Annotated in this window: 64 protein-coding genes and 1 tRNA gene (2 of these 65 running past the window's edge); 32 read left to right on the plus strand and 33 right to left on the minus strand. The window is 70.0% G+C overall.

Features of this window, described 5'->3' with window-relative positions:
• The 9 genes from ACYQZ5_RS12265 to ACYQZ5_RS12305 form a co-directional block, all read right to left on the minus strand.
• Positions 1-426, minus strand: partial view of a non-canonical purine NTP pyrophosphatase gene (locus ACYQZ5_RS12265; protein WP_379818483.1) — the 5' portion only. The gene continues 201 nt to the left of window position 1, outside the view; 426 of the gene's 627 nt are visible here — the first part of the coding sequence; its start codon is at positions 424-426; its stop codon lies beyond the left edge, outside the window.
• Between the two features lie 135 nt (positions 427-561).
• Positions 562-846 carry a DUF5808 domain-containing protein gene (locus tag ACYQZ5_RS12270; RefSeq protein WP_379732268.1) on the minus strand — a complete coding sequence of 95 codons (285 nt, stop codon included), beginning with the start codon at positions 844-846 and terminating at the stop codon, positions 562-564.
• Between the two features lie 49 nt (positions 847-895).
• A complete protein-coding gene (locus ACYQZ5_RS12275) occupies positions 896-2488 on the minus strand; it encodes a bifunctional N(6)-L-threonylcarbamoyladenine synthase/serine/threonine protein kinase (RefSeq protein WP_379732267.1) in 1593 nt (530 codons plus the stop codon).
• A gap of 6 nt (positions 2489-2494) precedes the next feature.
• Positions 2495-2818, minus strand: coding sequence for a 30S ribosomal protein S24e (locus ACYQZ5_RS12280; RefSeq protein ID WP_379732266.1), 324 nt, complete (start codon positions 2816-2818; stop codon positions 2495-2497).
• A gap of 553 nt (positions 2819-3371) precedes the next feature.
• Positions 3372-3902, minus strand: a complete 531-nt coding sequence (locus ACYQZ5_RS12285) for a GTP-dependent dephospho-CoA kinase family protein (RefSeq protein WP_379732231.1) — start codon at positions 3900-3902, stop codon at positions 3372-3374.
• 1 nt (position 3903) lies between these two features.
• Positions 3904-4101 (minus strand): transcription elongation factor subunit Spt4, encoded by a 198-nt coding sequence (gene spt4 / locus ACYQZ5_RS12290; protein WP_049979771.1) that lies wholly within the window; start codon positions 4099-4101, stop codon positions 3904-3906.
• Positions 4102-4668 (minus strand): DNA-directed RNA polymerase, encoded by a 567-nt coding sequence (locus ACYQZ5_RS12295; RefSeq protein ID WP_379732230.1) that lies wholly within the window; start codon positions 4666-4668, stop codon positions 4102-4104.
• Between the two features lies 1 nt (position 4669).
• Entirely contained in the window at positions 4670-5056 is a 387-nt protein-coding gene (locus ACYQZ5_RS12300; protein ID WP_459846336.1) for a PIN domain-containing protein, read from the minus strand.
• A complete protein-coding gene (locus ACYQZ5_RS12305; protein ID WP_459846338.1) occupies positions 5053-6291 on the minus strand; it encodes a translation initiation factor IF-2 subunit gamma in 1239 nt (412 codons plus the stop codon). The genes ACYQZ5_RS12300 and ACYQZ5_RS12305 overlap by 4 nt, the downstream gene beginning before the upstream one ends.
• A 131-nt stretch (positions 6292-6422) precedes the next feature.
• Between ACYQZ5_RS12305 and ACYQZ5_RS12310 the strand changes: the two genes are divergently transcribed.
• Positions 6423-7376: a DUF5787 family protein gene (locus tag ACYQZ5_RS12310; RefSeq protein ID WP_379818485.1), complete on the plus strand. Its 954-nt coding sequence runs from the start codon at positions 6423-6425 to the stop codon at positions 7374-7376.
• A gap of 7 nt (positions 7377-7383) precedes the next feature.
• On the opposite strand, the gene ACYQZ5_RS12315 is transcribed toward ACYQZ5_RS12310, so the two are convergent.
• The 6 genes from ACYQZ5_RS12315 to ACYQZ5_RS12340 form a co-directional block, all read right to left on the minus strand.
• The gene (locus ACYQZ5_RS12315; protein WP_379732705.1) at positions 7384-8205 is read right to left on the minus strand and encodes an MBL fold metallo-hydrolase; all 822 of its coding nucleotides are present in this window, start codon (positions 8203-8205) and stop codon (positions 7384-7386) included.
• Positions 8206-8232: 27 nt separating this feature from the next.
• Complete coding sequence (locus ACYQZ5_RS12320) at positions 8233-9081, minus strand: arginase family protein (RefSeq protein WP_379818486.1); 849 nt, start codon at positions 9079-9081, stop codon at positions 8233-8235.
• Positions 9081-9455, minus strand: a complete 375-nt coding sequence (locus ACYQZ5_RS12325; protein WP_379732985.1) for a translation initiation factor IF-5A — start codon at positions 9453-9455, stop codon at positions 9081-9083. The genes ACYQZ5_RS12320 and ACYQZ5_RS12325 overlap by 1 nt, the downstream gene beginning before the upstream one ends.
• Before the next feature lie 75 nt (positions 9456-9530).
• Positions 9531-10073 carry a DUF7504 family protein gene (locus ACYQZ5_RS12330; RefSeq protein WP_459846341.1) on the minus strand — a complete coding sequence of 181 codons (543 nt, stop codon included), beginning with the start codon at positions 10071-10073 and terminating at the stop codon, positions 9531-9533.
• Positions 10063-10452 (minus strand): hypothetical protein, encoded by a 390-nt coding sequence (locus ACYQZ5_RS12335; RefSeq protein WP_379733312.1) that lies wholly within the window; start codon positions 10450-10452, stop codon positions 10063-10065. Before ACYQZ5_RS12335 ends, ACYQZ5_RS12330 begins: the two co-directional genes overlap by 11 nt.
• Positions 10449-10736: a hypothetical protein gene (locus tag ACYQZ5_RS12340; RefSeq protein WP_459846343.1), complete on the minus strand. Its 288-nt coding sequence runs from the start codon at positions 10734-10736 to the stop codon at positions 10449-10451. The genes ACYQZ5_RS12335 and ACYQZ5_RS12340 overlap by 4 nt, the downstream gene beginning before the upstream one ends.
• Positions 10737-10825: 89 nt before the next feature.
• Here ACYQZ5_RS12340 and gcvT point away from each other — a divergent pair, with 89 nt between their 5' ends.
• The 5 genes from gcvT (at position 10826) to gcvPB (ending at position 15623) form a co-directional block, all read left to right on the plus strand.
• Positions 10826-11935, plus strand: a complete 1110-nt coding sequence (gene gcvT, locus ACYQZ5_RS12345) for a glycine cleavage system aminomethyltransferase GcvT (RefSeq protein ID WP_379732608.1) — start codon at positions 10826-10828, stop codon at positions 11933-11935.
• Positions 11932-12312, plus strand: a complete 381-nt coding sequence (gene gcvH, locus ACYQZ5_RS12350) for a glycine cleavage system protein GcvH (RefSeq protein WP_379732607.1) — start codon at positions 11932-11934, stop codon at positions 12310-12312. The genes gcvT and gcvH overlap by 4 nt, the downstream gene beginning before the upstream one ends.
• Positions 12313-12387: 75 nt before the next feature.
• A complete protein-coding gene (locus tag ACYQZ5_RS12355) occupies positions 12388-12699 on the plus strand; it encodes a hypothetical protein (RefSeq protein WP_379818429.1) in 312 nt (103 codons plus the stop codon).
• A gap of 144 nt (positions 12700-12843) precedes the next feature.
• Positions 12844-14166 carry an aminomethyl-transferring glycine dehydrogenase subunit GcvPA gene (gene gcvPA, locus ACYQZ5_RS12360; protein ID WP_379732147.1) on the plus strand — a complete coding sequence of 441 codons (1323 nt, stop codon included), beginning with the start codon at positions 12844-12846 and terminating at the stop codon, positions 14164-14166.
• Positions 14163-15623, plus strand: a complete 1461-nt coding sequence (gcvPB, locus tag ACYQZ5_RS12365) for an aminomethyl-transferring glycine dehydrogenase subunit GcvPB (RefSeq protein WP_379732146.1) — start codon at positions 14163-14165, stop codon at positions 15621-15623. The genes gcvPA and gcvPB overlap by 4 nt, the downstream gene beginning before the upstream one ends.
• Before the next feature lie 39 nt (positions 15624-15662).
• Here the strand turns inward: gcvPB and ACYQZ5_RS12370 are convergent, their stop codons facing one another.
• The gene (locus ACYQZ5_RS12370) at positions 15663-15830 is read right to left on the minus strand and encodes a DUF7838 family putative zinc beta-ribbon protein (RefSeq protein WP_379732144.1); all 168 of its coding nucleotides are present in this window, start codon (positions 15828-15830) and stop codon (positions 15663-15665) included.
• A gap of 571 nt (positions 15831-16401) precedes the next feature.
• Between ACYQZ5_RS12370 and ACYQZ5_RS12375 the strand changes: the two genes are divergently transcribed.
• The 6 genes from ACYQZ5_RS12375 (at position 16402) to ACYQZ5_RS12400 (ending at position 19861) form a co-directional block, all read left to right on the plus strand.
• The gene (locus ACYQZ5_RS12375) at positions 16402-16641 is read left to right on the plus strand and encodes a glutaredoxin family protein (protein WP_379733117.1); all 240 of its coding nucleotides are present in this window, start codon (positions 16402-16404) and stop codon (positions 16639-16641) included.
• Complete coding sequence (locus tag ACYQZ5_RS12380) at positions 16638-17177, plus strand: cob(I)yrinic acid a,c-diamide adenosyltransferase (protein ID WP_379818428.1); 540 nt, start codon at positions 16638-16640, stop codon at positions 17175-17177. Before ACYQZ5_RS12375 ends, ACYQZ5_RS12380 begins: the two co-directional genes overlap by 4 nt.
• Positions 17178-17220: 43 nt before the next feature.
• Positions 17221-17484, plus strand: a complete 264-nt coding sequence (locus ACYQZ5_RS12385; protein WP_379732864.1) for a DUF7553 family protein — start codon at positions 17221-17223, stop codon at positions 17482-17484.
• A 42-nt stretch (positions 17485-17526) separates the two neighbouring features.
• Positions 17527-17601: transfer RNA gene (locus ACYQZ5_RS12390), tRNA-Val, on the plus strand.
• A 322-nt stretch (positions 17602-17923) separates the two neighbouring features.
• Positions 17924-18922 carry a DUF7544 domain-containing protein gene (locus ACYQZ5_RS12395; protein WP_459846347.1) on the plus strand — a complete coding sequence of 333 codons (999 nt, stop codon included), beginning with the start codon at positions 17924-17926 and terminating at the stop codon, positions 18920-18922.
• 60 nt (positions 18923-18982) lie between these two features.
• A complete protein-coding gene (locus tag ACYQZ5_RS12400; protein WP_459846349.1) occupies positions 18983-19861 on the plus strand; it encodes a universal stress protein in 879 nt (292 codons plus the stop codon).
• Between the two features lie 3 nt (positions 19862-19864).
• On the opposite strand, the gene ACYQZ5_RS12405 is transcribed toward ACYQZ5_RS12400, so the two are convergent.
• Positions 19865-21607: a PAS domain S-box protein gene (locus ACYQZ5_RS12405; RefSeq protein ID WP_379732493.1), complete on the minus strand. Its 1743-nt coding sequence runs from the start codon at positions 21605-21607 to the stop codon at positions 19865-19867.
• Between the two features lie 99 nt (positions 21608-21706).
• On the opposite strand from ACYQZ5_RS12405, the gene ACYQZ5_RS12410 reads away from it, so the two are divergent.
• The 3 genes from ACYQZ5_RS12410 to ACYQZ5_RS12420 all read left to right on the plus strand — a co-directional run bounded on the left by ACYQZ5_RS12410 (position 21707) and on the right by ACYQZ5_RS12420 (position 24615).
• On the plus strand, positions 21707-22924 hold the full coding sequence (locus ACYQZ5_RS12410; protein ID WP_459846351.1) for a threonine synthase: 1218 nt from the start codon (positions 21707-21709) through the stop codon (positions 22922-22924).
• An 88-nt stretch (positions 22925-23012) separates the two neighbouring features.
• Complete coding sequence (locus ACYQZ5_RS12415) at positions 23013-23699, plus strand: helix-turn-helix domain-containing protein (protein WP_379732662.1); 687 nt, start codon at positions 23013-23015, stop codon at positions 23697-23699.
• 199 nt (positions 23700-23898) lie between these two features.
• Positions 23899-24615: a helix-turn-helix domain-containing protein gene (locus ACYQZ5_RS12420; RefSeq protein ID WP_379817971.1), complete on the plus strand. Its 717-nt coding sequence runs from the start codon at positions 23899-23901 to the stop codon at positions 24613-24615.
• Between the two features lies 1 nt (position 24616).
• Here ACYQZ5_RS12420 and sucD read toward each other — a convergent pair whose 3' ends face one another.
• Both sucD and sucC read right to left on the minus strand, forming a co-directional pair.
• Complete coding sequence (sucD, locus tag ACYQZ5_RS12425; RefSeq protein WP_459846354.1) at positions 24617-25486, minus strand: succinate--CoA ligase subunit alpha; 870 nt, start codon at positions 25484-25486, stop codon at positions 24617-24619.
• Positions 25483-26628, minus strand: a complete 1146-nt coding sequence (gene sucC, locus ACYQZ5_RS12430) for an ADP-forming succinate--CoA ligase subunit beta (protein WP_379732533.1) — start codon at positions 26626-26628, stop codon at positions 25483-25485. The genes sucD and sucC overlap by 4 nt, the downstream gene beginning before the upstream one ends.
• Positions 26629-26756: 128 nt before the next feature.
• Here sucC and ACYQZ5_RS12435 point away from each other — a divergent pair, with 128 nt between their 5' ends.
• The 4 genes from ACYQZ5_RS12435 to ACYQZ5_RS12450 all read left to right on the plus strand — a co-directional run bounded on the left by ACYQZ5_RS12435 (position 26757) and on the right by ACYQZ5_RS12450 (position 30718).
• The gene (locus tag ACYQZ5_RS12435; protein WP_379817969.1) at positions 26757-27683 is read left to right on the plus strand and encodes a DMT family transporter; all 927 of its coding nucleotides are present in this window, start codon (positions 26757-26759) and stop codon (positions 27681-27683) included.
• 60 nt (positions 27684-27743) lie between these two features.
• On the plus strand, positions 27744-28259 hold the full coding sequence (locus tag ACYQZ5_RS12440; protein WP_379732600.1) for a helix-turn-helix domain-containing protein: 516 nt from the start codon (positions 27744-27746) through the stop codon (positions 28257-28259).
• A gap of 71 nt (positions 28260-28330) precedes the next feature.
• Positions 28331-29524, plus strand: coding sequence for an alanine--tRNA ligase-related protein (locus tag ACYQZ5_RS12445; RefSeq protein WP_459846356.1), 1194 nt, complete (start codon positions 28331-28333; stop codon positions 29522-29524).
• A 48-nt stretch (positions 29525-29572) separates the two neighbouring features.
• Positions 29573-30718, plus strand: a complete 1146-nt coding sequence (locus tag ACYQZ5_RS12450; RefSeq protein WP_379732826.1) for an acyl-CoA dehydrogenase family protein — start codon at positions 29573-29575, stop codon at positions 30716-30718.
• Positions 30719-31097: 379 nt separating this feature from the next.
• On the opposite strand, the gene ACYQZ5_RS12455 is transcribed toward ACYQZ5_RS12450, so the two are convergent.
• Positions 31098-31343 carry a DUF5822 domain-containing protein gene (locus ACYQZ5_RS12455; RefSeq protein ID WP_379731779.1) on the minus strand — a complete coding sequence of 82 codons (246 nt, stop codon included), beginning with the start codon at positions 31341-31343 and terminating at the stop codon, positions 31098-31100.
• Complete coding sequence (locus ACYQZ5_RS12460; protein WP_379731780.1) at positions 31343-32113, minus strand: alpha/beta fold hydrolase; 771 nt, start codon at positions 32111-32113, stop codon at positions 31343-31345. The genes ACYQZ5_RS12455 and ACYQZ5_RS12460 overlap by 1 nt, the downstream gene beginning before the upstream one ends.
• Before the next feature lie 173 nt (positions 32114-32286).
• Between ACYQZ5_RS12460 and ACYQZ5_RS12465 the strand changes: the two genes are divergently transcribed.
• Positions 32287-32538: a DUF7127 family protein gene (locus ACYQZ5_RS12465; protein ID WP_379731781.1), complete on the plus strand. Its 252-nt coding sequence runs from the start codon at positions 32287-32289 to the stop codon at positions 32536-32538.
• Entirely contained in the window at positions 32535-34814 is a 2280-nt protein-coding gene (locus ACYQZ5_RS12470) for a CDC48 family AAA ATPase (RefSeq protein WP_379731782.1), read from the plus strand. The genes ACYQZ5_RS12465 and ACYQZ5_RS12470 overlap by 4 nt, the downstream gene beginning before the upstream one ends.
• A 48-nt stretch (positions 34815-34862) precedes the next feature.
• Here ACYQZ5_RS12470 and ACYQZ5_RS12475 read toward each other — a convergent pair whose 3' ends face one another.
• From ACYQZ5_RS12475 to ACYQZ5_RS12495, 5 genes are all read right to left on the minus strand, one after another.
• Positions 34863-35828, minus strand: coding sequence for an oxidoreductase (locus tag ACYQZ5_RS12475; RefSeq protein ID WP_379817965.1), 966 nt, complete (start codon positions 35826-35828; stop codon positions 34863-34865).
• Between the two features lie 42 nt (positions 35829-35870).
• Positions 35871-36149, minus strand: coding sequence for a DUF7521 family protein (locus tag ACYQZ5_RS12480; RefSeq protein ID WP_459846359.1), 279 nt, complete (start codon positions 36147-36149; stop codon positions 35871-35873).
• 55 nt (positions 36150-36204) lie between these two features.
• A complete protein-coding gene (locus tag ACYQZ5_RS12485; RefSeq protein WP_379732234.1) occupies positions 36205-36492 on the minus strand; it encodes a hypothetical protein in 288 nt (95 codons plus the stop codon).
• Complete coding sequence (locus ACYQZ5_RS12490) at positions 36492-36863, minus strand: helix-turn-helix domain-containing protein (protein WP_379732235.1); 372 nt, start codon at positions 36861-36863, stop codon at positions 36492-36494. Before ACYQZ5_RS12490 ends, ACYQZ5_RS12485 begins: the two co-directional genes overlap by 1 nt.
• 86 nt (positions 36864-36949) lie before the next feature.
• Positions 36950-37915 (minus strand): CPBP family intramembrane glutamic endopeptidase, encoded by a 966-nt coding sequence (locus ACYQZ5_RS12495; protein WP_379732236.1) that lies wholly within the window; start codon positions 37913-37915, stop codon positions 36950-36952.
• Positions 37916-38128: 213 nt separating this feature from the next.
• Between ACYQZ5_RS12495 and ACYQZ5_RS12500 the strand changes: the two genes are divergently transcribed.
• The 4 genes from ACYQZ5_RS12500 (at position 38129) to ACYQZ5_RS12515 (ending at position 42453) form a co-directional block, all read left to right on the plus strand.
• Positions 38129-38866, plus strand: a complete 738-nt coding sequence (locus ACYQZ5_RS12500; protein ID WP_379732237.1) for an ABC transporter ATP-binding protein — start codon at positions 38129-38131, stop codon at positions 38864-38866.
• Positions 38859-40322: a hypothetical protein gene (locus ACYQZ5_RS12505; RefSeq protein ID WP_379817964.1), complete on the plus strand. Its 1464-nt coding sequence runs from the start codon at positions 38859-38861 to the stop codon at positions 40320-40322. The genes ACYQZ5_RS12500 and ACYQZ5_RS12505 overlap by 8 nt, the downstream gene beginning before the upstream one ends.
• Positions 40323-40361: 39 nt before the next feature.
• The gene (locus tag ACYQZ5_RS12510) at positions 40362-40655 is read left to right on the plus strand and encodes a hypothetical protein (protein WP_379817963.1); all 294 of its coding nucleotides are present in this window, start codon (positions 40362-40364) and stop codon (positions 40653-40655) included.
• Positions 40656-40731: 76 nt separating this feature from the next.
• Complete coding sequence (locus ACYQZ5_RS12515; protein WP_379731464.1) at positions 40732-42453, plus strand: glutamate--tRNA ligase; 1722 nt, start codon at positions 40732-40734, stop codon at positions 42451-42453.
• 27 nt (positions 42454-42480) lie between these two features.
• On the opposite strand, the gene ACYQZ5_RS12520 is transcribed toward ACYQZ5_RS12515, so the two are convergent.
• Together ACYQZ5_RS12520 and ACYQZ5_RS12525 are read right to left on the minus strand one after the other, a co-directional pair.
• Entirely contained in the window at positions 42481-42894 is a 414-nt protein-coding gene (locus ACYQZ5_RS12520) for an EamA family transporter (protein WP_379731465.1), read from the minus strand.
• Positions 42895-43119: 225 nt separating this feature from the next.
• The gene (locus tag ACYQZ5_RS12525; protein ID WP_379731466.1) at positions 43120-43398 is read right to left on the minus strand and encodes an NUDIX hydrolase; all 279 of its coding nucleotides are present in this window, start codon (positions 43396-43398) and stop codon (positions 43120-43122) included.
• Between the two features lie 79 nt (positions 43399-43477).
• Here ACYQZ5_RS12525 and ACYQZ5_RS12530 point away from each other — a divergent pair, with 79 nt between their 5' ends.
• Entirely contained in the window at positions 43478-43708 is a 231-nt protein-coding gene (locus ACYQZ5_RS12530) for a hypothetical protein (protein WP_379731467.1), read from the plus strand.
• A 5-nt stretch (positions 43709-43713) separates the two neighbouring features.
• Here the strand turns inward: ACYQZ5_RS12530 and ACYQZ5_RS12535 are convergent, their stop codons facing one another.
• Positions 43714-43959: a DUF5816 domain-containing protein gene (locus ACYQZ5_RS12535; protein ID WP_379731468.1), complete on the minus strand. Its 246-nt coding sequence runs from the start codon at positions 43957-43959 to the stop codon at positions 43714-43716.
• 39 nt (positions 43960-43998) lie between these two features.
• Positions 43999-44667, minus strand: a complete 669-nt coding sequence (locus ACYQZ5_RS12540) for an SDR family oxidoreductase (RefSeq protein ID WP_379731469.1) — start codon at positions 44665-44667, stop codon at positions 43999-44001.
• 104 nt (positions 44668-44771) lie between these two features.
• Between ACYQZ5_RS12540 and ACYQZ5_RS12545 the strand changes: the two genes are divergently transcribed.
• From ACYQZ5_RS12545 to cruF, 4 genes are read left to right on the plus strand one after another with little or no spacing between them, the layout of a single operon-like run.
• Positions 44772-45158: a DUF8059 family membrane protein gene (locus tag ACYQZ5_RS12545; protein ID WP_379731470.1), complete on the plus strand. Its 387-nt coding sequence runs from the start codon at positions 44772-44774 to the stop codon at positions 45156-45158.
• A gap of 49 nt (positions 45159-45207) precedes the next feature.
• Positions 45208-46767 carry a phytoene desaturase family protein gene (locus ACYQZ5_RS12550; protein ID WP_379731471.1) on the plus strand — a complete coding sequence of 520 codons (1560 nt, stop codon included), beginning with the start codon at positions 45208-45210 and terminating at the stop codon, positions 46765-46767.
• On the plus strand, positions 46767-47603 hold the full coding sequence (locus ACYQZ5_RS12555) for a prenyltransferase (RefSeq protein WP_379817961.1): 837 nt from the start codon (positions 46767-46769) through the stop codon (positions 47601-47603). The genes ACYQZ5_RS12550 and ACYQZ5_RS12555 overlap by 1 nt, the downstream gene beginning before the upstream one ends.
• Positions 47600-48454 (plus strand): bisanhydrobacterioruberin hydratase, encoded by an 855-nt coding sequence (gene cruF / locus ACYQZ5_RS12560; protein WP_379817960.1) that lies wholly within the window; start codon positions 47600-47602, stop codon positions 48452-48454. The genes ACYQZ5_RS12555 and cruF overlap by 4 nt, the downstream gene beginning before the upstream one ends.
• Here cruF and ACYQZ5_RS12565 read toward each other — a convergent pair.
• Together ACYQZ5_RS12565 and ACYQZ5_RS12570 are read right to left on the minus strand one after the other, a co-directional pair.
• Positions 48451-49404: a phytoene/squalene synthase family protein gene (locus ACYQZ5_RS12565; protein ID WP_379732854.1), complete on the minus strand. Its 954-nt coding sequence runs from the start codon at positions 49402-49404 to the stop codon at positions 48451-48453. The genes cruF and ACYQZ5_RS12565 overlap by 4 nt on opposite strands.
• Before the next feature lie 97 nt (positions 49405-49501).
• Positions 49502-49636 carry an HVO_2523 family zinc finger protein gene (locus ACYQZ5_RS12570; protein WP_379732852.1) on the minus strand — a complete coding sequence of 45 codons (135 nt, stop codon included), beginning with the start codon at positions 49634-49636 and terminating at the stop codon, positions 49502-49504.
• 88 nt (positions 49637-49724) lie between these two features.
• On the opposite strand from ACYQZ5_RS12570, the gene ACYQZ5_RS12575 reads away from it, so the two are divergent.
• Positions 49725-51221: a molybdopterin-dependent oxidoreductase gene (locus ACYQZ5_RS12575; protein WP_459846366.1), complete on the plus strand. Its 1497-nt coding sequence runs from the start codon at positions 49725-49727 to the stop codon at positions 51219-51221.
• Positions 51222-51285: 64 nt separating this feature from the next.
• Entirely contained in the window at positions 51286-52692 is a 1407-nt protein-coding gene (locus ACYQZ5_RS12580) for a PAS domain-containing sensor histidine kinase (RefSeq protein WP_379731677.1), read from the plus strand.
• Between the two features lie 27 nt (positions 52693-52719).
• On the opposite strand, the gene ACYQZ5_RS12585 is transcribed toward ACYQZ5_RS12580, so the two are convergent.
• Positions 52720-53206, minus strand: the 3' end of a protein-coding gene (locus tag ACYQZ5_RS12585) for an adenosylcobalamin-dependent ribonucleoside-diphosphate reductase (RefSeq protein WP_379731678.1). It continues 2651 nt past the right edge of the window; 487 of the gene's 3138 nt are visible here — the last part of the coding sequence; the start codon falls outside the window, past its right edge; it ends in the stop codon at positions 52720-52722.

The following is a 53206-nucleotide window of genomic DNA, read 5'->3' on the forward strand; positions in this document are numbered from 1 at the left end:
CGCCTCGTCGTCTGCGTCCGGCCCCGCAGCGGCGGCGGCGACGCGGTCGTCCTTGTCCACGGGGTCGGGCGAGGCGTCGAACCCCTCGCCGTCGCAGTACGCCAGCACGCAGCGGAACGACGCCGCGCGGTCCTCCTCCTCGCGGGCGAGTTCCCACGTTCGCTCGACGCCGATCGTCTCCTCGGCGTAGGAAGAGTAGGGGCCGGGGAAGCCGTCGAGCGCGCGAACGAACAGCCCGGCGTCGTCGACGAGCGTCGGCTCGCCGGCGTGGCGGTACGCCTCCCGGGCGCCGCGGGCGGCGATCGTCCCGAGGTCGTCGCTCTGGATCTCGGTGTAGTCGTAGTCGAGCTGGGCGATCGAGTCGTCGCCGAGGTACTCCTCGGCCTCGCGGACTTTCCCGGGGTTGGTGGTGACGTAGCGCAGCATCTACCGGACCGTCGGCGCGGCTCCGAAAAGGGTTCGCGGTTCCGGACCGGCTGGATCAGTCGCTCGCTGCGGCCGGTAACGTTCCGGCGCCGGGCAGATCAGTCGGACACCGCGGCTGACAGCGTGCCGCGGTGATCAGTCGTCGTCGACGATGACTTCGACCGGCTCCTCCTCGTCCATCTCGTCGCCGCCCTGCTGGCTCTCCTGCCACCACAGGCCCAGCGCGACGGCGGCCACGACCCACGAGCGCCAGTTGGCGAGGTTGAGCGTGTAGCCGACGCCGAACGGCTGTTCGACGAACATCCCCTCGTCGGGCTGCCAGTGGCTCGACAGCAGCCGACCGATACTCGGCTCCTCGAAGTTGTACGGAATGCCGAACAGCTCGCCGGACTCGGGCTTGCCGCTCTCGTTGTCTGCCATGGGCGAACCGTGGACCGGCGGCGATAAATCGTTTTGGACCGCGCGCCGGCTACTGATAGCGGCCGCGCCCGCGGATCTCCGCGAGACGTTCCAGCACCGCTTCGTCGCCGACCGCGGCGTAGCCGTCCTCGAACGCCCGACAGAGCGGCGCCGGCTCGGCAGCCGTGCCCTCGACGGAGCCCTCGAAGACGTGGAGGTCCATCGCGTGATCCTCGGGGTGGCCGGAGTGATACCCCAGCCCGAAGTCGATCAGGAACAGCCGATCGCCGACGCGGACGTTCTTCGTCGTCGGGTCGCCGTGGACCAGCTCCCGCCCGTGCAGCCGGGCGAGGTGTTCGCCGAGGGTCCGCGCCCGCTCGGTCGTGAGCGCGTCCGCGAGGTCCGTGTCGCCGACGTGCTGGAGTCGAAGGGTCGCTTCGGGCACGTCCACGTCGTGGACCAGCGGCGTCGGCACGCCCGCCTTGCGCGCCTCACTGAGCAGTCGTGCTTCGAGGACGGTCCGGTCCCGGCGGAGGTTCGCGTCGAGGTCGGGGTGGCGGTACGCCTTGGGGATCCGGCGTTTCACCACCACGCCGTCCTGCACATCGACGACGGCCTCCGCGCCGCGTCGGGGGTCGGTGAGGCCCGAGGGGTCGTCCGCGGTCGCGCCGTGGCCCACCGCCACGGACTCGTTCTCGCGCCACGTCACTGGCACCTCGTCCGGGCGGAAGTCCGGGTCGATCGCGCTGTCTTCGATCTCGATCGTGTCGCCGGCGGCGGCCATCTCCGCGCCGAGGACCGCGATCATCCCCGCGTTGTCCCGGAGGAAGCGCGGTTCGGGCGCGTAGAACTCCGCGCCGCGCTGCTCGCACATCTCGGCGAGCATCTCCCGCAGGCGGTCGTTCTGCCCGACGCCGCCGCCGAGTACGAGTTCGTCGCTCCCCGTCAGCGAGAGCGCGCGCTCGCTGACCTCCGTCAGCATCGCGAAGATGTGCTCCTGCAGCGAGAAACAGACGTCCTCGACGGCCGCCCCCTCGTCGACGGCGTCCTTCGCGGCGCTCATCAGCCCCGAGAAGGAGAAGTCCATCCCCTTGACGACGTAGGGGAGGTCGACGTACTCGCCGTCCTTCGCCGCTTCCTCGACCTTGGGGCCGCCGGGGTGGCTCCAGCCGAGATGGCGCGTGAACTTGTCGATCGCGTTGCCGACGCCGGTGTCCATCGTCTCGCCCAGCACGCGGTAGCGGCCGTCGTGGAAGCCGAGCAGGTGGGCGTTCGCGCCCGAGGCGTTGAGACAGACCGGCGAGTCGAAGTCGGCCTCGTGGCGCCCGATCTCGAGGTGGGCGACCATGTGGTTCACGCCGACCAACGGGACGTCGAGTGTGCCGGCGAGCGCCCGCGCGGCGGTGCCGGCGACGCGCAGACACGGCCCCAGTCCGGGACCCTGCGAGAACGCAACCGCGTCGATCTCCCCGTCGGCGTGATCGAGCGCGGTTTCGATCACCCGCGGGATGGCGTCGCCCATGTGTTCGGCGGCCTCGCGCGGGTGAATGCCGCCGCTCTCCGGTTCGTAGGCGTCGGACTCGATGAAGGTTTCGTCGGTGGCGGTGTCGTGGACGGCGGCGCTCGCACACCACGCCGTGCCCTCGACACCCAGAACGCGCATCCGGCGTTACTCGGCGTCCGCGGCGGCTTCCTCGGCGTCGCCCTCGGTGTCGGCCTCGATCTTGTTCCGCTCGAGCATGTGGTCCTGCTCGACGTCGCGGGCGTCGTCGGCCGACTCGTACACCTTCGCGTCGCCGATCGTCTTCCGCATGCCGAACTTCGTGTCCAGCTTCCGGATCACGACCTCGTCCGAGCCCTTGTCGAGCGTCGCCGCGAGGCTGTCACGGACCTGCAGGCGCGAGGGCGTGGCCTCCTCGTGGGTGAGCTCGAAGCGGACGTCGGTACGGTGCAACATCGGGTTCTCGGTCTCGTCGACGATTTCGATCTCCATGGTCAGTTGCCCGAAGATGCGCCGGAAAACGGCAAAAGGATTTCGAAGGGCTACTGTCGCTCTGGTCGGTGGTTGGTGGGTGTCGACCCGTGGGTGGCGGGGTTTCGGTGGTTACGGTGGTAGATCGGACTACGGCGCCGACTACAGTTCGATCGTTGGTCACTGAGACAGCACCCGCAACAGCATCTCGTTCGTAGACCACTTGCGACCGCAGGGTGCCGGGCACAAGGCCCGTCATCAGAAATCGGAGATTTCTGATTGGCAGACGAGAGCTTCGCTCTCGTCGACGGCCGCGAGACGTCCACCGCCACCGCACCGCTGCGGCGGTCGGCGCGCGACGTGAGCGCGTCGGCGCGAACGAGCGCGCGAGGGATGAGCGAGGCCGAAGGCCGAGCGAGTCGGCTGGGGAGGTCTGTGGGCTGTGCGGGGCGGCGCGGTCACAAGGTGCCAACGATCGAGCTGCTGGTGCTGTCGTGGTCACCACTCCAGTCGCAGCCACCACCAGCATCGAGAAATGCGCCTCGAGAAGCAAACACCCACAGAAACCCCGAATCTACACACCCAGCGTCGCCAACGCCGCGTCCGCGTCGCCGTCGAACCGCACCAGCAGGTCGCGCATCTCCGCCCGCGCGGCCTCCGTCACCTCGATCAGCACCATCCCCTCGCCGGGCTGGCCGTAGACGACGCTCCCACCCAGCGGCGCCGCCAGCACCGCGGGGAGCGTCGCGAGGTCCTCCTCGCCCTCGACGACCAGCAGCGTGTCGGGTTCGGCCTCGACGGCCTCCCGGAGCGCGAGCAGCAGTTCCCGGGAGAGCTCCGCGGGCTCGTTCACCACTTCGGTCCGGTGCTCGCCGGCGTCCGTGAGCGCCTCGCGGACCTCCTCGGGGATCGCGGCGCGCTCGGTCAGCCCGTCGATCACCGAGACGTGTGGCTCGTGACCCGCCTGCCGGAGGTGGTAGGTGACCATGTCGCCGACGGCGATGATCGGCTCCTCGGCCTCGGCGAGCAGCGCCTCCACGTCGGTAAACAGCGGGCCGAACGGCTCCTTGAACGCCTCGCGAAGCTCGGGCGGCAGCGTGAGCACGTTAGCGGACCTTCAGCGCGTAGCTCCCCGGCTCGGTGACCTCCATCTCGTCGGCCACGTCGCTCTCCTCGGGGTGGTTGATGATCACGTAGCCCGCCCAGTCCTCGGTGAGGCTGGAGGATCCACAGTAGTCACAGCTCTGGCTGTCCGGGTCGTTGACGTAGTGACACTCCCGGCACGCCAGTCGCGGGTCGGCCATCTACGCTTCCTCCTCCTGCCGTTGCTCGTACTCCTCGGCCAGCCACTCGTGCTTGCCGAGCCCGGGCTGTTTGGCCGTCAGGCCGATCTTGGAGTCCCGGGGGTTGCGCTCGTCGATGCTCTTGGTGACGATCCGGACGCGCACGGCGTCGTCGACGCCGAGAGTCTTGTCCGTGTCCGAGGAGGCGAGCTGTTGGTTCTCGCCGTCGTACGCCAGATACTCGTTGGAGATCTGGGAGACGTGGAGCAGGCCGTCGATCGGGCCGATCCCGACGAACGCGCCGAACTCCACGACCTCGACGACCGTGCCGTCGACGACCTCCTGCATGTCCGGGTCGTAGGTGATGGCGTCGAACTCCGCCTCGTAGTAGACGCCCGGCCGGTTGGGCAACACGGCGCCGTCGCCGATGTCGTGCACCTCGACGACGCTCACGACGCTACCCACGTCCTCGTCCATCCGTCCCTCGAGCTTGTCCTGGAGCAGGGCTTTCACCCGCTCCTCCGTCACGTCGGCGAGGTTCCGCGGCGGCACCTCGACCGTGTCCTTGAGTCGTACCCGTTTGTACATGCTAGGTTTCAGTTATCTCCAGTGTGTTCCGCCCCCTTAAACCGATTACGTCAACGCCCGCGTCGAGCAGGCGATCGCGAAGCGGGCGGTCGTTGGTCACCGCGTACACGTCGCCGTCGGCCGCTTTCGCGGCCGCGACGACGGCGTCGTCCGCGTACGGTTCCTCCGTCTCCACGATCCGACAGCGGTCGGCCAGATCGCGGCCGACCGCAGCGGCGGTGCCTTCCTTCCCGTTGCCGTCGCGGAGTTTCTCCAGCTCCGCGACGACCGCTCGGGGGGTGACAGCCTCGTACTCCCCGAGCAGCCGGTCGAGTTCGTCGAACACGCGCACGTCGAGTTCGACCGGCATCATCAGGGCGTTGGTGTCCAGCACCGCCGTCGTCCTCATTCCTTCAGGGTGCCGATGCCGATGAGCCGCCAGCGCGCGCCCACGCGGCGGTTGATCGCGATCTTCGCCCCGGCCTCCGCACAGACGGGGCGCTTGAGCGACACCTCACACTCGCCGCCGCGGGCGCTGGTGACGGCGCCGACGGTGGTGGCGGTGCCGACGGTGAGCATCAGCGGCTCGCCCGTCGAGATCTCCTCGACCTCCTCCTCGTCCTCGCCGACGACGCGGTCGAGCAGTTCGACGTCCATCTCGAACCCCTCGACGGTCGGGGGGAGCGTGCCGGGTTCGCCGGCGACCTGCCCCGCGAGCGCGTCGCCCTTCGTGTAGGAGGGGTCGAGCCCGGTACCGACGCCGAGCAGGCCGCCCGGCGTCGCCTCCTCGACGGGGTTGCCGCCGGCCTGGATCGAGCGCACGGTGGTCGTCATGGGCCGCCACTCGCTCTCGCCGCCCTCCTCGACCTCGCGGCCGGGGCGGAGTTCGATCTCGTCGTCCTCGCGCAGAGTGCCCTGTGCGAGCGAGCCACCGACGACGCCGCCGAGCAGCGAGTCGGCGGTCGTCCCCGGCTTGTTGATGTCGAAGCTCCGTGCCACTAACATCCGGGAGTCGGCGGTGGGGTCGCGCTCGGGCGTCGGGATCTCGCGCTCGATCGCGTCGATCAGCAGGTCGATGTTGACCTCCTGCTGGGCGCTGATCGGGACGACCGGCGCGTCCTCGGCGACGGTGCCCTCGACGAACTCCTGAATCTGCCGGTAGTTCTCTCGCGCCCGTTCGCCGTCGACCAGGTCGACCTTGTTCTGGGCGATGACGACGTTCTCGATGCCGATGATGTCCAGCGCCATGAGGTGCTCCTCGGTCTGGGCCTGGGGCACGTCCTCGGTGGCGCTGACCACCAAGACGGCGCCGTCCATGATCGCCGCGCCGGCGAGCATCGTCGCCATCAGGGTTTCGTGCCCCGGCGCGTCGACGAACGACACGTCGCGGACGATCTCGGTGTCGACGTCGTGCTCGTCGCAGTGCTCCTCGACCGTGTAGCACTCGGGCTTCTCCTCCTCGGGGCACCGACGCAGCGTCGCGTCGGCGTACCCCAGTCGGATGGAGATACCCCGCTTCATCTCCTCGCTGTGCTTGTCGGTCCACGAACCGCTCAGCGCCTGCACGAGCGTGGTCTTCCCGTGGTCGACGTGGCCGACCAGTCCGATGTTCACCTCCGGTTGTGTTGAGTTCTCCGTCACCATATGACCTCCTGAGAGGAATTCTACCCTAAATTCACCCCGAGCGACTGATAAAGGTGCTGTTCTCCGGGCCTCGCGGCGGCCGCGTCGGTCGGAGAGACGCGCTTTTGTCCGCCGCCCGCCCACGGCCGTCCGTGGAGGTCGCCTTCGAACTCGCGCTGTCGGCCCGCCTCGAAGCCGCGACCGACTGGATCGTCGCCCGCCAACTGGGCGCCGCCGTCGAGACCCCCGGCGCCCGCGTGATGGACACCGTCGGCATCGTCCCCACCGACGCGGTGACGGACCGCGCCGCCGTCACCAGCGAGACGATCCCCCCGCTCGCGATCGAGGGCGAGGTCGGCGCCGGCGAGGCGGTGCCCGTCACCGAGGCGCTCGACTGCGGCCCCGAACGCGCCGCGGCCATCGCCGAGCGTGCCGCCGAACTGGGCTTCTTCGAGCGCGAGCGCCGCGGCGGGCGCACGTACGTCCGACAGACGGCGCGCTACCCCGACTGGATCGACCGACTCGTCGGGGTCGAGAACAAGCCCGATCTCGGCCGCCCGGGCGACCTCGACTTCCAACTCCGGTTCGACGTCGAACTCGCGCTGTTCGACGAGGTGTGGCTCGCGACCGAGAGCTACGTCACCGGCGCCCACCTGAACCGAATCCCCGACCCCGTGGGCGTCTGGCGATTTGACCCCGAGACGGGCGAGCGTGAGACGATCCGCGAGGCGTCGCCGCTTCCCGTCGACGAGCCGGGCGTCGAACTCCGCGCCGAAGAACCGCTCCGGACCGACGTAGCGATCGTCGACGCCGACGCGAAGGCCCGCCAGCGCCGCCGGATCGCCGAGCGCGCGTGGGGGAAGGGGTGGCGGCCCGAATCGTTCCCGGGCTGTACGCGGTGCTCGGCGACGGAGGCGGGCGTTCCGTACTGCTCGTTCCACGACCGCCCGGTCGCGCCGTCGATGGACTGCGGCGCCGACTGTCCGGGGTACGAACCCGGGGAGGAGCCGGCGGTCGATCCCGACGAACTGCGCGACGAGCGGAGCCACTGGGTCCGCGATCCCTCGGGCGTCGGCCGCGAGCAGGCGGGACTGGATCAGTTCTAACGGTCGTTCACAGTTCGTACACCTCGCCGTCGACGGCCAGCGGCTCCTCGAACGCCTCCTCGGGCGGGTAGTAGTGCGCGAGGTGGACGAGCCGCGTTTCGTCGGCGTTCAGGTCCTCGCCGAGTTGGATCGCCCCCTCGCGGGTCATGTGCTTCGTACCGAACGTCATCGGCACGTCGTCCACGAAGTCCGAGCCGCCCATGGGGTGTTTCGGCGCCAGCGACGCCGGCACGATCGCGTCGGCCAGCAGGAGATCCGGGTCCCGGAGCGCGTCGCGACTCTCCTCGGGGATGTCGTAGCTCGTGTCGCCCGACAGCGAGAGCTTTGCGCCCGTCTCCGGGTCCTCGACGGCCAGCCCGTAGCACGCCATCGGGGGGTGTTCGACGGGAACGAGCGTGAGTTCGAACCCGCAGACCGAGAAGGTGGAGAAAGGCTCCTGTCCGAAGACCTCGACCACGTCGAGGTAGTCGTAGCGCTCCCGGATCGAGTCGGCGACGCTCTCGCCGGTGAACGGGTCGACCTCGCTGGCGGCGTGGACGGGCAGATCGTCGAGCAGGCGATAGAAGTTCCCCAGTCCGTCGAGGTGATCGAAGTGGATGTGGGTGACGACGGCGGCGTCGGGGAGGGCCGCGCCCGTGGCCTCGAACTGCGAGCGGAAATCGGGCGAAGCGTCGATTAGGAGACACTCGCCGGTACGCTCGTTCTCGACGTGGACCGAGAACCGCGAGCGCTCGACCCCGCGCTCGCGGGCGCGCTCACAGGTCGCACAGTCACAGCCGACCGTCGGGGTGCCGGTGGTGTCGCCGGTGCCGAGGAGGGTGACGCGCATTCACGTCGAGAGCGGCGGGCCGAGAACTTAGTGGTCCGGGTCGGCGTGGGCGAAGACGAACTCCTTGAGCAGTTTGCCCGCCAACGCCGCGGCCTGTCCGTCGTCGCGGTCGTTCACCTCGACGGCGTCGAAGCCGACGGCGTTCGGTGCGACCTGCCGAACCACGTCCCGAATCTCCCGCGCTGAAAGCCCGAACGGCTCCATCGTCCCCGTCCCGGGTGCGACCGAGGGGTCCGCGGCGTCGATGTCCACCGAGAGGTAGACCGACTCCTCAGCGAGGTCGGGCGTCCACTCGCTCACGTCTTCGGGCGGCACGACCGTCACGTCGTCGCGCTCGGCGCGCTCCCACTCGGCCTCGGAGCCGGTGCGGGCACCGAGGATCACCGCACGGTCAGCGATCCCGTCGATCGTCGCGAGCGGTTCGTCCTCGGGGTCGCCGTCGAGCGCGCGTCGCGTGACGGCCGCGTGGCTCCACGGATTGCCGTCGTACGCCTCGCGGAGGTCGAGGTGGGCGTCGAGGACGACCAGCACGTCGGGGTCGGTCGCGCGGACGCCCGCGGCGGTGACCGTGTGCTCGCCGCCGAGCAGCAGCGGCGTCACGTCGTCGCGAACGAGATCGGCGAGGCTGCCGCCGAGGAACTCGAGGTACTCGGGGGCGTCGTCCCACGCCCGCACGTCGCCGGCGTCGTGGACGCCCAACTCGGAGAACTGCTGGTCGGTGCGGCGGTCGTAGTCGTCGTAGGACGCGGCGAACCGCCGGATCTGTTCCGGGCCGAACCGGGCTCCCGGCTGGAACGTCGTCGAGACGTCGAGCGGGGCGCCGACGACCGCGTAGTCGGCGTGCTCGCGCTCGGCGACGGCGCCGGGGAACCCCATCACACGATCTTCCGCTGGCCCTCGTACTCGAGGTACTCGATCTCGTCGTCCGGCTCGAGCTCCTCGTCCTCGGGGACGCGCATCGTGAACGTCTCGTAGGTGTCGAGGTCCATGATCTGGGCGTCGTTGCCCTCGACGGAGACGACCTGCCCGCCCTTGCGCTCGACGATCGGGACCCAGATCTTCGCGTCGACGGGCTGGGAGAGGCTCCGCTTCTTCCCGTCGAACACGCCCTCGCCCTCGACGCGGGCCTTCGCGCTGCCGTGCTTGCCCGGCTTGGCCGTGCTGTAGTGGTTGATCTCGCAGGGGGCGTCGTCCATCATCACGTAGCTCCCCTCCTGCAGTTCACGCACCTGCTTCTGCTCTTTCGCCATGCTTGCGGATTCCCGGGTGAGCGGTATAAACCTCTTGGAACGGGCCGGGAGGCGCCGTGGACGCGGTTCGGCCGATCAGTCGAGTTCGATCGATCGGTCGTGGAGTCCCTGGAAGCGCGCGAGCGTCTCCGAGGTGAGCACCCCCGGATCGACGCCGGTGACGTGCCGGAACTGTCGCTCCCGGGCGCGGCCGACGAGGTGGGAGAACAGGCGGTAGAGCTTCCCCTCCTCGTTGTACATCAACAGCGTCCCCAGCCCGTCGACGACGACCCAGCCCGCTCCCTCGCGCAGGTAGCGCTCGCCGCGGGAGAACTGGATGCTGATCCCCGTCAAGTCCGACGGCGACACCCGCTCGGCGACCCAACAGGGGCCGCCGTAGCGCACCGGCGACGCCGACACCGGGACGATCCCGACGTCCGCGGGATCGCCGCCGCCGGCCCTGACCGCCTCCTCGACGCGTCCGGGCGCGTCGACGGTGACGACGAGCAGGTTCTCGTAGGCGGCCGGGGGCAGGTGCTCGACCGCCGACATCCGGCTCGAAAGTCGGGCCAACGCCGCCTCGCCGGGCGCGAGATCGAACTCCGGGTCGGCGGGGCTGCCGTACTCGCTACTCGCCATCGTCCTCCTCCGTGGCAGCCGCGAACCCGCCCCCGGTCGTGTCGTGGGCGTCGCCGAACCCGGACGCGCGGCTCGGCGTCGTGTCGTCGTCCGTCCCGAACCCCGTCTCCCCGGGGCGGACGAACTCCCGCGCGAACAGCCAGACGGCCAGCGCGAGCGCGAGACACGAGAGGAAGTAGATCCCCTCGGCGGCGACCGGGCGTCCAAGCGCCTGTTCGACCAGCGATCCGACCGTGAACACGAGCGTCGACGCCGCCAGCGCCACGATAGCCTCGGTGTGCAGCACCGACCGGGAGTAGGCGACGACCGGGTAGAGGATCGCCAACGAGATCGTGACCAGCACGACGGTCTGGACCGTCAACAGGGCGTGGCTGGTCATAGCGCCCTCCGCCCGCTCAGGAGCAGGATCGCCTGCAGCGCGGTCCACGCCATCAGGACGACGGCGAGCGTGCCGAAGGCGCGGCTGGCGGTGGTCGCCGCGGCGGGGGCGACCACCTTGGTCGCCGCGATCGCGAGGTACGCGACGGTGATCGGGACGAGCGGGCGGACGACCCGTCCGAACGGCGTCCCGCGGAAGCCGCGCGCGGCGACGGCGGTGAACGGTAGCGTCGCCGACAGCACGACGACTTGCCCGAGCCGGAACAGTTCGACGAGCGCTGGCACACGGGCTTTCTGGACCGTGTGGCAGTTAGCCTTTGGGACCGCAGGCGGCGGATGGCAAGACATTACTTCCCGCCACCGGCACAGCCTCTATGGCCACACGGCGACCACCGCTGTACGGGGTCCACGAGGACCGCGGCGCGGGGTTCACCGACTTCGGCGGCTGGGAGATGCCCGTGGAGTTCGACTCCATCCGGGCCGAACACGCCGCCGTCCGGGAGGCCGCCGGGATCTTCGACGTCTCCCACATGGGGGAGATCCGCGTCGAGGGTCCCGACGCCGAGACACTGATGCAACGGCTCACGACCAACGACGTGTCCGCCATGGGCGCGGGCGACGCCCAGTACACCTGCATCACCGACGAGGACGGGATCATCCAGGACGACACGATGATCTACCGCCTGCCCGACGGCGGGTTCCTGTTCGTCCCCAACGCCGGCCACGACGAGGAGGCCGAGGCGCGCTGGGTCGACTACCGCGACGAACACGACCTCGACGCCACGGTCGAGAACGAGACCGAGGACTGGGCGATGTTCGCGGTCCAAGGCCCCGACGCGATCGGACTCACGAGCGAGGCGGTCGACTCGATCGACGCCCCGCTGGCCGAGGAGAGCGACGAGATCGCCGACCTCTCGCGGTTCACGGCGACGGAGGCGACCGTCGCCGGCGTCGACTGTCTGGTGGCCCGTACGGGCTACACCGGCGAGGACGGCGTGGAGATCCTCTGTGACACCTCCGACGCCGAGACGGTCTGGGCGGCGTTCGACTGCCAGCCCTGCGGGCTCGGCTCGCGGGACACGCTCCGGATGGAGGCCGGCCTGCTCCTCTCCGGGCAGGACTTCCACCCCGAGGAGAACCCCCGGACGCCCTACGAGGCCGGGATCGGCTTCACCGTCGACCTCGACACCGAGTTCGTCGGCCGCGACGCGCTGGCGGCCCAGAACGAGTCGGGGATCGACGAGACGTTCACCGGGCTCACGCTGCAGGAGCGCGGCGTCGCCCGCCACGGCTACGAGATCACCCACGACGGCGAGACCGTCGGCGAGGTCACCAGCGGGACGATGAGTCCCACGCTGGAGGAGCCGATCGCGCTTGGCTACCTGCCCACGGAACTGGCCGAGGACGGCACCGAGGTGCACGTCGTGATCCGCGGCGAGGAGAAACGAGCGGCAGTCACCACACCCCCCTTCATCGACCAATGAGCTTCGACGTACCCGACGACCGGAACTACCTCGCATCGCACGAGTGGGTCACCACCGACGAGCCCACCCGAATCGGCATCTCCGACTTCGCGCAGGACGAACTCGGCGACGTGGTGTTCGTGGAACTGCCCGACGAGGGCGACGAGATCAGCCACGACGAGGCGTTCGGCGTCGTCGAGTCGATCAAGGCGGTGTCGGATCTCTACGCGCCGATCTCCGGCGAGGTCGTCGCCGTGAACGAGGACCTCCACGACCAGCCCGAACTGGTCAACGAGGACCCCTACGGCGACGGCTGGCTGCTGGAGGTCGAGCCCAGCGACGAGTCGGAGTTCGAGGAGCTGATGGACGCCGAGGAGTACGAAGCACAGATCGCCTGAACCGCCGGCAACGACCGTTTTCTTCGCATCCCGACGCCCGCAATAGCTATCCGCCGAGCGAGCCAGAGAACAGCCGTGCGTACCAGATCCAGCCAGCGATCGGTCGGGTTCGTCCCCGTCGTCGTCGCCGCCCTCGGCGTCGTCCTGCTCGGCTACGGCGCGCTCGCGGTCGGCGCGTCGCCGCTGGGCGGCGCGTGGCTCGCGCTCTCGGGGCTGTGCCTGCTGCTCTCGGGCGTTGTCGCCACGCCGTGGGCCGCCGATCGGTTCGACCTCACGCCCGGCCAGCAACGGAACACTGCGCTCGTCTTCGGCGGCGCCGCGCTGTTGGTGCTGTTCGTCGTCGTGAACGTCGCGAGCTTCGAATCGGGCGGGAGCGTCGGGAACTGACGTTTCGCCGGCACGACCCTGCACAGTCACCCCCAGTCGCGCGCCGGAGTCGGCACGTCTTTGTCCCCGAAGTGCCACGGTTTCGACCATGAGCCACGGCAGTTCTCACCACGGACGGAGCCTGTCTCGCCACGGAGGGGGACGATGAGCGGAAGCCCGTACGCCCCCCACACCGAGGCCGAGACGGCGGCGATGCTGGACGCCGTCGGCGCCGAGGACGAGGCCGAACTGTTCGACATCCCCGAGCCCGTCGCGTTCGACGGCGAGTTCGGCATCGACGCGCGCAGCGAGCAGGAACTCCGCCGAGAGCTCTCCGGCCTCCTCGGCCGGAACGACGACCTGACGGAGTTCCTCGGCCGCGGCCACTACGAGCACTACGTGCCGAGCGTCGTCGACAGCCTCTCGAAGCGCTCGGAGTTCCTGACCTCCTACACGCAGTACCAGCCCGAGATCACGCAGGGGTTCCTGCAGGCGCTGTTCGAGTACCAGTCGATGCTCGTGGAGCTGACGGGGCTGGGGATCGCCAACTGCTCGATGTACGACGCCGCGACCGCGCTGGGCGAGGCCGCGCTGCTCGCCGAGCGCGTCCGGAGCGCCGACGGCGAAGTCGTGCTCGTCCCCGAGCAACTGCGGGCGGGGAAACGCTCCGTGCTCGCGAACTACGTCGACGGCGCGGACCTACGGATCGAGGAGTACCCCTCGGACCAGGGAACCGCCGATATCGACGCGCTCGCCGACGCGGTGGACGAGGAGACGCTGTTCGTCTACGCCGAGACGCCGACCGTCCGGGGCTGTATCGAGCCGAACCTCGCCGAGATCGGCGAGATCGCCGACGAGGCGGGCGCGATCTTCTGTCTCGGCTCCGACCCGGTCGCGCTGTCGATACTCGAAGAGCCAGCCAGCGTCGGCGCCGACGTGGTCGTCGGCGAGGCCGGCGTGCTCGGCCTCCCCGCCGCCTACGGGATGGGGCTTGGCCTGTTCGCCTGTGACGAGGAGTTCCTCCGGCAGGTGCCGGGCCGGCTCGTCGGCGCCAGCGAGGACGAGTCGGGCACCCGAGCGTACACGCTGACGCTGCAGACCCGCGAGCAGCACATCCGGAAGGAGCGTGCCACCTCGAACATCTGTACGAATCAGGCGTGGGTCGCGCTCCGGGCCGCGATGCACGCGGCGTATCTCGGTGCCGACGGTCTCGTCGACCTCGCGGAGGACTGCGTGACGCTCGCCCGCGATCTGGCCGCCGACATCGACGAGATCACCGGCCTCCGCGCGCCAGTCGACGATCGCCACCACTTCCGTGAGTTCGTCGTCGGCACCGATCAGCCCGCGAAAGCCGTCGCCGACGACCTCGAAGAAGAGGGGTTCGCGGTCCACGTGATCGGCGAGCACCGGCTGCAGGTCTGTATCACCGACGCCAACGCCCACGCGGCGGACGACCTCGTCGCGGCGTTCGAGGAGGTGGCGGCATGAGCGGCAACGGACTGGACGGCACGAGCGATCGGGAGCCGGGACGAACGTACGACCAAGCGACGTACGCGGTCGGCGACGACGAGAACGAGCCGCTCCTCTCGGAGAAGCGGAGCGACACCGTCAAGCCCAGCGACGCGCTGCCGGACGACCTGACCCGGGACGAACTCACGCTGCCCAACCCCGAGGAGCCGGAGGTCGCGCGGCACTACACCCGGCTCTCCCAGATGAACTGGAGCATCGAGTCGGGACCGTATCCGCTCGGCTCGTGTACGATGAAGTACAACCCCCCAGTGACCGAGGACGTGGCCGCCGACCCCAACGCGGCGGTCCACCCCGACCGCTCGGCCGACTCGATTCAGGGGACGCTCGGCCTGCTCGCGGGGCTGCAGGACTACCTCGCCCGCATCGGCGGGATGGACGCCGTGACGCTCCAGCCGCCCGCCGGCGCGGCGGGTGAGTTCACCGGAATCGCGATCGCCCGGGCGTACCACCGCGCGAACGGCGAGGACCGCAGCGAGGTGCTGATCCCGAGTTCCGCCCACGGAACCAACTTCGCGACGGCGGCGCTGGCGGGCTACGACGTGGTCGAACTCCCCTCCGACGAGGGCGGCCGGGTGGACATGGAGGCGCTGGAGGCCGCAGTGTCCGAGGACACGGCGGCGCTGATGCTCACCAACCCCAACACGGTGGGGCTGTTCGAGCGCGACATCGAGGACATCGCGGACGTGGTCCACGACGCCGGCGGCCTGCTCTACTACGACGGCGCGAACCTCAACGCCCTGCTCGGCCGGGCGCGGCCGGGGGATATGGGGTTCGACATCATGCACTACAACGTCCACAAGACGTTCGCGACGCCCCACGGCGGCGGCGGGCCGGGCGCCGGCCCCGTCGGCGTCACCGAGGAGCTGGAGCCGTACCTCCCGAACCCCCGAGTCGAGGAGACCGACTCGGGCTACGAACTGACGGAGACCGACGAGGCGATCGGGAAGGTTCACGGCTTCCAGGGGAACTGGCTCGTGCTCGTGAAGGCGTACGCCTACATCGCCCGACTGGGTGACGAAGGGCTGCGCGACGCCAGCGCGAAGTCGGTGCTGAACGCGAACTACCTCGCCGAGCAGATCGACTTGGAGGTGCCGTACGAGCCGTTCCACCACGAGTTCGCGGCGACGGCCGGCGACGCCGAGGCCGCCGACGTGGCCAAGCGCATGCTCGACTTCGGCGTCCACCCGCCGACGACGAACTGGCCGGAGATGGTGCCCGAGGCGATGCTGACCGAGCCGACCGAGATCGAGAGCAAGCAGTCGCTCGACGATCTGGCTGCGGCGTTCGACGCCGCGCTGGGGTCGACCGAGGAAGAGCGCCACGAGGCGCCGAGTCGGACGACTGCCCGGCGGATCGACCAGACCAGCGCCGCGCGGAACCCGCGGCTCTCGTGGCAGGCGCTGGAGGAGGAGTAGCGCGGAGAAGGGATCGGACGGAAACTGATCGGCAGGGGTTCAGGCGGGCTGTGCGGTGCTGATCCCGTCGATCTCGATGAAGCCGTAGTCGCACTCCTCACACTGCCACTTGGTCTTCTTCCCCAGGTGGAGGTTCATCGCCGCGACCTTCCAGAACGTCTGGGTCTCCCCACACTCCGGACACTCGTGTTCGGCTTCGAGGCTCATGGCTGTGGAGTTCGGTCGTGAGCGTGTTGAAGATATCGTTTCTTCCATCGGTACCGTGGGTATGGTCGAATTGTTCGGTTCGAGGGGTTATTACGCGACTGCGACCGCATCTCGTTCGTTGGCAACTGGAACAGCGACCTCGACGGCATCTCGATGCTAGACCACTTGTGACCGCAGTGTGCCGGGCACGAGGCCCGGCACAGCGCCGAATCCCACCCCTCCCCCCGCGGCCGCCGACCGCTGGCGGCCGCGAGGCGTCCACCGCTACCGCACCGCTGTGGCTGTCGGCGCGAAGCGCGAGCGCCTCCGTGCGCGAGCCGAGCGCGAGGGATGAGCGAGTGAGCGAAGCGAACGAGCGAATCGGTTGGGGAGGTGTGTGGGCTGTGCGGGGCGGTTGCGGTCGCAAGTGGTCTAGCACCGAGTGTTGTTGCTGTTCGCGGTCGGAACACCGGAATCTCGGCTCGCGTCCACGGTTACGGTTGACGCACTTCCTTCGTCAACTCGATGAACAGACACGCCATCAGCCACCGCCGTAACAAGCTACTTCCCACGCCGAACCCAACCCCCGCCCATGTCCGTCACGCTGTACGCACTGGACGGCTGCCCGTGGTGTGAGAAAGCCCACGACGCCCTCGAGGAAGCGGGCGTCGAGTACGACACGATCTGGGTCGACGCGCTCCACTCCGAGCGCGACGAGGTCGCCCGCGTGAGCAATCAGCGCGCGGTGCCCGTCCTCGTCGACGAGGAACACGGCGTCACCATGGCCGAGAGCGCGAACATCGTCGAGTACGTGGAGCAGACCCTCGCGTGACCGTCTACACCGGCCGCGGCGACGAGGGGCAGACCGACCTCGGCAACGCCGAACGCGTCTCGAAGACCAGCCACCGAATCGAAGCCTACGGCACCGTCGACGAGGCCAACGCGCTCGTCGGCCGCGTGCGCCCGACGGGGTACGACGACGTGGACGAACAGCTCAAAGGCGTCCAGAACTGCCTCCACGTCGTCCAGGCGGAGTTCGCCAACCCCGACACCGGCGAGGACGACCCCCAGATCGGTCCCGAGGACGTCGAGCAACTGGAGGACTGGATCGACGAGGCCGACGAGGAACTGGAGCCGCTCACCTCCTTCATCCTCCCCGGCGGCGGCGACGCCGGCGCGCGCCTCCACCAGGCCCGCGCGGTCACGCGCCGCGCCGAGCGGCGCGCGGTCGCGCTGGCCGAACAGGACGGCGAGGAAGTCAACGCCGAGGCGATCCGCTACCTGAACCGGCTCTCGGACTACCTGTTCACCGCCGCACGGCTCGTGAACCAACGCGACGGCGTCCCCGAGGAGTCGCCGACGTACTGAGCCGGCCTCAAGGCTTTTGACCTTTCGAGAGCGACATAGTCGTATGGCCGAGCACTTCGAGGACGCACGCTACTACCTGGGTCGGGCAGTCGAGCACGCCAAAGCCGGCGTCGAGGAGGAACTGGAGCCGCTGGAGGAACGGGTTCGAGAACTGACGGGGAACGAGAAGGAGCCGGAGCCGAGTCGACTGGAGAAACTGCAGTCCGACCTGAAGGATCTGGAGCAGCGCGCCGAGGGCGAGGCCCGCGAGGCGATCGAGAACGCCCGCGAGCGAGTGACCGCCTTCCGGAAGGGCCGGGAGGAGTGAGACAGTACGCTTAAGTCCGCCCTCGGCGTTGTTCGTGGTGAAGGGTCGGTGGTCTAGTCCGGTTATGACGGCTCCTTCACACGGAGCAGGCCCCAAGTTCAAATCTTGGCCGACCCACTTTCTCCGCGTCGTCGATCAACGAGACTCCCGTAGCTCCGGCGACCCCCTTTTCAGGGCTGTCGTCGACGGCCGAGCCAGACCGCGGGCATCAGCGCGACGACGAACAGGAACGCGAACAGCGGCCTCGGGGTGAACGGCGTCGCGATACTCTGACGCGTGGGCCGACTGCGTCGAGCAGAGATGGATTCCGACCCCCGTGTGGCCATCCGTACACGCCGTGCGAAGCTATATTTCGGTGCGAACCGACAGGTGCGCGTATGTCCCTCCAGTGTGGTCCCCGAGCACCGTGTTACGACTCCGGCCCGGCGGGAGGTGACCGATGACGCTGTCCGCCCTCGAGGACGTGGACGACGCCATCGACGCCACCCGGTCGTTCCTCTGGCCGTTCGACCTCGGCCGCTGGCTCAAGCTCGCCGTCGTGGTGTTCTTCCTCGGCGGCACCGGCACGGTCAACCCCGTCCAGTTCAGCGGGGGGACGCCGCCGACCGGAAGCCCGGGCGAACCGGGACAGCTGCCGAGCTACTCGGAGATCGTCAACTCGCTCACCCCGACCGAGTGGGCGATCGTCGGCGCGATCGTCGGCGCGGTACTGCTGCTCGGGCTCGTGTTGGGGCTGGTCGGCGCGGTGATGGAGTTCGTGTTCGTCGAGTCGCTCCGCCGCGAGCGCGTGTCGATCCGCGAGTACTGGGGCGACCGCTGGCGGCAGGGCGCGCGGCTGTTCGGCTTCCGGCTGGTCGTCGGACTCCTCTCGCTGGCGGTCGCCGGCGGCGCGGTCGTCGCCGCGCTCTGGCCGCTGTTCACCGGCGGGCAGTTCTCGGTGGCCGTCCTCCTGCTCGCGATCGGCGTCGCGCTCGTCGTCGCGGTGGGCAGCGGGCTGCTCACCGGCTTCACGACCCAGTTCGTCGTCCCGGTGATGGTGGCGGAGGACCGGACCGTCCTCGGCGCGTGGAAGCGGTTCTGGCCCACGATGGTCGGGCAGTGGAAGGAGTATCTCGCCTACGCCGCCCTGCGGATCGTGCTCTCGATCGCGGTCGGGATCCTCGTCGGCGTCGTCACCGGGATCGGCACGGTGGTGCTCGCGATCCCGCTGGTCGCCATCGGGGTCGCCGGCGCGGCGCTCCTCTCGGTGTCGGAGATCGTCGGCGGCGCCGTGCTCCTCCTCGTCGTCGTGCTGTTCCTCGCAGCGATCGTCGCCCTCTCGCTGGTGGTCGCCGTCCCGGTCCAGACGTACCTGCGCTACTACGCGCTGCTCGTACTGGGCGACACCGAAGACGCGTTCGACCTGGTGGCGGAGCGACGGCGCGCGATCCGGGAGTAGCGATCGCCCGCCCTCGCCCGTGGCGGCAACGGTAAGGGGCAGGCCGCTGAACCCCGGTGTATGTACGATCAGATCCTGATCGGCGTCGACGGTAGCGAGGAGTCCGAGCGAGCGGCGCGGTACGCCCTCGAACTCGCGTCGCACGTCGACGCGTCGGTGACCGCGCTCCACGTCGTCGAGGGGAGCGCGCTCGACCTCGCCGCCGGCTCCGACGAGGAGACCGAACTCCGCCGGGAGCGAGCGGCCGTGCTGGCGGAGGTCGAGAGGATCGCCGACGAGGTCGGCCACCCCATCGAGGACGAACTGACGGAGGGCGACCCGGCGACGCAGCTGACCGAACACGCCGCCGACGCCGACCTCGTCGTCGTCGGCCGGCAGGGGATCTCCGGCGTGAAGCGGCGGCTGCTCGGCGGCGTGACCGAGCAAGTGCTCCACCACAGCGAGACCCCGGTACTCGTCGTCCCCGACGCGGCCGAGTCGTTCGCGGTCGACCGCCTCCTGCTGCCGACCGACGGGAGCGAGAACGCGGCGTTGGCGCTGCCCCACGCCGCCGAGCTCGCCCGGATCGACGACGGCACGGTGGACGTGCTGAACGTCGTCGACCTCGCCGAGGCCGGCGGGGCGTTCGACGCCGGCGGCCTCCAGCCCGGGTTCGTCGAGCGCCTCGAACGGCGGGGCGAGGAGGCCGTCCACCAGGTGGCCGACGAGATCAGCGCCGAGTACGCCGAGGCCGACGTGCGGACCATCGTGGAACAGACCACCACGTCGGGCGCCGCCGGCGTGATCGAGACGTACGTCGAGGAGAACGACGTCGACGCGGTCGTGATGGGCTCGCACGGCCGCGGGGACCTGAAGCGGGCGCTGCTCGGGAGCGTCGCGTCGAAGGTGCTCCGGAGCGTCGACGTGCCGGTGCTCGTGGCGGTCCGGGGCGGGCGCTGATCGCTACGCGACGCCCGTGATCTCGAAGCGGGCGCCGCCGTCCTCGCTCGCCGTCAGCGAAACCGTCCAGCCGTGGGCGTCGGCGACGCTCCGGACGATGTTCAGTCCGAACCCGGTCCCCCGGGGGTTGGTGGAGTAGCCCGGATCGAACACCGTCTCGCGTTCGTCCACGGGCACGCCGGGACCGTCGTCGGCGACGAAGAAACCGTCCGGGAGCGGGCCGACCGTCACCGTGCAGTCGGGACCGGCGTGTTCCGCGCTGTTCCGGAACAGGTTCTCGAACAGCTGACGGAGCTGGTCCCGATCGGCCTCGACACGGCGATCCTCTTCGACGACCAGCGAGGCGTCGCCGGTCTCGACGGTGGCCCACGCCTCGCGGGCGATCGACTCGACGGCGACCGGCTCGAACTCCATCGCGTCCGTTCCCTCCTGTGCGATCGCGAGCAGGTCGTCGATCAGCGTCCCCATCCGGTCGAGCGCGCGACGGATGTCCGGGATATGCTCGCTGTCGACCTCCTCGGCGAGCAGTTCGAGCCGCCCCTGTGCGACCTGCAGGGGGTTCCGGAGGTCGTGGCTCACGACGCTCGAGAACTCCTCTAAGCGCTCGTTCTTGCGGAGCAGCTCCTCCTCGCGGGCCTTGCGTTCGGTGATGTCGCGGTCGATGGCAACGAAGCGGTCCTCGCCGTTCACCGTCCGCCGGATCAGGTGTACCTCGACGGGGAACGTCGAGCCGTCGGCGCGTTCGAGTCGGCCCTCGAACCGCCGGGGGGTGTCGATCGGAAGCTCCTGCCAGAACGACTTGGCGCGCTCGGGGTCGGCGGTCGCGTCGACCTCCCAGACCGACATCCCGACGAGCTCGTCGCGCTCGTAGCCGAGCTCCTCGCAGGCCCGGCGGTTCACGTCCAGCAGGACGCCGTCGGCGTCGTGGACGACGACGATGTCCGGCGAGAGCTTGAACAGCGCCTCGACCCGCTGGCCGCGGCTGGCCTCCTCGACGATACAGACGTGGCCGCCGCCCTCCATCCGGGTCAACACGAGCCGTTCCGGGACGCGCTCGCCGGCGCTCGTGAGCCCGGTCGAGAGCCCCCGCCACGACCCCTCCCGTTCGAGTTGGGGCAGGATCTCCTCGTGGAAGCGCTGGGCCTCGTCGTCGGGGTAGAGCAGCTCCCAGTGCTCGCCGATCAGCTCGGTCCTGTCGCGGTCGTAGATCGCGGCGTACGCCCGGTTGACGTAGCGATAGATACCGTCCTCGTCGATGATTCCGATCCCCTCCTCGGCGGCCTCGAGCGCGCGGTACCCCTGTCGGACCTCCTGTTCGGCTCGGTGTTTCTCGACGAGGTTCTCGACGGCGTTTGCGAGCACCGAGTACGTCTCCGGCCCGCCCTTCTGGAGGTACTCGTCGACGCCGGCGGAGATGGCGCGGCTGGCGATCTCCTCGCTGCCCTTGCTCGTGAACAGCACGAACGGGATCTCGATCCCCGCGCCACGAACCCGCTCCAGCAGTTCGAGCCCCGACAACGGCGGCATGTCGAAGTCGCTCACGATACAGTCGAGACGCTCCTCCCGGAGCGTCGGGACCGCCGCCGCCGGGTCCGTCAGCGTCGTCGTCCGAGCGTCCGCCAGCTCCCGTTCGAGAAACGTCGCCGTCATCTCGGCGACCTGGGCGTCGTCGTCGACGACGAGCACGTCGATACGGCGATCGCCCGCGTCGAGCGGGACCAGCTCGCTCAGCGGGGCCGTCGGCATGGGGCGATCTCCGGCCGCCCGGTATAAATAAGCCGCTCTCCCAGCAGTCTGGGCGCGCCGGTCGGTTCCTTCTTGGACGCGCCACGCCGACCTCCCGCCATGTCTCGCGTCTGCTGGCAGTGCGGGAGCCGAACCGACGACGAGCGCCGGGTCCGGTGTGACTGCGGCGAACCGCTCTGGCTCGACACCGACCCCGAGTCGGTGCCCGACTCCTGGCCCGACCGCGTCGAGTCGATGTGGGACGTCCTGCCGCTGCTCGGCGTCGACCGGCCCGAGCCGTCGGCGGGGCTGCCGACCGCGGCCGGCGGAACGCCGCTGCTCCGCGCCGAGTCGCTCGACGCCGAGGGCGTCACCGTCCACGTCAAACACGAGGGGCTGAACCCCACCGGGAGCTTCAAGGACCGCGGGACGGCGTTCGGCGTCGCCGCCATGCGCGACCGCGGCGAGGCCCGGATCGGTACCGTCTCACACGGCAACATGGCCGAGAGCGTCGCCGCCCACGCGGCCGCCGCGGGGATGGACTGCACCGTGCTCGTGCCCGCGGACATCGCCGACGAGCGGCTGGCCGCGATCGCGCGCTACGACCCGCGGCTGGTGCGCGTCGACGGCGACTACGGGCGGCTCTACTACGAGGCGATCGACGCCGGCCGGGAGGCGGGCGTGCGGTTCCTGAACAGCGACGCCCCGTGGCGGGTGGCGGGGCAGGCGACGACGGCGCTGGAAGTGCTGGCGCAGTTCCAGCGCGAACACGAGAATATCGACTCGGACTTCTCCGGTGCCGGCCGACAGTCGCCGGCACCCGACGCGCTCGTTCTCCCGGTCAGCAGCGGCGGCCACGCCAGCGGTGCGTGGCAGGCGGTCCGGACGCTGACCGCCGCGGGGCTGCTCAACTCGGCGCCGAAGCTCTGCTTCGTGCAGGCGGCCGCGTGTGCGCCCATCGCCGAGGCGTTCGCGCGCGGCGACGAGGCCGTCACCCCCGTCGAGGGGGGCGAGACGATCGCGTACTCCATCGCCAACGCCGACCCGCCGAGCGGGACCCGGGCGCTGGCGGCGGCACGGGCGACCGACGGCGCGGTCGTCGCAGTCGACGACGACGCCATCGAGCGGGCGGGCGAGCGGTTCGCGAGCGCGGGGCTGGCGGTCGAGCCCGCCTCCGCGACGACGCTGGCCGCGCTCTCGCCCCTCCGGGAGAGCGGCGTGCTGGACGACGGCGACACGGTCGCGCTGGTGGCGACCGGGCGCGGGTTCGGCGGCGCCGACGGTGAGGCCGACGCCGACCGCGTCGAACTGTCGGCGCTGGGGTCGCTGTTCGAGTGAGGCCGTGATCGGAAGGGCGCGGGCGGTCGGGCCTGCTCGCCACGGATCCGTCCCACCACCTTTGTGACGGGGCGTCGAACGGACGGGCATGAGCCTGATCGCCGAACTCCGGATCTCCGGCGAGCCGTTCGCACTGAGCCGGGCGCTCGGGGCGGCCCCGGGGATGCGCGCCGAGACCGAGTACAGCGTCTCCGCCCCGGCCGGACCCGTCGCGTTCCTCTGGGCGTGGGGCGGGGAGTTCGACGCGTTCGAGGCGGCGCTGCCCGACGACCCCACGGTACGGGAGTTCGAGCCGATCGAGGACGGCGGCGACCGACGGCTGTACGAGGTGGTGCTCGACGACACGGCCGACCTCATCGATCCGGGCGTGTTACACCGGCGCACCAGCGCCTCGCAGCTCAGGATGGTGACCGGCGCGAACTACGCGGTCGTCACCGAGCGGCTCCCCGATCACGAGTCGCTGGCGTCGTACATCGCCCGCTGCCGCGACCACGGCTACGCGGTGGAACTGCTCCGGGCGTACCCCGCCGACGACGAACACGAGCGGTACGACCTCTCGACGAAGCAGATCGAGGCGCTCGGCGCGGCGCTGGAGGCGGGCTACTTCGAGACTCCCCGCCGGACCGACCTCGGAACGCTGGCCGAGCAGTTCGACATCTCCGAACAGGCGCTCTCCGAGCGGCTCCGCCGCGGCGTCGCCGCGGTGTTGGAGTCGACGATCGGCGAACTCGGCGACGGCGAGCGACCCCGGCACCGAACGGACCGGCACACGTGAGCCGGGGTCGACCGGTATAGTTTATAAAACCCGGATCACACAAGCCAAAGGACTACCCCCGGTCGCGTCGAACTGTTGAGTGTCCACCGGCGTCCTACGCCGGATGGGCTGCCTCTGACACTGGGGTGTGACCCCCTTCCCGTCCACCCCTTTTCGTTTCGCCCCATAACCTTAGTAACAGGCCGCCGAAGCGAAAACTGTGAGCCTCATCGCCGAACTCCGTCTGGCCGACGCGCAGCTGGTGCTGCGGCCGTCGCTGGAGGCGGCGCCCGAGATGACCCTGAAACGGGAGTGGGCGACCGCCGCCGACCGGACTTCCGACCCCATGCTGTTCGTGTGGGCCTCGGGCGGGGACTTCGAGGCGTTCGAGGCGGCGCTGCCCGACGACCCGACGATCGGCGAGCACGAGTGTATCGACGACCGCGGCGACCGACGGCTCTACCGGGTGACCGTCAACCGTGAGATCACTACCAACCCCGCCCCGATCGACCGGGAGACCGGCGCCTCGCGGCTCTCGATCGAGACGACCGTCGACGGCGCGGTGCTCGAAGTGCGGCTCCCGAACCGTGAGGCGCTGACGGAGTACATCAGCCGCCTCCGGGAGAACGGGTTCACCGTCGACCTGCTGCGCGCCCACGACGCCGACGACGGCGGCGGCAGCGAGTACGGGCTCTCCGAGAAACAGGCCGAGGCGTTACAGGAGGCGCTCCGGGCGGGCTACTTCGAGGTGCCTCGCGAGACGGATCTGGAGAGGCTGGCCGATCGGTTCGACATCTCCGAACAGGCGCTCTCCGAGCGGCTCCGCCGCGGCGTCTCCTCGGTGCTCGGGGCGACGGTCGGGGAGCCGGAAGAGTCGCGGGTCGGCGTCGGGAGCGAAGCGCCGTCCGCGCTCGGCGGCGCGGCCGACGACGAGTAGCCTACAGGAAGCTCTCGACGTGGTCGGCGACCTCCTCGGGGGTGTCGCCGACGGGGACGCCCGCGTCGTTGAGCGCGTCGATCTTGCTCTCGGCGGTGCCGGTGCCGCTGCCGGAGACGATGGCGCCGGCGTGACCCATCCGCTTGCCCGGCGGCGCCGTGCGGCCGGCGATGAAGCCGGCGACCGGCGTCTCCATGTTCTCGGCGATGAACTCCGCGGCCTGCTCCTCGTCCTCGCCGCCGATCTCGCCGCACATCACGACCGCCTCGGTTTCGTCGTCCTGCTCGAACAGTTCGAGCGCGTCGATGAACGAGGTGCCGATGATCGGGTCGCCGCCGATCCCGACGGCGGTGCTCTGCCCGATCCCGCGCTGGGTGAGGTTGTCCACGACCTGATACGTCAGGGTGCCCGAGCGGGAGACGAGGCCGACCTTCCCCTCCGCGAAGATGTTGCCCGGCAGGATGCCGAGCTTGGCCTCGCCGGGGGTGATGATGCCCGGACAGTTCGGGCCGATCAGGCGGGTGTCGACCTCCGAGAGGCGCTTGTTCACCTTCGCCATGTCCTGCGTGGGGACGCCCTCAGTGATCGCGACCGCGAGATCGACGGGGGCGTCGAGCGCCTCGAAGATGGCGTCGCCGGCAAAGGCCGGCGGGACGAAGATCACGGAGGCGTCGGCGTCCTCCTCGATCGCCGCCTCCTCCACGGTGTCGTAGACGGGGACGCCAGCCGAGGTCTGGCCACCCTTGCCGGGGACGGCGCCGGCGACCACGTTGGTGCCGTACTCGATCATCTGCTCGGCGTGGAAGTTCCCCTCCCCGCCGGTGATTCCCTGTACCACCACGCGCGTGTCGTCGTCGACGAGAATGCTCATTCGTTCACCTCCTCGGCGTCAGCAACCGCACGCTGGACCGCCGACTCCAGCGTCTTCTCGACCGTCACGAGGTCGGTGTTCAGGATCTCCATGCCCTCCTCGGCGTTGGTCCCGGCCAGCCGGACCGTCACCGGCTTGGGGATCTCGTCGAACTGCTCCAGCGCCTCGTTGATCCCCTTGGCGACCTCGTCGCCGCGGGTGATCCCGCCGAAGATGTTGAACACGACCGAATCGACGTTCTCGTCGGAGAACACCATGTCCAGCGCGTTCGTGACGCGCTCGGCCTTGGCGCCGCCGCCGATGTCGAGGAAGTTCGCGGGCGTGCCGCCGTAGTAGTCCACGAGGTCGAGCGTCGTCATCACGAGGCCGGCGCCGTTGCCGATGATGCCGACGTTGCCCGAGAGTCGGACGTAGTCGAAGCCGTACTCGCCGGCCTTACGCTCTAAGTCGTCCTCGTAGCTGTCCTCCTCCATCTCGGCGAGTTCGGGCTGGCGGAACAGCGCGTCCTCGTCGATGTTCATCACGGCGTCGGCGGCGATCACGTCGTCGTCGGCCGTGATCATCACGGGGTTGACCTCGATCTCGGAGGCGTCGGAGCTCTCGTAGAGGTCGAACAGCGTCCGCAGGATCGACGCGACCTCGCCGGCGAACTCTCGGTCGACGCCGGCCTCGTACACGACCTTCCGGGACTCGTAGGGGTGCATGCCGAAGGCGGGGTCGACGTGTTCGCGGGCGATCGCCTCGGGGGTCTCCTCGGCGACCTGCTCGATGTCGACGCCGCCTTCCGTCGAGACCATCGCGACCGGCTCGCCGGCGGATCGGTCCATCGTGACGCCGACGTACAGTTCGTCCACGAAGTCGACGCCGGCCTCCACGAGCACGCGCTCGACGGTGTAGCCCTTGAGGTCCATCCCGAGGATCGACTCGGCGGCCTCGCGGGCCTCGTCCTCGCTCGTGACGATCTCGATGCCGCCGGCCTTCCCGCGGCCGCCGACGTGGACCTGTGCCTTGATCGCGGCGGGGAAGCCGATCTCCCCCACGGCCTCGACGACCTCGTCGACCGAGGAAGCGAGCCGGGACTCCGGCACCGGGATGCCGGCGTCGGCGAACACCTCCTTGGCCTGATACTCGTGTAGTTTCATCGCCTAGAGGAACTCGGGAGCGTGGGGCGCATAATCCCGTCGGTACGCGACGACGTGACGGGCGTCACGGGAACCCACACCCTGCCGCGACCGACGGGTCCTTGTCGCGGGCGACGGAGGAGTCGACGATGGCAGACGCGCTCGCCGCGCCGCCGGTCGTGTACGCGCTCGCGCTGGTGCCGGCGCTGCTGTGGGGGTTCTCGCCGGTGCTCTCCAAGCGCGGGATGGCCGCCGGCGGCACCTCGCTGCAGGCGTCGCTGGTCGTCGTGATCGTCGACAGCGGACTCTATCTCCTCGCGCTCGCCGCGCTCCGGGGCGGGAACGCGTTCGCCGGGCTGTCGGTCGAGACGGTCGGCGTGTTCGTCGTCGCCGGCGTGTTCGGCACCGCGCTCGGCCGCCTCGCGACGTTCGCGGGCGTCGACCGCGTGGGTGCGAGCGTCAACAGCGCCGGCGTCTCCGCCCGCCCGCTGTTCGCGACGCTGCTCGCGGTCGGCTTCCTCGGCGAGCCGGCGGCCCTGACCACCGCCGTCGGCGTCGTCGTGCTCGTCGTTGGCCTCGCCGCGCTCGCGCTCGGGAAAGGCGGCGACATCGGCGGCTGGGAACCGTACGAACTGCTGTTCCCGGTCGGGGCGGCGGTCTGTTTCGCGATCGGGAACGTGCTCCGGCGCTACGGGCTGACCAGTTCGGGCGTGACCTCGCTGGAGGCGGTCGCAATCAACGAGTTGGCCGCACTCGCCGTGCTCGCGGGCTACGCGGCCGCCCGCGGGCGGCTGGGTGAGTTCCGCGACGCGCCCCGGGAGACGTGGGCGTACTTCGCGGGCAGCGGGACAATCACCGCGTTCGCGCTGCTGTCGCTATTCGCGGCGCTCGGCCACCCGCAGGGGACGGTTGCGATCGTCGACCCGCTGGCGGCGACGGCGCCGCTTTTCACCACCGCGTTCGCGTACGTTCTGCTCGGTGACCTCGAACGGGTGACCCGCGGCGTCGTCGTCGGCGCGGCGCTGATCGTGCTCGGGGTGGCGCTCGTCACCGCGGGGCCGGCGCTGGTCGGCTGACGGGGGAGATGACCCGCCCGACGACCACGAATTAATGTCGGCCCGGCACGTAGCCGGCGCATGGCCAAGTACTCGACCGGGAGCGGTGGCGGCGGCGACGACGGCGACGCGTGTGAGCTCTGCGGGACGGAGTCGTCGTCGCTCCGGAAAGCCAACGTCGCGGGCGCGGAGCTGCTCGTCTGTTCGGACTGCGAGCCGATGGGCGCCAACCGCCACAAGGACGAGAAGAAACGCGAGCAGGAGGGCGGGACGCGGGACGGCGAGCGCACGAACCGCAAGAAACGCGCCGCCCAGAACACCGCGAAGCTAATGGACTCGAACGAGCCCGACACCGAGTGGGTCGAGGGGACCGAGTACGACGAGGACAGCCTCCCGTACCTCGTCTCCGACTACGGCGACCTGGCCACCGAGGCCCGGCAGGACGCCGGCCTCACGCCGGAGGAGGTCGCCGACGAACTGGAGATCGACGAAGAGGACCTGCTCGCCGTCGAGGAGGGGCGGGCGGTCCGTGCCGACGTGAGCGGCAGCGTGATCGCGAAACTGGAGGACCGGTTCGGGATCGAACTGTCGGAGTAGGCACCCCGGCTGCGAGCGCGGAGATAGCCGCAGCCCACGGATTTTTGCTGGCCGGGCTGTTTCCCGCAGCCATGCAGACGCTCGCGCCGGACAACCCCGAGACGCTCTCTTTCGACACCGAGGTCGCGGCCGTCGACGGCCGCGAGCTACTGCTCCACGAGACGTACTTCTACCCCGAGGGCGGCGGCCAGCCCGCCGACCGCGGCGTGATCGACGACGTGGACGTGGTCGACGTACAGAAATCCCCCGACGGCGTCGTCCACACGCTGGCCGAGGCGCCCGACCTCGAGAAGGGCGAAACGGTCCACTGCGTCGTCGACGCCACGTTCCGCACCTACTGCAAGCGGGCCCACACTGCGAGCCACGTGCTGTTCGGCGCCGGCCGGCGCGTGCTCGACGACGTGGGCTACGCCGGCTTCGACATCGGCGAGGAGACGGTCCGCGTCGACTTCACCGCCGACACCGAGATCACCGACGCGCGGATGGTCGAGATGGAGCGGCTCGCGAACCGCGCGGTCTGGGACTCCCTGCCCGTCTCGTGGGAGTACCAGAGCCCCGAGACCGCCCGCGAGCGCGAGGAGGTGGCGTTCAACACGAAGACCGAGGAGGGCGCGATGGCCGACGCCGACGAGGTGCGCATCGTCACGGTCGAGGGCTGGGACGTGGCGGCCTGCGGCGGCACGCACGTCTCGAACACGCAGGAGATCGGCCCGATCCACGTGCTGAACCGCTCGAACCCCGGCGAGGGCGCGACCCGGGTGGAGTTCGCGGTCGGGCCGAAAGCGATCGACGGCGCCGCCGAACTCCACGACGCGGCCCGCGAGGCCGCGACGGACCTCGACGTGGCGCCGCCGGACATCCCGGGCGCCGTCGACCGACTGACGAGCGAACGCGACGAACTCCGCGAGGAGGTGGCCGACCTGAAGTCCGAACTGCTCTCCTACCGGCTCGACGACCTCGACCCCGTGGAGCGCGACGGCGGGCGCTGGCTCGTCGGCGCGGTCGAGGGCGCGACGCCGAACGACCTGCAGGGCGAACTGGAGCAGTACGTCGGCGAGGAGATCGATGGCGTGGCGGTCGCCGGCACCTCCGGCGAGACGTTCGTCGTCGTCGCGACCGACGGCGACAGCGACGCCAACGCGGTCGTGCAGGACGTGACCGACGAGTTCGGCGGCGGGGGCGGCGGCAGCCCGACGTTCGCACAGGGCGGCGGCATCCCGGCGCCGCCGCTCGAAGTGGTGGGCTACCTGCGGAACGACGACTGAGGCCCCGGAGTCGGACCGTTTTTGCGCCGCCCGGCCCATCAGTCGGCCATGCAGATCCAGACCGACTCCGCGCTGACCGACGAGCAGCGCGCCATCCGGGACGCCGTCGAGGAGTTCGCCCTCGAGGAGCTCCGCCCCGAGGCCCAGCGGCTCGACGACGAGGAGACGTTCCCCGAGGACGCGTGGGACGACCTCGCCGAACTCGACCTCACCGGGCTGACCGTCCCGACGGAGTACGGCGGCTTCGACGCCGACAGCGCCACCTACGCGGTCGTGAACGAGGCGGTCGCCTACGGCCACCTCGCGGTCGCGACCGCGCTGTCGGTCCACTGCCTCGCGACCTCCTGTATCGCGGAGTTCGGCAGCGACGAGGTGAAAGAGGAGTGGCTGCCGGAGATGGTCGACGGCCGGCCCGTCGGCGCGTTCTGTCTCTCCGAGCCCGGCGCCGGCTCCAACCCCGCGGAGATGACGACCACTGCGGAGAAGACCGAGGACGGCTACCGCATCACGGGCGAGAAGCAGTGGATCACCAACGGCGAGCGCGCCGGCGTGTACATCGTCTTCGCGAAAACGGATCCCGAGGACCGCGGGTCGATCACGCAGTTCCTCGTCCCCGCCGACTACGACGGCGTCGAAGTCGGGAAGAAGGAGCACAAGCTCGGCCTGCGGGCCAGCGACACGACGGGGATGACGTTCGACGGCGTCGAGGTGCCCGAGAAGTACCGCCTCACCCCGGAAGGGAAGGGCCTCTCGGCGGCGTTCAAGATCCTCACCGGCGGGCGACTGGGGATCGCCTCGCAAGCAGTGGGCGTCGCGCAGGCGGCGCTGGACGAGGCGATCGCCTACGCCGGCGAGCGCGAGCAGTTCGGGAAGCCGATCGGCGACATCGGCGCGATCCGGCAGAAGATCGCCGACATGGCGACGCAGGTGGAGGCCTCACGGCTGCTCTGCCGGGAGGCCGCTCGGCAGGCCGACGCCGGGGAGGATTCGCGGGTGATCGCGTCGATGGCGAAGTACTTCGCGAGCGAGGCGGCGATGGACGTGACCAACGAGGCCGTGCAGATTCACGGCGGCTACGGCTACATGAGCGAGTTCGACGTGGAGCGGTTCTACCGCGACGCGCGGATCACGACGATCTACGAGGGGACCAGCGAGATTCAGAAGACGATCATTGCGCGGGATCTGCTGGATTAGGTGGGTTCGTCGGTGCTACTGTCTCCGTAGGAGGTGACAGCAACAGCAGCTCGATGCTTGGCCACTTGTAACCGCAGGGTGCCGAGCACGAGGCTCGGCACAGCGCCGAGTCCCCACCCCTCCCCCGCGGGCCGGCGGCCGCTGCCGGCCCGCGGCGTCCACCGCCACCGCACCGCGGTCGTTGTCGGCGCGAGGCGGACGCGGCCTCGTGCCGCGTGTCAGCGCGAGGGACGACTGACCGAGTGAAACGAGGGAAGGAGTCGGCTGGGGAGGTTCGTGGGCTGTGCGGGGCGGTGCGGTCGCAAGTGGTCAACGACCGAGGTGCTGTTGCCGTCGCGGTCGCTGTCACAGTCCCCGTCGAAACCCTTCGAGAAACCAACTACGCAGAATCGTCCGACTGCTGCCACCGCGCGTACAGGTACACGCAGATTCCCGTCATGACCCACACCGGCGCGCCCACGCGGACCGCGAAGGAGACCCGCGACCCCCAGTCCGGGAGCGCGACCTGCGTCGACAGCAGCGCCACCACCGGCGCGCCGACGACGATCGTCAGCACGAACGTCACCTGCATCACCCAGCCGAAATCGACGCCGTCGGGGTCGGTCGTGGCGACGCGTTCGGGCATCAGATCCGGTCGAGGAACGACTCCAGCGTGCTGTTGAACGCCGCGGGCTGTTCGAGCATCGCCAGGTGGGCGGCGTCGTCGATCGTCGCGAGTTCGCAGTCGGGGATCGACGCCGCCAGCGCCTCGTGGTAGTGCGGCGGCGTGAGCTTGTCGTGCTCGCCGACGACCGCCAGCGTCGGGACGTCGATCTCGTCGAGCCGGTCGCGCACGTCGAAGCTGTGACAGCTCCGGAAGTCCCGGGCGGTGACCGCCTGCCCGGTCTCGCGCATCGCCGCTTCGCTGATCTCGACCAGTTCGTCGTCGGGGTCGTGGAACAGCCGGTCCGAGCCGTGGAGGAACTCCACCGCGCGGTCGAACTCCGACTCCAGCCAGACGAGCAGGTCGTCGAGCACGGGCAGGCGTGCACCCGTCCCCGCGAGCACGAGGCCGTCGAGATCGAGGCCCCGATCCAGCGCGACGAGCATCGCCACCGCGCCGCCGAGAGAGTTGCCACAGAGCACGCGGTCGCCCGTCTCCTCGGCGACGGCGACAACGTCGTCGGCGTAGCCCGACAGCGCCTCGTACCCCGGCTGTGCGGTCAGCGACCCGCTCTCGCCGTGGTCGCTCAGGTCCAGCGCCGTCACCGGCGTCCGGTCGGACAGCCGGGACTGGGACTTCCAGACGCCCGCGCTCCCGCCGCTCCCGTGAACACAGAGCAGCCCCGGCCCGTCGTCGGTCCGCGCCGAACGACGGTACGAGATCCCCCGACCGTGGTGCGAAACCCGCTTCATACTGTCGTGTCACTCGCGGCGAGCATAAATCCGCGGGACCGCGGGCCGCCGGACTCGAGAGGAGCGGGGTCGGTCCGAACCGCTACCTCACCCGTAATCGGACACCCCGGCGCAGTCGTGCGGTTTTCTGGCGACAGATTTAAATAGATACGACGATTACTTGGAGTTAGCTAATGACCACTCACCAACGCAGTATCAGTGACGAGGAGTTCGGTCGGGTCTACGAGTACGACGACACTCTCGTGGTCGCGATCGATCTCGCCGACGCCGAGGGGGAGGTCGCCGTCGACACGGTCGGCGAGACCGCCATCGTCGTGGTCGAGGCGGCGGACGGCACGGTTACCGAACGCGAGTTCGAACTCCCGGGGGAGGCGCGTGAGACGACCGTCAACAACGGCGTGCTGACCGTGGAGGTGGCGAAATGAAGCTCACGGTCAAGCCGCTGAAGCAGAAGGACGCCGGCCGCCGGCTGGCGGCGGTCGACCGCGTCGCCGCCGACGAGATGGATCTCTCCGGGGGCGACTTCATCCGCATCGAGGGCCAGCAGGGCGCCGCGATCGCCCGCGTCTGGCCGGGCTACCCCGAGGACGACGGCACGGGCGTCGTGCGTATCGACGGCCGGCTGCGACAGGAGGCCAGCGTCGGCATCGACGACCGCGTGGAGGTCGAGGCCGCCGACGTGAACCCCGCCGACAGCGTCACCGTGGCGCTCCCCCAGAACATGGGGATCCGCGGCGACATCGGCAGCCTCGTCCGCAAGGAGCTGTCGGGCCAGCCCGTCACCACCGGGCAGGACGTCCAGCTTCCGCTGGGCTTCGGCCTGATGGGCGGGCAGGGACAGGCGGTGCCCCTGAAGATCGCCGAGACCGACCCCAGCGGGACGGTCGTGATCACCGACTCCACCGAGGTGGAGATCAGCCAGCAGCCCGCCGAGCAGATCCGCGAGGAGCGCGGCGGCGCGTCCGGCGCCGGCGGCTCGGCCACCGAGGGTCCCGACGTGGCCTACGAGGACATCGGCGGCCTCGACGACGAGCTCGAACAGGTCCGGGAGATGATCGAGCTCCCGATGCGCCACCCCGAGCTGTTCAGCCGGCTGGGGATCGAACCCCCGAAGGGCGTGCTGCTGCACGGCCCGCCGGGCACCGGGAAGACGCTGATCGCGAAGGCCGTCGCGAACGAGATCGACGCCTCGTTCCACACCATCTCCGGCCCCGAGATCATGTCGAAGTACTACGGGGAGTCCGAGGAGCAGCTCCGCGAGGTGTTCGAGGAGGCCCAGGAGCAGAGTCCCGCGATCATCTTCATGGACGAGCTGGACTCCATCGCCCCCGCGCGTGACGAGGCCGGCGGCGACGTGGAGCGCCGCGTGGTGGCCCAGCTCCTCAGCCTGATGGACGGGCTGGAGGAGCGCGGCGAGATCGTCGTGATCGGCGCGACCAACCGCGTCGACGCCATCGACCCCGCGCTGCGCCGCGGCGGCCGCTTCGACCGCGAGATCGAGGTCGGCGTGCCGGACACCCACGGCCGCGAGGAGATCCTGCAGGTCCACACGCGCAACATGCCGCTGGCCGACGACGTGGATATCGAGGCGCTCGCGGAGAACACCCACGGGTTCGTCGGCGCGGACCTCGAGTCGCTGGCGAAGGAGTCGGCGATGATCGCGCTCCGGCGGTTCCGTCCCGAACTCGACCTCGAGGCCGACGAGATCGACGCCGAGACGCTGGAGCGGCTGGACGTGACCGAGGACGACTTCAAGAAGGCGCTGCGGGGCATCGAGCCCAGCGCCCTGCGCGAGGTGTTCGTCGAGGTCCCGGACATCACCTGGAACGACGTCGGCGGCCTCGAGGGCACCAAGGAGCGACTGCGCGAGACGATCCAGTGGCCGCTCGACTACCCCGAGGTGTTCGAGCAGATGGACGTCGACAGCGCGAAGGGCGTGCTGCTGTACGGCCCGCCGGGCACCGGGAAGACGCTGCTCGCGAAGGCCGTCGCCAACGAGGCCGAGAGCAACTTCATCTCGGTGAAGGGGCCTGAGCTGCTGGACAAGTACGTCGGCGAGTCCGAGAAGGGCGTCCGCGAGATCTTCAGCAAGGCCCGCGAGAACGCCCCCACGGTGGTGTTCTTCGACGAGATCGACGCCATCGCGGCCGAACGCGGCCAGAACACCGGCGACTCCGGCGTGGGCGAACGCGTCGTCTCCCAGCTGCTGACGGAGCTCGACGGGCTCGAGGAGCTGGAGGACGTGGTGGTCGTCGCGACCACGAACCGCCCGGACCTGATCGACAGCGCGCTGATCCGGCCCGGCCGGCTGGACCGCCACGTCCACGTCCCCGTGCCCGACGAGGACGCGCGCCGCAAGATCCTCGACGTCCACACGCGGGACAAGCCGCTGGCCGACGACGTGGACCTCGACGACATCGCGGCCCGCACCGACAACTACGTCGGCGCCGACCTCGAGGCGCTGGCCCGCGAGGCGTCGATGAACGCCACCCGGGAGTTCATCAACAGCGTCGACCCCGAGGAGGCCGCCGAGAGCGTGGGCAACGTCCGCGTGACGATGGCCCACTTCGAGGAGGCGCTGGACGAGGTGGTCCCCTCGGTGACCGAGGAGACCAAAGAGCAGTACGAGGAGATCGAACAGCGCTTCAAGCGCAGCGAGCCTGCCGAGGAGCAGGAGCCCGCCGCGCCGACGTTCCAGTAACGGCGTCGCGAACGCCGTAGACCGCTTTTCCGGGTTTTCGACGGGGAGCTACGCCTCGGGCAGATCGTACTCGACGCCGGTCAGATTCTCGGATACGTCCCAGAGCCGTGCCGCGGTCTCCTCGTCGTACGACGCCGGGCTGGACTCCTGTTTCTCCGGGGCGCCGCGCATGTTCATCAGGCCGCCGGGGCCGACGTACTCGCCGCCCGCCACGTCGTCAGCCGTCGCCGCGTACAGCATCGGGAGCGCGCCCTGCTCGGCCGACTGCGCGAGCAGGGCGTTGGCCGCCTTCATCGCCAACAGCCGCAGCCGCGACCCCGACTCCTCCGGGCCGCGGAACTGGAGGTTCGTGTCGGCGAACCCGGGGTGGCAGCCGACGCTGACGGTGTCGGCGCCGACGGCGTCGAGCCGGCGATCCAGTTCGTAGGCGAAGAGGAGGTTCGCCAGCTTGCTCTGAGCGTAGGCGCCCCACTTGTCGTAGGACCGCTCGCGCTGGAGGTCGTCGAAGTCGATCTCGCCCTGCTCGTGGACGCCGCTGCTCTGGGTGACCACTCTGGTCTCGCCCGCCGTTTCCCGGAGGTCGTCGAGCAGGTGGCCCGTGAGCGCGAAGTGGCCGAGGTGGTTGATGCCGAACTGTCGCTCGAACCCGTCCGCGGTCTCCCCGCGGGGGACCGCCATCACGCCGGCGTTGTTACAGAGAACGTGCAGGTCGTCGAAGTTCTCCCGGAAACTGTCGGCGAAGCGCGCGACGGAGTCCAGATCCGCGAGATCCAGTTCCATCACGGTCAGCGATCCCGCGTCGGGCGCCGACGCCCACGCGGGACCGTCGGCGAGCGTCGCCCGGATTTCCTCGGCGGCGGCCTCGGCCCGGTCGAGGCTCCGGCAGGCCAGCACCACGTCCGCGCCGTGGCCCGCGAACGCCTCGGTGGCCTCGTAGCCGAGCCCGCTGTTCGCGCCGGTGACGACGACGGTGCTGTCGGTCTGCTCGGGCATCGACGACCGATCCCAACTCATGGCTGAACGGTCGGTCAGGACCCGGGTAACGGTTCCGGTGGTTCAAGCCCGCGTGAACGCGTAGAGTATCGAGAGCAGGCCGGCCGTCGAGATACCGAAAAAGGCCAGCAACGGGACGAGTTCGTTCCGAGTGACGAACACGACGGTCAGCGTCGAGACGGCCTGCTGGACCGTCGTCACGAGGGCGATACCGACGCCCAGGAACAGCACCGCACGGTCGTCGTTACGCCGGTAGCCACGGTAGGCCTGATAGCCGATGTAGGCACCGAGTAGCAGTACCGCGACGGTGACGGCCATCGTCGCGTACTCGATCGGGGCCAAACCCCGTGGGACCAGTTCGCCGAGACCGCTAGCCGGCCCACCTGCCTGCAGGAGGTTACTCACCGTGCATCACCCCGACGACGATCAGGAGTCCGGCGAGTTGGGTCGAGCGGACGAGCAGCGGCACCCACGACCCGCCGGGCACGACGGCGCCGAAGCCGAGTCGCATGAGCGTCGGGACGGCTGTCACGAGCACGATTCCGGCCGCGAGGCGGAGCGCCGTCCTGTTCCCGTCGCCACGGCGGTACCCGCGCACGGCGACGACTACGACTGCCAGCGGCAGCGCTACCCACAGCAGGAAGCCGACTGCGAGCACGGCGTCGACGGGAGTGATCTGGAGCATCATCGGAGGTCGTCGAACGCCGCGGTGAGGCGGTCCGCGGGGTCGCTCGGTTCGCGGTCGATTCGCACCTCGAACCCGTCGGCAGTCAGTTCCGCGACCACGCAGTCGAGCCGTGCGCGGTAGGTTTTGTAGTGGTGGCCGTCGAGGTCGAGTTGCTGCTGTTCGGTTACGAGGTCGTGGTCAGTCAGGCGGGAGAGCCGGTCGTACACCGTCGACGGCGCAGCGTCGAGTCGCTCGGCGATGTCGTCGGCCGCGAGTTCCTCCCGATAGGTGAGCACGAGCGTCGCGCGTGCGTACTCGTCGTCGAGCAGCGCGACGACGTCGGCGTCGTCGGCGTCGATCGCGACGACAGTGCTCCCCTCACCGGACATTGCGCCCATCTGTAGTGTCGAGGTCCGTAAACGTGCAGGGTCGGTCGTTCGGGTCGCGGTGGTCGCTGCAGGTGTCACCGGCGACGCTACTCGACGGGGTCGGCGCTCCCCGTGGACTCGCTCGCGCCGGCGTCGCCGCGACTGAACACCGACGACCGGGCCAACAGCCAGCCAGCGACGACCAGCCACCCGACTGCGCCGATGACGCCGCCGGTCCCCGGACCGACAGCGAGGTTCGGCGTCTGCTCGGCGACTGCGGGTCCCCAGCGAGAACTCGTGTTGAACGCCGCGTGCCCGACGGCCGCGGGCCAGACGCTGCCGGTCCGGTAGGTCGTCCACGCGAGGAACGTCCCGTACAGCGTCGTGACCCACGCTATCGCCGCCATCCCGAGCCACGTCGCGTTCGGGTAGTTCACGCCGAGGTAGATGAACGGGAAGTGCCAGATTCCCCAGAGTACGCCGGTAAGGACCGTCGCCGTTCTGGTCCCCAGCGGCGAGAGCTTCGGCAGGAGGTACGCGCGCCAGCCGACTTCCTCGCCGAGCAGCATCACCGCGCCCAGCACGAGGCTGGCGAGAGTCACCGCGGCGACGGTAGCGAGGCCGACGCCGATGCCGAGGCCGCCGACGCCGACAGCCGTCACGTACGCCGCGAGCGGGTCGGCAGCGAGGGACGCCGGGAAGACGGCGAAGTAGACGACTGCGCCGACCACCGCCAGCACGAGCGGGACGAGAGCCGCGACGAGGTACGTCCGCCAATTGCCCCGGAAATCCGGAACGAGGAGCAACTGTTCGACGCCCAGCCCCTCGTCGGTGAGCCAGCGGGTGAGAAGCGTGGCGAGGGCGGGGGTGAAGCTCGCGGCCACGATGATGGCGTTGTACGTGGCCGCCGAGAAGTTTCGGTCGGCGACGGTGGCGCCCTCGAGGAGGAGGTAGCCGGCCGCGAGCCAGTGGAGGCCGAACGCGATAGCGAGGAAGACGCCCAGTTTCCGGGTCGGAAGGGTCGCGGGGACGACGGCGGCGAAGCGATCGTGGATCGCACTGTCTCGGGTCATGGACAACTGAACGTACGCCAGCCACCCGTAAACGCCCCGACACAGACTTCGTGGGGCGCGAAGTCGGCAAACAATTTATCAGGGAAGACGGCGCGACCGGCGACGGTGACGCGCTGCGGGCGCTCGTCGACGAACTCTGAGTAGTGCAGTTTTCAGTCGCGATATCGGGGCCGAGTGAACTATCCTCCCCGGTGAACAACCGTTCAGTAATCCATGACCGTAATCCGGACCGACGACCTGCGGAAGTCCTACGGCGACGTGGCCGCGCTCGACGGCCTCTCGCTGTCGGTTGAGTCGGGGGAGCTGTACGGGCTGCTCGGCCCCAACGGGGCGGGGAAAACGACGACGATGAGCGTGCTGACGGGTCAGACCGTCGCCGACAGCGGCGAGGCCGAGGTGCTCGGCGTCGACCCCGAGGCCGATCCCGTCGGCGTGCGCGAACGGGTGGGGATCCTGCCGGAGAAGGAGTCGCCGCCGAGCTTCTCGACGCCGCGGGAGTACTTCCAGTTCGTCGGCGCCGTCCGCGGGATGGCCGACGGAACGGTCGACGAGCGGACTGAGACGTGGGCCGAGCGCCTGAGCTTCGCCGAGAAGCTCGACACGCTGTCGACGGACCTCTCCCGTGGGCAGCAACAGAAGACGATGATCGCCGGTGCATTCCTCCACGAGCCCGAGGTGGTGTTCATCGACGAGCCGCTGGCGAACCTCGATCCCATCGTACAGGAGCGCGTCAAGCGCTTCCTCACGAACTACCGCGAGGCGGGCAACACCGTCGTCGTCTCCACTCACAACGTCGACGTGGCCGCCGAACTCTGCTCGCGGGTGGGGATCGTCAACGCCGGCGAGCTGGTCGCCGAAGTCGTGCCGAGCGAACTGGCCGCCGACGAGACGCTGCTGGACGTGTTCGTCGAGCACGTCGACGACGAGACGGAGTGGGCCGGCGATGAGTGAGGGCGCGAACCCCGCCGGCGGCGAGCAGCCGAGCCGGTGGGAGCGCGACAGGGTGGTGTTCCGCGAGATGCTGCGCGAGGAGTGGCGCCTCCACAGCGAACTGCTCGGCGGCGGCCGCTTCGGCGCGTTCCCGCTGCTCGTGGTCGCGCTGGTGGCGGGGGCGGTCTGGCTGCTCGACTACACCGGCACCGACCCCGGCGCCGTCGTCGCGGGGATGCACGCGCTGGCGCTCGTGTTCGGCCTCCACACCGGCTCGATCGGCTTCGTCGGCCGCGACGCGGTGGGGAACGTGCTCGGCGACGTGACGCTGCTCGTGTTCTCCGGGCGCACGCTGCCGCTCTCGCAGGGGCGCCTGCTGGCGATCTTCGTCCTCAAGGACGTGGTGTACTACGCCGCGCTGTTCCTGCTCCCGATGGCCGTCGGCGTCGCCCCCGCCGCGCTCGCGGGCGCCGGGGTCGGCCTCGGGGCGGTCCCGCTGCTGTGGGTCACGCTCGTCACCACGTTCGTGCTCGGGATCGGACTCACGATCGCCGGCGTCGGCCTCTCGGCGACGGGGCTGCCGGGGCGTGCGCTGCTGCTCGTGCTGCTCGGTGGCGCCGCCGCCGCGTGGTACACGGGCGTCCCGGTGCTCAGCTACACGCCCTACGGACTCTATCTGGATCCGGGGCTCGTCAGCGCCGCCTCCGCCGCCGCGTTGATCCTCGCGGCCTACGCCGTCGGCGCCGCGACGTTCGATCCGCAGGTCCAGTCGGCGGACCGCAGCGTGGGGCCGGAGTTCCGCCGCTGGCTCGCTCGCGTCGACGATCCCGTGGCGGCGAAGACGCTGCTGGACGTCCACCGTAGCTCCGGCGGCTTCGGGAAGGTGCTGTTCTCGGCGGCGATCCTGCTCGGCGTGACCGCCGGACTGGTCGATCTCGCGTCGGAGATCACCGGCGTCGCCCCCTCCGTCGGCGTCTCTTTCGGCGCCGTGCTGGGGCTGACCGGGTTCACGACGTACAACTGGCTCACGACGAACGACGACGTGGAGAGCTACCTCGCCCACCCGCTCGACGCCGAGGCCGTGTTCCACGGGAAACTCCGGGCGTTCCTGCTGCTCGGCCCCGCCGTCGGAGTGGCGTTCTACGCACTGGGAGTGCTCTGGCGCGGGACGCCGCTCGCGGAGGCCGTCGTCGGCGCCGTCGTCCTCGTCGGCGTCGCCACCTACGTGTTCGGGCTGACGATCTACCTCGCCGGCATGTCGCCCAACGAGTTCCTGTTCGACACGGGGCTGTACGCGGCCTTCGGCGCTGCCGTCGCGATCCCGCTGGTGCCGATCCTCGTGGTCGCGTTCGCGCTCGCGCCGGTGTCGGCGGCGTTGTTGGTGGGGTTGGGCGTCGGTGGTGCGCTGTTGGGCGCCGTCGGGATGTGGCTCTACCGGCGCTCGCTCTCGAAGTGGGGCGCGTACCACCGGGCGTAGCCCCCAAGACATTTGCCGGCGTCGGGCCAGCGCAGAACCGTGTTCGACGCTGACGACCCCGGAACGGTCATCAACGAGTTTCTCGTCGCGCTGTTCGTCCCGGGAATCCTCCTGTTCGTCGGGCTCTGGGCGGCGTTCAGGCTCGTCCTCGACGGGCCGCTGCGGTCGATGGGGCTGGCGCCCATCCGGGCGGCCGACGGCGCCGGCGCCGTCGCGAGCGGCTACGGTCGGTTCGCCCTGTTGATCGTGGTGACGGCGCTGCTGTTGCTGCCCTACGTCGCCGCCTACCGACGGTTCGTCCGCGACTCGCTTCGTGCCCGGGGGATCGTCTGAGCGGCACGGCGACCGGGCGGCGGGCGCCCCGCCCGATTCACACCCTTTTTGCGAACCGCCCCGGTATCTCCCGCCAATGGACGAGGATCTCCGCGAGCGGGTCGAACGGGAGGCCGAGAAGCACGCCCTGTTCAACGCGCTCGAACACGGCAGCGACGCCGAGGTCGGCCCGATCATGGGGCCGCTGATGGGCGAGAACCCCGACTTCCGCCAGCACGGCGACCAGATCGCGGGCGTCGTCGCCCCGGTCGTCTCGCGAGTCAACGGGATGGACGCCGACGAGCAAGAGGCTCGCCTCGAAGAGCTGGACGAGGCGCTGTACGAGGAGCTGATGGCCGAGGAGGAGGAGGACGACCAGATCCTCCCCGATCTCCCGAATGCCGAGGAGTACGACGAGATCCGGATGCGCGCCGCGCCGAACCCCAACGGCCCGTGGCACCTCGGCCACGCCCGGATGCCGTCGGTGATGGGCACCTACACCGAGGAGATCTACGACGGCCACTTCATCGTCCGGTTCGACGACACCGACCCCGAGACGAAGCGGCCGGATCTGGACGCCTACGACGCGATCCTCGACGACATCGAGTACCTCGGATTCACGCCCGACGAGGTGCTCAAAGCCTCCGACCGCGTCGAGACGTACTACGAGTACGCCCGGAAGCTGATCGACGCCGGCGGCGCGTACACCTGCTCCTGTTCCGGCGAGACGTTCTCGGAGCTCAAAAACGACGCCGAGGCCTGCCCGCACCGCGACAAGGACATCGAAACCGTCCACGAGGAGTTCGACGCGATGGTCGACGGCGAGTACTCCTCCGGCGAGATGGTGCTCCGGGTGAAGACCGACATCGAGCACAAGAACCCCGCGCTGCGTGACTGGGTGGCGTTCCGGATGGTCGACACCCCGCACCCGCGTGAGGAAGCCGCGGAGTACCGCTGCTGGCCGATGCTCGACTTCCAGTCCGGCATCGACGATCAGCTCACCGGCGTCACCCACATCATCCGCGGCATCGACCTGCAGGACTCCGCGAAGCGCCAGCGGTTCGTCTACGACTACTTCGACTGGGAGTACCCCGAAGTGCTCCACTGGGGCCACGTCCAGATCGACGCCTACGACGTGAAGATGAGCACGTCGACCATTATCGAGAAGATCGAGAACGGCGAGCTCTCGGGCTGGGACGACCCCCGCGCGCCGACTATCGCCTCCGTCCGCCGCCGCGGCATCCGCGGGCAGGCGCTCGTGGACGCGATGCTCGAACTCGGCCTCTCGACCTCCGACGTGGATCTCGCGATGTCCACCGTCTACTCGAACAACCGCGAACTGATCGACGACGACGCCGACCGTCGGTTCTTCGTCCGCGACGGCGTCGAACTCCCGGTCTCGGGCGGCCCAGACGTGGCCAATCCGCCGCTGCACCCCGACCACGAGGACCGCGGGACCCGCGACATCCCCGTCGGCGACGCGGTGCTCGTCGAGGAGGAGGACCTGCCCGAGGAAGGCGGCAAGGTCTGGCTCAAAGGGTTCGGCCCCGTGAAGCGCACCGACGACGGCTTCGAGCACACCGACGACGACCTGGAAGTCGTGAAAAGCGGCGACGTGGACGTGATCCACTGGGTGCCCGCCGAGGAGAGCGTCGCGGTACGACTGCGGACGATGGAGGGCGACGAAACCGGGCACGCGGAGCCGGGGTACGCCGAGTACGACGAGGACGAGATGGTGCAGTTCGAGCGCGTCGGCTTCGCGCGGGTGGACGAGCAGAACGAGGACGGCGAGTCGGTGGCGTACTTCGCGCACCCGTAGTCAGTCGCATTCGGCAGTTCTCGGCCGTCAGGACGCGATGAGGACGACAGCGACGATCGCCAGCCCGATGCCGGCGACGTTCGCTGCGCTGAGGTCGGCCTCGAAGTAGAGCACGCCGACGATCACGGGGATCACGAAGTACAGCGCGGCGATCGCGGAGACGATCGCGACGCTTCCCCGCTCGAGCGCGGCGTAGAAGCTGATCGAACCGATCGCGAGAAACGCCCCCGACAGCAGCGCGAACCCCACGTCCGTCCCGGTGCCGGAGATCGGCCGGCGCATCCAGAGCACGTAGCCGCCGACGAGGGTTATGCTCGCCACGTAGGAGAGGAAGACGGCGTTCACCGCCGACAGCGACCGGGTCGCGACGCCGGCAGTCACCGCCCACCCGCCGAACAACACCAGCGCGCCGAACGCGAGCACGATCGCGAGACTGATCACGTCGAGGGGAGCCGAACCGGACGGACAAAATCTTCGTTCTCGGCGCCGGTCCGTTTCGGGTCTACGACCGGTACTCGACCACTTCCGCCAACAACTCCGCCGTCCACGGCGGCGTGTCCGCGTCGTCGATCACCGACTCCGCGCTGCACCACTCGACGGCCGCGACCTCGGCGGGGTCGGCGACGCGGGCCTCGCCGCCGGCGTAGTCGGCGGTGACGACGACGTTCAGACCGTCGGCCCGTAGTCGAGTTCGAACGTCGTGCTGGTGACCTGCTCGACGTTCTCGATCTCGACCCCGGCCTCCTCGCGGGCCTCGCGCTTCGCGGTCGCTTCGAGCACGTCCGACTCGCCCGGCCCGGCCGCCACCTTCCCGCCGGGGAACCCCAGCATTCCGGGCGCGTGCTCCTCGTCCTCGCTCCGGACGATCACGAGGTACTCGGTCCCGTCGGGGGTCTCGCGGGCGATTACTGGGTCAACGTTGACGACGTACCTGGGGTCGGCCATCCCTTTCGACCCGGCAGGGAGACGCCTTCACCCTATCGGCGACCAAGTATTTCCCTCGGGGGAACAATCGGTGTCCCATATGGGAGTACTCGATACGTTCGGAACGCTCGCCAGTGCGCTGATCGCCGGAGCCGTCATGCTCGCGTTCGCCATCCTGAGCCTGTTCGTCACCGTGTTCATCGTGGACATGGCGGCGGCAATCGGTGGGCTGAGCCCCAGTGACGGCTTCGTCGTCCTCGGGGCCGCGATCATCGCCGCCGCCGCTATCGTCGCCGGCGGCGGATTCGCCGCCCCCGAGACCGAACAGTAGCCCGTCTACTCGTGGGCCGCGTCCCACTCGTCCGGCTTCTTGACGTTGCCGCAGACGTTGCACTCGATCCGGCCCATCGGATCGACCGCGTTGTCGGTCGTCTCGCAGTTCCCACAGAAAAAGCCCCAGCGCTCCTCGCCGGCCTCTGAGACGTAGGCGACGAAGAAGGCCCCCTTCGAGCCCTTCTCGCCGTCGGTCCGGTCGACGTGGACCGTCTCCCCCTCCGCGGTCCGGATGGCCTCCAGTTGCATGGCCGGGCCAACGCGCGGCGGGGTGAAGAACGTACGGCTCTACCGCGTCGCCCGCTTCCACTCGGCGAGTCCGACGCGCTCGCCGTTCAGTTCGTCCGCCCCGAGTTCCGTCGCCGCCCAGCGGAACAGCCCGACCACCTCGGCAGGGTCGCGCCCCTGCCCGCCCGTGAGGTCGCTCGCGACGACGCCCGGATCGACGACACCGACGGTTTGGTCGATCTCGGCGGCGAACTGCCGCGCCACGGCCTCCGCGGCGGCTTTCGACACCGCGTAGCCGCCGTAGCCGGATTTCGCCTCCTCCGCGACCGAACCGGACGGGACGAGCACCCGCGCGTCGTCTGCGAGGTGGGGTAGCGCCTCCCGGATCGCGACGAACACGCCGCGGGCGTTGGTCCGGTACTCGTCGTCGAACGCCGCGTACCCCTCATCGGCGAGTCGCTGCTCGCCGGGGTCGCCGTGGAACACCGCCGCGCAAGGGAGCACGAGGTCGATCTCGCCCGTCCCGGCGGCGTCCTCCATCAGGTACTCGACGTCGAACTCGTCGCGGGCGTCGACGCGCATCGGCTCGACGCCGTCGTGGTCCGCGAACTGACCCTCATCCGCGTGGACGCCCGCGAACACCGTCGCCCCGTCGTCGGCGAACGCCTCGGCCAGCGCGCCGCCGATGGCGCCGCCCGCGCCCGTGACGACGACAGTCGTGTTCTCCATGGCCGGGACGTGGGCCGCCGGCGACTTAGCGGTGTCCGTGACCGTGTCGGCCGCCCGATATGCCAGCAGAGTTAAGTGACTCGTGTCGGATCACTCACCCGAACATGTCACGCGTCCTGCGTGCTTCGGGATACGTCGCACTGACGATTCAGATGCTCTGGGGGATCGTGCAGTCCTACATGATCTCGCCGATGGGGCCGGGACTCCCCGCGGTCTCCGTCGGCGCGCACGCCCACTTCGGGATCCTGTCGATCCTCGCGGTCGTGACCGGGTTCGCGATCGAGCGGACGGCGCTCTCGGGGACTCAGCGACAGGTCGCCGTCTGGGGGTTCGTCGTCGGCCAGTGGCTGCTGCCGGCGACGGTGCTGATGGAGGCAGTGTTCCCGCCGGCGCTGCTGACCGCCTACCTCTGGGGGCTGCTGCTGGCGGTCTCGATGGGGCTGCTGGCGTGGGGGACGATCACCGCCGACGAGGCGACCGCGAGCGCCTGAGACCTGCCAGCGTCGGCCGTTTTAAGCCCCACGCGCCCCTGGTTGGCGCATGGACGTTGCACCGGAGCTCGGTTCCCTCGCCGGCCGCGATGTCGTCGTGATCGGCGGCGGCGTCGGCGGCCTCTCGACGGCCTGCTACCTCGCCGACGCCGGCGCCGACGTGACGCTGCTCGAACGCAACGAGCAGCTCGGCGGCCGCGCGAGCGTGATGGAACGCGACGGCTTCCGGTTCGACATGGGGCCGTCGTGGTACCTGATGCCCGACGTGTTCGAGCGGTTCTTCTCACAGTTCGACCGGGACGTGAGCGACTACTACGAGCTGAACCGGCTCGACCCCCACTACCGGATCCAGTGGAAGGATGGCGACTCGCTGGACCTCGCACCCGACGTGGAGACGAACGTCGAGCGCTTCGAGGCGTACGAGGACGGCGCCGGCGACGCCCTCCGCGAGTACCTCGACGAGTCCGAGTACACCTACGAGGTGGGGATGGAGCACTTCGTCTACGAGGACCGACCGCGCCTGCGGGACTACCTCGACCCCGACGTGGGGAAGCAGGCCCGCGGGCTCGCCCTGCTCGGCTCGATGCAGGACCACGTCGAGGAGTATTTCGACCACCCCAAGCTCCAGCAGGTGATGCAGTACACACTCGTGTTCCTCGGGGGGTCGCCGCACAACACGCCCGCGCTGTACAACCTCATGAGCCACGTCGACTTCGACCTCGGCGTCTACTACCCCGAGGGCGGCCTCGCGGCGGTGATCGACGGCCTCGTCGACCTCGGCGCGGAACTGGGCGTCGAGTACCGCGCCGGCGCCGACGTCCAGCAGATCCACGGCCAGCGCGGCGGCTTCAAGGTCGACTACGACGCCGCCGACCCCGCCGAGTTCGCGCCGAGCGACCGGCACGAAAGCTGGCGCGTCGACTCCGGCGGCTACGAACTGGCTGACCTCGTGGTCAGCGACGCCGACTACGCCCACACCGAGCAGGAACTACTGCCCGAACGGAAGCGGCAGTACGACGAGGCGTACTGGGACTCGCGCACCTACGCTCCCTCCGCGTTCCTCCTCTACATGGGCGTCGAGGGCGACCTCCCCGAACTGGCCCACCACACGCTCGTCCTCCCGACGGAGTGGGACCAGCACTTCGAGACGATATTCGACGAGCCGGCGTGGCCCGACGACCCCGCGTACTACCTCTGTGCGCCGTCGAAGACCGACGACTCGGTGGCACCCGAGGGCCACAGCAACCTCTTCGCGCTCGTCCCGATCGCGCCCGGGCTGGACGACGACGAGGAAACCAGGGAGGCGTACCGTGAGACGGTGCTCGACGACATCGCCGCGAACACCGACACCGACCTCCGGGACCGCATCGTCGTCGAGGAGACGTTCTCTGTCTCGGAGTTCGGCGCGCGCTACAACTCGATGCAGGGGTCGGCGCTCGGGCTGGCCCACACCCTGAAACAGACCGCGCTACTGCGCCCCTCCCACGCCTCCAGCGAGGTGCCGGGGCTGTACTTCACCGGCTCGTACACCACCCCCGGAATCGGCGTCCCGATGTGTCTGATCAGCGGCCAACTGACCGCCGAGGCGATCGCCGACCGCGAAGCCTGATGCTGCGCTACCTGCTGACGCTCTCGCGGCCGCGGTTCTGGCTGTACACCGCCGGCCCCGTGCTCGTCGGCGTCGCCTACGCCGCCGACGCGGTGGACGACCTGCTCGCCGTCCTCCCCGCCGCCCTCTTCCTCTACTTCCTGCTGCCCGCCAATATCTACCTCTACGGCGTCAACGACCGCTTCGACCGCGAAATCGACGCCGAGAACCCCAAGAAGGACGACGGCCCCGAGGCGCGCTGGCGTGACTCGCCCGCGGTCACGGCCGTCGTCGCGCTCTCGGGGGTCGTCGGCCTCGCGCTGTTCCCGCTCACGCCCCGGGTCGCGTGGCCCTACCTCGCGGGGTTCTTCGCGCTCGCGACCGCTTACAGCGCGCCGCCACTGCGGTTCAAAGCCCGGCCCCTGTTCGACTCGCTCTCGAACGGGCTCTACCTGCTCCCGGGCGCGGCCGCCTACGCCGCGATCGCGGGCGCACACCCGCCCGCGCCGGCGCTCGTCGGCGGCTGGCTCTGGACGATGGCGATGCACACCTACTCCGCGATCCCCGACATCGAGCCGGACCGCGCGGCGGGGATCGAGACGACGGCGACCGTGTTGGGCGAACAGCGAACGTACCTCTACTGCGGGGGCTGCTGGACGCTCGCTGCGGTCGCGTTCGGCCTGCTCGACGTTCGGCTGGGCGCGCTGCTCGGGGTCTACCCGCTGTTCCTGCTCGCGACCGTCGGCGCCGGCGTCGACGTGGATCGAGCGTACTGGTGGTTCCCGATCGTCAACGGCGTGGTGGGGATGGTGCTGACGATGGGCGGGCTGCTCCGCCTCGCGGGGGTGCTCGCGTGAGCGTCGCCGCGTGGCTGCCCGACGACCCCGCGGACCGCCGGTCGTGGGAGGCGGCGCTCTCGGAACTGATCCGCGAGCACCGCTTCACGATCGCGGTCGTGTTCCCGGCGGTCGGCGCCGTCTCGCTGATCGCGAGCGCGGAGGGGTGGCTCCCCGAGCCGCTGGCGTTCAACCCCCTGTTCGTGCTGGCGGGCGTGATCGTGATGCGCTCGCCGCTGATCGTCGGCGTGCTCCCGGTCGTCGACCGCCGGGCGGCGCTCGGCGTGGGCGCGCTGGCGGCGTACAGCTACGCCATCGAGATCGTCGGCGTCACGACGGGCTGGCCGTACGGCCAGTTCGAGTACGGCGTCTCGCTGGGGCCGATGCTCGGCGGCGTCCCGGTCGCGCTCCCGGTCTTCTTCCTCCCGCTGGTCGCGAACGCGTACCTGCTCTGTCTGCTCTTGCTGGGGACGCTGGCGGATCGTGCGCTCCCCAGACTGCTCTCGGTGATCGCGCTCGTGCTCGCGATGGACGTGGTGCTCGACCCCGGCGCGGTGGCGCTGGGGTTCTGGACGTACGGCGGCGGCGTCTTCTACGGCGTCCCGCTGTCGAACTACGCGGGCTGGGTGCTCTCGGCGACGGTGGCGGTGGTCGTCTTCGACGCGACGTTCGACCGCACCGCGCTGGGCGCGCGGCTGGAGGCCTGTGAGTTCGCGCTGGACGACATGGTGAGCTTCGTGCTGCTGTGGGGCGGCGTGAACGCCGTCTACGGGAACTGGCTACCCGTGCTCGTCGCCGCGGTCATCGGCGCGGGGCTGCTCCGGACCGACCGGTTCGACGCGGGGATGCTGCCGTGGCGGGCGGGGCGCTAAGGCACCGGGAGCCGCCCGGTCAGCCGGTGGAGCCGGTGACAGCTCTCGTCGGTCGGGATCGCGCTCACCGTGCGGAACACGGCGAGGGGGTCGGGGTTTCGCTGCCACGCCAGCCGCGTCCGGGCGGCGAGCCAGAGCTTCCGGGGGGTCGACAGCGAGGGCGTCGTCGACACCACGTCGTAGTCGAGCTTCCGGATCAGCCGGTGGTGATCGACGTACAGCACCGCCGCGAGCAGCACCGGGAACTGGCAGTCCCGCGGGAGCAGTTCGATGCCGGCGACGCCGTCGCGGTACAGCGCCTCCGCCCGCGAGAGTTCGGCCTGCACCGCGCCGGCGACGGCCTCGTCGAACTCCAGCCGGGCGACCTGCTCGTGGCTCGCCCCGTGAGCGTCGAGCGTCTCGGCGGGGAGGTAGATCCGGTCGCGCTCGAGTACGTCCTCGCGCACGTCCCGGACGAAGTTTGTGAGCTGGAACGCCTCGCCCAGCGCGGTCGCCGCCGGGAGCGCCGCCTCGGCGTGTTCCGGCGCCATCACGGCGGTCATCATCCGGCCGACCGCGGCCGCGGAGCCGTCCATGTACGCCCGGAGCTCGTCGTAGCTCTCGTAGCGGGCCTTCTCCACGTCGGTCGCCATCGCGTCGACGAACGTGTTCACGTCCGACGCGGGGATGTCGTGCTCCTCGCGGATCTCCGAGAACGCCGCGAGCACGGGGTCGTCGGCCGGCTCCTCACCGAGCGCCGCGCGGCGGAACGACTCCAGCCGCTCGGCCCGCTCTGCGGGCGCGAGGTCGTTGTCGCCGTCGACTACCTCGTCGGCGACGCGGAAGAAGGCGTACAGTACGTACGTGGGGTGGCGCACCCGTTCGGGGAGGAAGCGGGTCGCGACGTAGAACGTTTTGCCCGTCTCTCGGTGGATCTGCTTGCTCCGGGCGAGCTGTCGTTGTTCGACCATAGTGGTGCGGCGCTCGCCGGGACGGTAGGCGAGAGCGATCGCGTACCCTACCGATTGCCCCGGAGCGGCTTAACTGTGCGGCCCCGTGGCACGGAACTCAGTAGAACGTGTCCGCGCAGTCGAACACGACCCCGTGCTGCGGGCAGACGTACTCGCAGTGGCGGTGAACCATCGTCTCCCCGCAGTGCGGGCAGGGGCGACCGGGCGCCGTGGACTCCTCCGTGTCGCTCACGGGCGGGAGTGAGAGCGCCGGCGAGAAAGCAGTTACGAGCGGTGCCGGCGGAGGAACGCTTTCCCGCGTGGGACACCACCACACGGACATGTACCGTCCGAACCGGCAGCAGTCCCTCGACGCCGCCATCGGCGTGCTCGCGAGCGTCGCCGCCGTCGCCGGATCGCTGCTCGCGGCCGGCGATACGCCCGCGTTCGTCGGCGCCGCCGCGGCCGCGCTCGTCCGCGACGCGAGCCCCGGGTTCGTCGCCGTCGAGGTCAGGGGCCTCGGCGAGGCGGCGCAGCCGCTGCTGGTGGCCGTCACCGGACTCCTCCTGCTCGGCCTCTACGCGGGGGCGACGCTCCTCGCTCGTCGGTCCGTCGAGGGCGGGGCCGCGGCCGGGGTGACGACGCTCGCGCTCGTCGGCGGGGCCACGCTGCTGCTCACGGGCAGCCTCGCGAGCGCGGGCGGTGCGGGCGTCGCGGCGGCAGTCGTCGTACTCGCCGCGTCCCGTCCCCTCGCGTCGGGGGGGTCGGCCGTGCGATCGCCGGGACGCCGCCGCCTGCTGCAGGCCGGCGCCGCCACGCTCGCGGCGCTCGTGGCGAGCGCGGTTCGACTCGGTGGCGGATCGGGAGCGGCGAGCAGCCCCGAGCCGGCGGACCCGGCCGCCCAGTCGCTGCTCTCGGTCGCCGAGGAGCGGTCGCTCTCGCTGCCGGACACCGACGCGCTGGTGTCGGATGGGTTCTACACCGTCGACATCGCGACCGTCGCTCCGACGATCTCGCCCGCCGACTGGTCGCTCGCCGTCACCGGCGAGGTGCCCGAGGCGCGGTCGTTCACGCTCTCGGAGCTACGGGCGTTCGACGCCGAGCGGCGGTTCGTCACGCTGCGCTGCGTGAGCGACCCGCTGAACGGGAAGAAGATCGACACCGCGCTCTGGGACGGCGTCCCCGTCTCGACGGTGCTGGAGGCGGTCGACGCCCCCGAGAGCTGCTGTGTCACGCTGCACGCCGCCGACGACTACTTCGTCTCCTTCCCGCGGGCAGCACTGGAGGACGGGCTGCTCGCGTGGGGGATGAACGGCCGTCCCCTCCCTCGGAGCCACGGCGCCCCCCTGCGGACGCTCGTGCCGGGCCACTGGGGCGAGACGAACGCCAAGTGGCTCACCGAGATCGAGATCCGCGAGGAACCCGAAGACGGCTACTGGGAGCAGCGCGGCTGGCAGGGGACCGGCGAGGTGAACACGGTCGCCAAACTCCACAGCACGACTGTCCGCGACGGGACGGTCCGCGTCGGCGGGCACGCCTACGCCGGCACGCGCGGGATCGACGCCGTCGAGGTGTCGACCGACGGCGGCGACAGCTGGACCGAGGCGACGCTCTCGGAGCCGCTGCCGGGTGCGGTGCCGCTCGACGCCGAGGAGCCCGAACCCGACGGCGAGGCCGCCGACGCGTGGCGGATGTGGGAACACGAGTACGACGCCGCCGAGCGACACGAGGTGGTCGTCCGGGCGATCGACGGCGAGGGCGAGCGACAGACCGAGGACCAAGAAGAAGTCCGCCCCTCGGGCGCGACTGGCTGGGTCAGCGAAACGATCCGCCCGTGACGCCGGCGTAATGATACCCGAACTGCCGTGAGAATTATCCCCACAGGGCGTCCAACGGGTGACGATGGACCAGTCCGAACTGTTCGGACTCCTCCTCGATCAGTCCCAGGACAAGATCGCGCTGCTGGACGAGGACGGGACGTTCACCTACGTCAACGCGGCGGCCGAGCGCATCCTCGGCTTCTCGCCCGACGAGCTCGTGGGTGAGGGCGTCTTCGATTTCGTCCACCCGGACGACGCCGACGCCGTTCGAGAGGAGTTCTACCGGACGGTTCGGAGCGACGACTTCCGTGAGGGGACCATCGAGTACCGCCACCGGACCGCCGACGACGGCTGGGTGTGGCTGGAGAGCCGGATGTCGAACCTCACCGACGAGAAACTCGACGGCTTCGTGGTGAGTTCGCGGGACGTGACCGACCGCGTGCGGGCCGAGCGCGAGCGGGCGGAGACCGCCACCCGGCTGGAGGGGATCGCCGCGGTCGCGGGCGACGTGCTCTGGATGTTCGACGCCGACTGGTCGGAACTGCTGTTCGTCAATCCCGCCTACGAGGAGATCTTCGGTCGGCCGGTCGAGGAGGTGTACGCGGACCCGAGCGCGTTCCTCGACGCGGTCCACCCACAGGACCGCCACGACGTGGAGGAGGCGATGAGCCGCATCTCCGACGGCCACTCCGTCGAGATGGAGTACCGCGTCAACCCCGAAGAGGAGTACAAGCGCTGGGTGTGGGTTCAGGGCGAGCCGATCACGGAGAACGGCGAGGTCGTGCGCATCGCGGGGTTCGCGAGGGACATCACCGACCGGCGGCGCCGGGAGCGACAGCTGGTCGTGATGGACAACCTCCTCAGACACACGCTCCGGAACGACCTCAACGTCGTGCTCGGGGAGGCCGACCTCATCGACGACGAGTTCCCCGAGGCGGCGGACCACACCGAGACCATCCACCGCGTCGGGAACCAACTCCTCCAGAGCGCGGAGAAGGAGCGCGAGATCATCGACCTGCTCACCGACCAGCGGTGGCGCGAACCGATCGACATCCGGGAGGCGGTCGGCACGAGCGTCGGGACCGTCCACGAGCGCTACCCCGACAGCGTGATCGAGGTGGAAACGCTGGAGCCGGTGGTCGTCCAGGGCCGGCCGGAGCTGGAGCGAGCCATTACCGAGCTGCTTGAGAACGCCGTCCAGCACTGCGAGGACGCGAACCCGGCGGTTCGGGTCCGCCTCCGCGTGAGGGGCGACCGCGCCGAACTCGTCGTCGAGGACGACGGGGAGCCGATCCCCGCGATCGAGGCGGACGTGCTCACCGGCGACCACGACGAGATGACGAACGTCTACCACAGCAGCGGGCTGGGGTTCTGGCTCGTCTACTGGGCCGTCGAACTGTCGAACGGGGAGATCAGCGTCGACACGTCGGCGGACCGCGGCAACCGGATCACGGTATCGCTGCCGCTGGCGCGGGCCGAAGGGACGTAGCGGCGAAAAAGGCGAAGCTGCGCTAGCTCAGCACTCGCTCCAGCCGCAGGACTCGCAGGTCTTGCAGCCTTCGGAGTAGTAGAGGCTCATCGAGCCACAGTCGGGACACTCCGGGCTCTCGCCCGACGCGATCAGCTCGCTCGTGGCGTCGTCCTCGGCGGCGTCCGCGCCGTCGTCGACGTCGACGTTCGTCGGCTCGCTCGGCGGCTGGGCCGTCGCCCCGCCGTCGGTGGAGGCGTCGACGCTCTCGTCGTCGAGCTGGTCGATCGTCTGCTGCTGGGGGATCCCCTTGTCGATCTCGCCGTCGAGGTAGCGCCGCATCGCCGTGCCGATGGCGTCCGGGATCGACTGGATCTGCTCGCCCTTGTCCCAGGCGACCTTCGGGCTACGGATGCCCTGCAGTTCGCTGGCGACCTCCTCGGGGTCGACGCCCGAGCGCAGCGAGGTGGAGATCGTCTTCGCGAGCGCCTCGGTGAAGGAGGCAGTGAAGCCGCCGGAGTTGCCGATGTTGGCG

The sequence above is a fragment of the Halolamina salina genome, assembly GCF_054653455.1.

Bases quoted from the DNA above. Each gene is read 5' to 3' on its own strand.
- ACYQZ5_RS12315 (WP_379732705.1), bottom strand. From the start codon at position 8,205: ATGCGCGTCACCCTCCTCGGCACCGGCGACACCACCGGCACCCCGACG.
- ACYQZ5_RS12370 (WP_379732144.1), bottom strand. From the start codon at position 15,830: ATGAGCCTCGAAGCCGAACACGAGTGTCCGGAGTGTGGGGAGACCCAG.
- ACYQZ5_RS12530 (WP_379731467.1), top strand. From the start codon at position 43,478: ATGGGAGTACTCGATACGTTCGGAACGCTCGCCAGTGCGCTGATCGCC.
- ACYQZ5_RS12435 (WP_379817969.1), top strand. From the start codon at position 26,757: ATGGCAGACGCGCTCGCCGCGCCGCCGGTCGTGTACGCGCTCGCGCTG.
- sucD (WP_459846354.1), bottom strand. From the start codon at position 25,486: ATGAGCATTCTCGTCGACGACGACACGCGCGTGGTGGTACAGGGAATC.
- ACYQZ5_RS12305 (WP_459846338.1), bottom strand. From the start codon at position 6,291: ATGGTGACGGAGAACTCAACACAACCGGAGGTGAACATCGGACTGGTC.
- gcvH (WP_379732607.1), top strand. From the start codon at position 11,932: ATGAGCTTCGACGTACCCGACGACCGGAACTACCTCGCATCGCACGAG.
- ACYQZ5_RS12445 (WP_459846356.1), top strand. From the start codon at position 28,331: ATGCAGACGCTCGCGCCGGACAACCCCGAGACGCTCTCTTTCGACACC.
- ACYQZ5_RS12525 (WP_379731466.1), bottom strand. From the start codon at position 43,398: ATGGCCGACCCCAGGTACGTCGTCAACGTTGACCCAGTAATCGCCCGC.
- gcvPB (WP_379732146.1), top strand. From the start codon at position 14,163: ATGAGCGGCAACGGACTGGACGGCACGAGCGATCGGGAGCCGGGACGA.
- ACYQZ5_RS12330 (WP_459846341.1), bottom strand. From the start codon at position 10,073: ATGGCGAGTAGCGAGTACGGCAGCCCCGCCGACCCGGAGTTCGATCTC.
- ACYQZ5_RS12555 (WP_379817961.1), top strand. From the start codon at position 46,767: ATGCTGCGCTACCTGCTGACGCTCTCGCGGCCGCGGTTCTGGCTGTAC.
- ACYQZ5_RS12580 (WP_379731677.1), top strand. From the start codon at position 51,286: ATGGACCAGTCCGAACTGTTCGGACTCCTCCTCGATCAGTCCCAGGAC.
- ACYQZ5_RS12485 (WP_379732234.1), bottom strand. From the start codon at position 36,492: ATGCTCCAGATCACTCCCGTCGACGCCGTGCTCGCAGTCGGCTTCCTG.
- ACYQZ5_RS12270 (WP_379732268.1), bottom strand. From the start codon at position 846: ATGGCAGACAACGAGAGCGGCAAGCCCGAGTCCGGCGAGCTGTTCGGC.
- ACYQZ5_RS12400 (WP_459846349.1), top strand. From the start codon at position 18,983: ATGTACGATCAGATCCTGATCGGCGTCGACGGTAGCGAGGAGTCCGAG.
- ACYQZ5_RS12395 (WP_459846347.1), top strand. From the start codon at position 17,924: ATGACGCTGTCCGCCCTCGAGGACGTGGACGACGCCATCGACGCCACC.
- gcvT (WP_379732608.1), top strand. From the start codon at position 10,826: ATGGCCACACGGCGACCACCGCTGTACGGGGTCCACGAGGACCGCGGC.
- ACYQZ5_RS12450 (WP_379732826.1), top strand. From the start codon at position 29,573: ATGCAGATCCAGACCGACTCCGCGCTGACCGACGAGCAGCGCGCCATC.
- ACYQZ5_RS12335 (WP_379733312.1), bottom strand. From the start codon at position 10,452: ATGACCAGCCACGCCCTGTTGACGGTCCAGACCGTCGTGCTGGTCACG.
- ACYQZ5_RS12490 (WP_379732235.1), bottom strand. From the start codon at position 36,863: ATGTCCGGTGAGGGGAGCACTGTCGTCGCGATCGACGCCGACGACGCC.
- ACYQZ5_RS12415 (WP_379732662.1), top strand. From the start codon at position 23,013: ATGAGCCTGATCGCCGAACTCCGGATCTCCGGCGAGCCGTTCGCACTG.
- ACYQZ5_RS12535 (WP_379731468.1), bottom strand. From the start codon at position 43,959: ATGCAACTGGAGGCCATCCGGACCGCGGAGGGGGAGACGGTCCACGTC.
- ACYQZ5_RS12320 (WP_379818486.1), bottom strand. From the start codon at position 9,081: ATGGGGTTCCCCGGCGCCGTCGCCGAGCGCGAGCACGCCGACTACGCG.
- ACYQZ5_RS12325 (WP_379732985.1), bottom strand. From the start codon at position 9,455: ATGGCGAAAGAGCAGAAGCAGGTGCGTGAACTGCAGGAGGGGAGCTAC.
- ACYQZ5_RS12500 (WP_379732237.1), top strand. From the start codon at position 38,129: ATGACCGTAATCCGGACCGACGACCTGCGGAAGTCCTACGGCGACGTG.
- ACYQZ5_RS12455 (WP_379731779.1), bottom strand. From the start codon at position 31,343: ATGCCCGAACGCGTCGCCACGACCGACCCCGACGGCGTCGATTTCGGC.
- ACYQZ5_RS12545 (WP_379731470.1), top strand. From the start codon at position 44,772: ATGTCACGCGTCCTGCGTGCTTCGGGATACGTCGCACTGACGATTCAG.
- ACYQZ5_RS12575 (WP_459846366.1), top strand. From the start codon at position 49,725: ATGTACCGTCCGAACCGGCAGCAGTCCCTCGACGCCGCCATCGGCGTG.
- ACYQZ5_RS12375 (WP_379733117.1), top strand. From the start codon at position 16,402: ATGTCCGTCACGCTGTACGCACTGGACGGCTGCCCGTGGTGTGAGAAA.
- ACYQZ5_RS12495 (WP_379732236.1), bottom strand. From the start codon at position 37,915: ATGACCCGAGACAGTGCGATCCACGATCGCTTCGCCGCCGTCGTCCCC.
- ACYQZ5_RS12515 (WP_379731464.1), top strand. From the start codon at position 40,732: ATGGACGAGGATCTCCGCGAGCGGGTCGAACGGGAGGCCGAGAAGCAC.
- ACYQZ5_RS12295 (WP_379732230.1), bottom strand. From the start codon at position 4,668: ATGTACAAACGGGTACGACTCAAGGACACGGTCGAGGTGCCGCCGCGG.
- ACYQZ5_RS12465 (WP_379731781.1), top strand. From the start codon at position 32,287: ATGACCACTCACCAACGCAGTATCAGTGACGAGGAGTTCGGTCGGGTC.
- sucC (WP_379732533.1), bottom strand. From the start codon at position 26,628: ATGAAACTACACGAGTATCAGGCCAAGGAGGTGTTCGCCGACGCCGGC.
- ACYQZ5_RS12470 (WP_379731782.1), top strand. From the start codon at position 32,535: ATGAAGCTCACGGTCAAGCCGCTGAAGCAGAAGGACGCCGGCCGCCGG.
- ACYQZ5_RS12550 (WP_379731471.1), top strand. From the start codon at position 45,208: ATGGACGTTGCACCGGAGCTCGGTTCCCTCGCCGGCCGCGATGTCGTC.
- gcvPA (WP_379732147.1), top strand. From the start codon at position 12,844: ATGAGCGGAAGCCCGTACGCCCCCCACACCGAGGCCGAGACGGCGGCG.
- ACYQZ5_RS12410 (WP_459846351.1), top strand. From the start codon at position 21,707: ATGTCTCGCGTCTGCTGGCAGTGCGGGAGCCGAACCGACGACGAGCGC.
- ACYQZ5_RS12460 (WP_379731780.1), bottom strand. From the start codon at position 32,113: ATGAAGCGGGTTTCGCACCACGGTCGGGGGATCTCGTACCGTCGTTCG.
- ACYQZ5_RS12385 (WP_379732864.1), top strand. From the start codon at position 17,221: ATGGCCGAGCACTTCGAGGACGCACGCTACTACCTGGGTCGGGCAGTC.
- ACYQZ5_RS12280 (WP_379732266.1), bottom strand. From the start codon at position 2,818: ATGGAGATCGAAATCGTCGACGAGACCGAGAACCCGATGTTGCACCGT.
- ACYQZ5_RS12540 (WP_379731469.1), bottom strand. From the start codon at position 44,667: ATGGAGAACACGACTGTCGTCGTCACGGGCGCGGGCGGCGCCATCGGC.
- ACYQZ5_RS12505 (WP_379817964.1), top strand. From the start codon at position 38,859: ATGAGTGAGGGCGCGAACCCCGCCGGCGGCGAGCAGCCGAGCCGGTGG.
- ACYQZ5_RS12440 (WP_379732600.1), top strand. From the start codon at position 27,744: ATGGCCAAGTACTCGACCGGGAGCGGTGGCGGCGGCGACGACGGCGAC.
- ACYQZ5_RS12300 (WP_459846336.1), bottom strand. From the start codon at position 5,056: ATGAGGACGACGGCGGTGCTGGACACCAACGCCCTGATGATGCCGGTC.
- ACYQZ5_RS12565 (WP_379732854.1), bottom strand. From the start codon at position 49,404: ATGGTCGAACAACGACAGCTCGCCCGGAGCAAGCAGATCCACCGAGAG.
- ACYQZ5_RS12275 (WP_379732267.1), bottom strand. From the start codon at position 2,488: ATGCGCGTTCTGGGTGTCGAGGGCACGGCGTGGTGTGCGAGCGCCGCC.
- ACYQZ5_RS12475 (WP_379817965.1), bottom strand. From the start codon at position 35,828: ATGAGTTGGGATCGGTCGTCGATGCCCGAGCAGACCGACAGCACCGTC.
- ACYQZ5_RS12405 (WP_379732493.1), bottom strand. From the start codon at position 21,607: ATGCCGACGGCCCCGCTGAGCGAGCTGGTCCCGCTCGACGCGGGCGAT.
- spt4 (WP_049979771.1), bottom strand. From the start codon at position 4,101: ATGGCCGACCCGCGACTGGCGTGCCGGGAGTGTCACTACGTCAACGAC.